The organism is Ruegeria faecimaris, assembly GCF_900182615.1.
Classification (GTDB): Bacteria; Pseudomonadota; Alphaproteobacteria; order Rhodobacterales; family Rhodobacteraceae; genus Ruegeria; species Ruegeria faecimaris.
On the sequence record NZ_FXTE01000017.1, the window covers coordinates 1 to 57,671 of the forward strand.

52 protein-coding genes (1 of these 52 running past the window's edge) are annotated in these 57,671 nt (G+C 57.0%); 23 read left to right on the forward strand and 29 right to left on the reverse strand.

Annotated elements, in window-relative coordinates:
* Positions 1 to 152 precede the first annotated feature (152 nt).
* From FN806_RS18340 to FN806_RS18350, 3 genes are all read right to left on the reverse strand, one after another.
* Positions 153 to 2,090, reverse strand: a complete 1,938-nt coding sequence (locus FN806_RS18340; protein ID WP_142639812.1) for a vWA domain-containing protein — start codon at positions 2,088 to 2,090, stop codon at positions 153 to 155.
* Positions 2,087 to 2,626 (reverse strand): RNA polymerase sigma factor, encoded by a 540-nt coding sequence (locus FN806_RS18345; RefSeq protein WP_142639814.1) that lies wholly within the window; start codon positions 2,624 to 2,626, stop codon positions 2,087 to 2,089. Before FN806_RS18345 ends, FN806_RS18340 begins: the two co-directional genes overlap by 4 nt.
* 61 nt (positions 2,627 to 2,687) lie before the next feature.
* Entirely contained in the window at positions 2,688 to 4,268 is a 1,581-nt protein-coding gene (locus tag FN806_RS18350) for an FMN-binding glutamate synthase family protein (RefSeq protein WP_142639816.1), read from the reverse strand.
* 87 nt (positions 4,269 to 4,355) lie between these two features.
* On the opposite strand from FN806_RS18350, the gene FN806_RS18355 reads away from it, so the two are divergent.
* Positions 4,356 to 4,847 (forward strand): fluoride efflux transporter FluC, encoded by a 492-nt coding sequence (locus FN806_RS18355; RefSeq protein ID WP_246097338.1) that lies wholly within the window; start codon positions 4,356 to 4,358, stop codon positions 4,845 to 4,847.
* A 2-nt stretch (positions 4,848 to 4,849) separates the two neighbouring features.
* The gene (locus FN806_RS18360; protein WP_142639818.1) at positions 4,850 to 5,212 is read left to right on the forward strand and encodes a fluoride efflux transporter FluC; all 363 of its coding nucleotides are present in this window, start codon (positions 4,850 to 4,852) and stop codon (positions 5,210 to 5,212) included.
* A gap of 16 nt (positions 5,213 to 5,228) precedes the next feature.
* Here FN806_RS18360 and FN806_RS18365 read toward each other — a convergent pair whose 3' ends face one another.
* From FN806_RS18365 to FN806_RS18380, 4 genes are read right to left on the reverse strand one after another with little or no spacing between them, the layout of a single operon-like run.
* On the reverse strand, positions 5,229 to 5,555 hold the full coding sequence (locus FN806_RS18365) for a cytochrome o ubiquinol oxidase subunit IV (RefSeq protein WP_142639820.1): 327 nt from the start codon (positions 5,553 to 5,555) through the stop codon (positions 5,229 to 5,231).
* A complete protein-coding gene (locus FN806_RS18370) occupies positions 5,548 to 6,180 on the reverse strand; it encodes a cytochrome c oxidase subunit 3 (RefSeq protein ID WP_142639822.1) in 633 nt (210 codons plus the stop codon). Before FN806_RS18370 ends, FN806_RS18365 begins: the two co-directional genes overlap by 8 nt.
* On the reverse strand, positions 6,177 to 8,267 hold the full coding sequence (locus FN806_RS18375; RefSeq protein ID WP_142639824.1) for a cbb3-type cytochrome c oxidase subunit I: 2,091 nt from the start codon (positions 8,265 to 8,267) through the stop codon (positions 6,177 to 6,179). Before FN806_RS18375 ends, FN806_RS18370 begins: the two co-directional genes overlap by 4 nt.
* Positions 8,264 to 9,226, reverse strand: coding sequence for a cytochrome ubiquinol oxidase subunit II family protein (locus tag FN806_RS18380; protein WP_142639826.1), 963 nt, complete (start codon positions 9,224 to 9,226; stop codon positions 8,264 to 8,266). The genes FN806_RS18375 and FN806_RS18380 overlap by 4 nt, the downstream gene beginning before the upstream one ends.
* A 183-nt stretch (positions 9,227 to 9,409) precedes the next feature.
* Between FN806_RS18380 and FN806_RS18385 the strand changes: the two genes are divergently transcribed.
* From FN806_RS18385 to FN806_RS18420, 8 genes are all read left to right on the forward strand, one after another.
* On the forward strand, positions 9,410 to 10,645 hold the full coding sequence (locus FN806_RS18385) for a lytic murein transglycosylase (protein ID WP_142639828.1): 1,236 nt from the start codon (positions 9,410 to 9,412) through the stop codon (positions 10,643 to 10,645).
* A gap of 401 nt (positions 10,646 to 11,046) precedes the next feature.
* Positions 11,047 to 12,675 (forward strand): peptide ABC transporter substrate-binding protein, encoded by a 1,629-nt coding sequence (locus tag FN806_RS18390; RefSeq protein ID WP_142639830.1) that lies wholly within the window; start codon positions 11,047 to 11,049, stop codon positions 12,673 to 12,675.
* A 65-nt stretch (positions 12,676 to 12,740) separates the two neighbouring features.
* Positions 12,741 to 13,664, forward strand: coding sequence for an oligopeptide ABC transporter permease OppB (oppB, locus tag FN806_RS18395; protein WP_142639832.1), 924 nt, complete (start codon positions 12,741 to 12,743; stop codon positions 13,662 to 13,664).
* Between the two features lie 10 nt (positions 13,665 to 13,674).
* Positions 13,675 to 14,604: an ABC transporter permease subunit gene (locus tag FN806_RS18400; RefSeq protein ID WP_142639834.1), complete on the forward strand. Its 930-nt coding sequence runs from the start codon at positions 13,675 to 13,677 to the stop codon at positions 14,602 to 14,604.
* A 1-nt stretch (position 14,605) separates the two neighbouring features.
* On the forward strand, positions 14,606 to 16,411 hold the full coding sequence (locus tag FN806_RS20750; protein ID WP_142639836.1) for an ABC transporter ATP-binding protein: 1,806 nt from the start codon (positions 14,606 to 14,608) through the stop codon (positions 16,409 to 16,411).
* A gap of 311 nt (positions 16,412 to 16,722) precedes the next feature.
* A complete protein-coding gene (gene galU / locus FN806_RS18410; protein ID WP_142639838.1) occupies positions 16,723 to 17,616 on the forward strand; it encodes a UTP--glucose-1-phosphate uridylyltransferase GalU in 894 nt (297 codons plus the stop codon).
* A gap of 66 nt (positions 17,617 to 17,682) precedes the next feature.
* Positions 17,683 to 19,119, forward strand: a complete 1,437-nt coding sequence (locus FN806_RS18415) for a mannose-1-phosphate guanylyltransferase/mannose-6-phosphate isomerase (protein WP_142639840.1) — start codon at positions 17,683 to 17,685, stop codon at positions 19,117 to 19,119.
* A gap of 207 nt (positions 19,120 to 19,326) precedes the next feature.
* Positions 19,327 to 20,403, forward strand: a complete 1,077-nt coding sequence (locus FN806_RS18420) for a DUF2793 domain-containing protein (RefSeq protein ID WP_142639842.1) — start codon at positions 19,327 to 19,329, stop codon at positions 20,401 to 20,403.
* Between the two features lie 32 nt (positions 20,404 to 20,435).
* On the opposite strand, the gene fcl is transcribed toward FN806_RS18420, so the two are convergent.
* Together fcl and gmd are read right to left on the reverse strand one after the other, a co-directional pair.
* Positions 20,436 to 21,413 (reverse strand): GDP-L-fucose synthase, encoded by a 978-nt coding sequence (gene fcl, locus FN806_RS18425; protein WP_142639844.1) that lies wholly within the window; start codon positions 21,411 to 21,413, stop codon positions 20,436 to 20,438.
* Positions 21,414 to 21,423: 10 nt separating this feature from the next.
* The gene (gene gmd, locus FN806_RS18430; RefSeq protein WP_142639846.1) at positions 21,424 to 22,548 is read right to left on the reverse strand and encodes a GDP-mannose 4,6-dehydratase; all 1,125 of its coding nucleotides are present in this window, start codon (positions 22,546 to 22,548) and stop codon (positions 21,424 to 21,426) included.
* Between the two features lie 160 nt (positions 22,549 to 22,708).
* On the opposite strand from gmd, the gene FN806_RS18435 reads away from it, so the two are divergent.
* Positions 22,709 to 24,013, forward strand: coding sequence for a UDP-glucose dehydrogenase family protein (locus FN806_RS18435; RefSeq protein WP_142639848.1), 1,305 nt, complete (start codon positions 22,709 to 22,711; stop codon positions 24,011 to 24,013).
* A 59-nt stretch (positions 24,014 to 24,072) separates the two neighbouring features.
* On the opposite strand, the gene FN806_RS18440 is transcribed toward FN806_RS18435, so the two are convergent.
* From FN806_RS18440 to FN806_RS18455, 4 genes are all read right to left on the reverse strand, one after another.
* Positions 24,073 to 25,356 carry a TRAP transporter large permease gene (locus FN806_RS18440; RefSeq protein WP_221929501.1) on the reverse strand — a complete coding sequence of 428 codons (1,284 nt, stop codon included), beginning with the start codon at positions 25,354 to 25,356 and terminating at the stop codon, positions 24,073 to 24,075.
* A gap of 61 nt (positions 25,357 to 25,417) precedes the next feature.
* Positions 25,418 to 25,954, reverse strand: a complete 537-nt coding sequence (locus tag FN806_RS18445) for a TRAP transporter small permease (protein ID WP_142639851.1) — start codon at positions 25,952 to 25,954, stop codon at positions 25,418 to 25,420.
* A 92-nt stretch (positions 25,955 to 26,046) separates the two neighbouring features.
* Positions 26,047 to 27,099, reverse strand: a complete 1,053-nt coding sequence (locus FN806_RS18450; RefSeq protein WP_142639853.1) for a TRAP transporter substrate-binding protein — start codon at positions 27,097 to 27,099, stop codon at positions 26,047 to 26,049.
* A gap of 23 nt (positions 27,100 to 27,122) precedes the next feature.
* Complete coding sequence (locus tag FN806_RS18455; RefSeq protein ID WP_142639855.1) at positions 27,123 to 28,172, reverse strand: pyridoxal-phosphate dependent enzyme; 1,050 nt, start codon at positions 28,170 to 28,172, stop codon at positions 27,123 to 27,125.
* A gap of 125 nt (positions 28,173 to 28,297) precedes the next feature.
* Here FN806_RS18455 and FN806_RS18460 point away from each other — a divergent pair, with 125 nt between their 5' ends.
* From FN806_RS18460 to FN806_RS18475, 4 genes are all read left to right on the forward strand, one after another.
* The gene (locus FN806_RS18460; RefSeq protein WP_142639857.1) at positions 28,298 to 28,762 is read left to right on the forward strand and encodes an Lrp/AsnC family transcriptional regulator; all 465 of its coding nucleotides are present in this window, start codon (positions 28,298 to 28,300) and stop codon (positions 28,760 to 28,762) included.
* A 105-nt stretch (positions 28,763 to 28,867) separates the two neighbouring features.
* Positions 28,868 to 30,022 (forward strand): amidohydrolase, encoded by a 1,155-nt coding sequence (locus tag FN806_RS18465; RefSeq protein ID WP_142639859.1) that lies wholly within the window; start codon positions 28,868 to 28,870, stop codon positions 30,020 to 30,022.
* Positions 30,019 to 31,182 (forward strand): M24 family metallopeptidase, encoded by a 1,164-nt coding sequence (locus FN806_RS18470; RefSeq protein ID WP_142639861.1) that lies wholly within the window; start codon positions 30,019 to 30,021, stop codon positions 31,180 to 31,182. Before FN806_RS18465 ends, FN806_RS18470 begins: the two co-directional genes overlap by 4 nt.
* A gap of 8 nt (positions 31,183 to 31,190) precedes the next feature.
* On the forward strand, positions 31,191 to 31,931 hold the full coding sequence (locus FN806_RS18475) for a maleate cis-trans isomerase family protein (RefSeq protein WP_142639862.1): 741 nt from the start codon (positions 31,191 to 31,193) through the stop codon (positions 31,929 to 31,931).
* A 16-nt stretch (positions 31,932 to 31,947) separates the two neighbouring features.
* Here the strand turns inward: FN806_RS18475 and FN806_RS18480 are convergent, their stop codons facing one another.
* The 14 genes from FN806_RS18480 to FN806_RS18545 form a co-directional block, all read right to left on the reverse strand.
* Positions 31,948 to 32,709, reverse strand: a complete 762-nt coding sequence (locus FN806_RS18480) for a Phenylacetic acid catabolic protein (protein ID WP_142639864.1) — start codon at positions 32,707 to 32,709, stop codon at positions 31,948 to 31,950.
* A 13-nt stretch (positions 32,710 to 32,722) separates the two neighbouring features.
* On the reverse strand, positions 32,723 to 33,796 hold the full coding sequence (locus tag FN806_RS18485) for a 2Fe-2S iron-sulfur cluster-binding protein (RefSeq protein ID WP_142639866.1): 1,074 nt from the start codon (positions 33,794 to 33,796) through the stop codon (positions 32,723 to 32,725).
* Positions 33,797 to 33,809: 13 nt separating this feature from the next.
* A complete protein-coding gene (paaD, locus tag FN806_RS18490) occupies positions 33,810 to 34,271 on the reverse strand; it encodes a 1,2-phenylacetyl-CoA epoxidase subunit PaaD (protein ID WP_142639942.1) in 462 nt (153 codons plus the stop codon).
* A gap of 5 nt (positions 34,272 to 34,276) precedes the next feature.
* Positions 34,277 to 35,035, reverse strand: coding sequence for a 1,2-phenylacetyl-CoA epoxidase subunit PaaC (paaC, locus tag FN806_RS18495; RefSeq protein WP_142639868.1), 759 nt, complete (start codon positions 35,033 to 35,035; stop codon positions 34,277 to 34,279).
* A complete protein-coding gene (paaB, locus tag FN806_RS18500) occupies positions 35,035 to 35,319 on the reverse strand; it encodes a 1,2-phenylacetyl-CoA epoxidase subunit PaaB (protein WP_142639870.1) in 285 nt (94 codons plus the stop codon). The genes paaC and paaB overlap by 1 nt, the downstream gene beginning before the upstream one ends.
* A gap of 23 nt (positions 35,320 to 35,342) precedes the next feature.
* A complete protein-coding gene (gene paaA, locus FN806_RS18505; protein WP_142639872.1) occupies positions 35,343 to 36,320 on the reverse strand; it encodes a 1,2-phenylacetyl-CoA epoxidase subunit PaaA in 978 nt (325 codons plus the stop codon).
* Between the two features lie 15 nt (positions 36,321 to 36,335).
* Complete coding sequence (gene pcaF, locus FN806_RS18510; RefSeq protein ID WP_142639874.1) at positions 36,336 to 37,538, reverse strand: 3-oxoadipyl-CoA thiolase; 1,203 nt, start codon at positions 37,536 to 37,538, stop codon at positions 36,336 to 36,338.
* 203 nt (positions 37,539 to 37,741) lie between these two features.
* Positions 37,742 to 38,557, reverse strand: a complete 816-nt coding sequence (locus FN806_RS18515; protein ID WP_142639875.1) for a PaaX family transcriptional regulator C-terminal domain-containing protein — start codon at positions 38,555 to 38,557, stop codon at positions 37,742 to 37,744.
* A gap of 49 nt (positions 38,558 to 38,606) precedes the next feature.
* The gene (paaZ, locus tag FN806_RS18520; RefSeq protein ID WP_142639877.1) at positions 38,607 to 40,637 is read right to left on the reverse strand and encodes a phenylacetic acid degradation bifunctional protein PaaZ; all 2,031 of its coding nucleotides are present in this window, start codon (positions 40,635 to 40,637) and stop codon (positions 38,607 to 38,609) included.
* A gap of 106 nt (positions 40,638 to 40,743) precedes the next feature.
* A complete protein-coding gene (locus FN806_RS18525; protein WP_142639879.1) occupies positions 40,744 to 41,931 on the reverse strand; it encodes a cytochrome P450 in 1,188 nt (395 codons plus the stop codon).
* Complete coding sequence (locus FN806_RS18530; protein WP_142639881.1) at positions 41,931 to 43,283, reverse strand: TRAP transporter large permease; 1,353 nt, start codon at positions 43,281 to 43,283, stop codon at positions 41,931 to 41,933. The genes FN806_RS18525 and FN806_RS18530 overlap by 1 nt, the downstream gene beginning before the upstream one ends.
* The gene (locus tag FN806_RS18535; protein ID WP_142639883.1) at positions 43,280 to 43,786 is read right to left on the reverse strand and encodes a TRAP transporter small permease; all 507 of its coding nucleotides are present in this window, start codon (positions 43,784 to 43,786) and stop codon (positions 43,280 to 43,282) included. Before FN806_RS18535 ends, FN806_RS18530 begins: the two co-directional genes overlap by 4 nt.
* A gap of 57 nt (positions 43,787 to 43,843) precedes the next feature.
* Complete coding sequence (locus tag FN806_RS18540; protein ID WP_142639885.1) at positions 43,844 to 44,863, reverse strand: TRAP transporter substrate-binding protein; 1,020 nt, start codon at positions 44,861 to 44,863, stop codon at positions 43,844 to 43,846.
* 69 nt (positions 44,864 to 44,932) lie between these two features.
* Positions 44,933 to 46,966, reverse strand: coding sequence for an FAD-dependent oxidoreductase (locus tag FN806_RS18545; RefSeq protein ID WP_142639887.1), 2,034 nt, complete (start codon positions 46,964 to 46,966; stop codon positions 44,933 to 44,935).
* Between the two features lie 103 nt (positions 46,967 to 47,069).
* Between FN806_RS18545 and paaG the strand changes: the two genes are divergently transcribed.
* From paaG to FN806_RS18565, 4 genes are read left to right on the forward strand one after another with little or no spacing between them, the layout of a single operon-like run.
* Entirely contained in the window at positions 47,070 to 47,855 is a 786-nt protein-coding gene (paaG, locus tag FN806_RS18550; protein WP_142639889.1) for a 2-(1,2-epoxy-1,2-dihydrophenyl)acetyl-CoA isomerase PaaG, read from the forward strand.
* 2 nt (positions 47,856 to 47,857) lie between these two features.
* Positions 47,858 to 48,283 carry a hydroxyphenylacetyl-CoA thioesterase PaaI gene (gene paaI, locus FN806_RS18555; protein ID WP_142639944.1) on the forward strand — a complete coding sequence of 142 codons (426 nt, stop codon included), beginning with the start codon at positions 47,858 to 47,860 and terminating at the stop codon, positions 48,281 to 48,283.
* Positions 48,284 to 48,307: 24 nt separating this feature from the next.
* Positions 48,308 to 49,618: a phenylacetate--CoA ligase PaaK gene (gene paaK / locus FN806_RS18560; protein WP_142639891.1), complete on the forward strand. Its 1,311-nt coding sequence runs from the start codon at positions 48,308 to 48,310 to the stop codon at positions 49,616 to 49,618.
* 3 nt (positions 49,619 to 49,621) lie between these two features.
* Positions 49,622 to 50,218 (forward strand): TetR/AcrR family transcriptional regulator, encoded by a 597-nt coding sequence (locus tag FN806_RS18565; RefSeq protein ID WP_142639893.1) that lies wholly within the window; start codon positions 49,622 to 49,624, stop codon positions 50,216 to 50,218.
* A gap of 117 nt (positions 50,219 to 50,335) precedes the next feature.
* On the opposite strand, the gene FN806_RS18570 is transcribed toward FN806_RS18565, so the two are convergent.
* Complete coding sequence (locus FN806_RS18570) at positions 50,336 to 52,315, reverse strand: bifunctional 2',3'-cyclic-nucleotide 2'-phosphodiesterase/3'-nucleotidase (protein WP_246097340.1); 1,980 nt, start codon at positions 52,313 to 52,315, stop codon at positions 50,336 to 50,338.
* Positions 52,316 to 52,554: 239 nt separating this feature from the next.
* The gene (locus tag FN806_RS18575) at positions 52,555 to 53,460 is read right to left on the reverse strand and encodes a LysR substrate-binding domain-containing protein (RefSeq protein WP_142639895.1); all 906 of its coding nucleotides are present in this window, start codon (positions 53,458 to 53,460) and stop codon (positions 52,555 to 52,557) included.
* 180 nt (positions 53,461 to 53,640) lie between these two features.
* On the opposite strand from FN806_RS18575, the gene ugpB reads away from it, so the two are divergent.
* The 4 genes in view from ugpB to ugpC are tightly spaced (at most 57 nt apart) and all read left to right on the forward strand, a layout consistent with a single transcriptional unit that may run on beyond the window.
* Entirely contained in the window at positions 53,641 to 54,951 is a 1,311-nt protein-coding gene (gene ugpB / locus FN806_RS18580; protein WP_142639897.1) for a sn-glycerol-3-phosphate ABC transporter substrate-binding protein UgpB, read from the forward strand.
* A 57-nt stretch (positions 54,952 to 55,008) separates the two neighbouring features.
* Positions 55,009 to 55,890, forward strand: coding sequence for a sn-glycerol-3-phosphate ABC transporter permease UgpA (gene ugpA, locus FN806_RS18585; RefSeq protein WP_142639899.1), 882 nt, complete (start codon positions 55,009 to 55,011; stop codon positions 55,888 to 55,890).
* 20 nt (positions 55,891 to 55,910) lie between these two features.
* Complete coding sequence (gene ugpE, locus FN806_RS18590) at positions 55,911 to 56,747, forward strand: sn-glycerol-3-phosphate ABC transporter permease UgpE (protein WP_142639948.1); 837 nt, start codon at positions 55,911 to 55,913, stop codon at positions 56,745 to 56,747.
* 3 nt (positions 56,748 to 56,750) lie between these two features.
* Positions 56,751 to 57,671, forward strand: partial view of a sn-glycerol-3-phosphate ABC transporter ATP-binding protein UgpC gene (ugpC, locus tag FN806_RS18595; protein WP_142639901.1) — the 5' portion only. Its footprint extends 135 nt past the window's final position; only the first 921 of its 1,056 coding nucleotides appear in the window; it begins with the start codon at positions 56,751 to 56,753; the stop codon falls past the right edge of the window.

Consider the following 57,671-nt stretch of genomic DNA (forward strand, 5'->3'; position numbering starts at 1 on the left):
AAGTAAGGCTGAAGCCGCGCCATCTGCTCGTCAGTCAACCAGAATAGATTGCTCATGTTATACCCCTGAAACTCACGGGTATGAATCACGCAGGCAGGATGACGGCAACCAAATTAATAGGTCCAGAACCTAGTTACTCCCAAGCCCGGGCCTTACTCAGACAGCGTCTGGGCCAGACGCATCAAGGTGACAGCTTCAGCCCGATATCCTAAAGAATCCTCACCTCGGGACAGCGTGGCCAGATCAATGGCATCCGCATAGGTCCAGCCGCCAAGATATCCTCCGCCCCGAAGCAACTGACCAAATCCTGCAATCGCATAGGAAAAGCGGATGTCATCCGTGACTGTCCCTTGTCCGGGTAAAATAGGCTGCTCCATCAGATTGCTTTGATCTTCACCAGGAAGCTTGTAACGCATTTTGAAGAAACCAATTTCCACTGAATCATCCGATATGGATTGTTCAGCATACCGCAACGGGCCGTTTCTGATCGCATCGGAACCAACTGGCGTGACCTCGTAGATCGCCGTTACGGTGTGACCTGCTCCAATATCACCAGCATCCACTTTGTCATTTGAAAAGTCCTCGCGCTGCAGGGATCGGGTTTCATAACCGATCAGACGGTATTCAGCGATCTGTGACGGGTTGAACTCGACCTGGATTTTGACGTCGTTGGCGATGGGAAAAAGCGCCCCGGTAAGTTGATCGACCAATACTTTTTGCGCCTCAACCAGCGTATCGATATATGCCGCCTGCCCGTTTCCGTTCTGGGCCAGAGCCTGCATGGTGGCATCGTCCAGATTGCCTCGGCCAAAACCCAGAACGCTTAGGAATGTACCACTGTCGCGCTTGCGGGCGATAAAATCCTTCAGGGCATCAGGGTCTGACAGACCCACATTGAAATCGCCATCGGTGGCCAGAATTACGCGGGTCACCTCACCGTCCGCAGCCATACCTTCTGCCACTTGATAGGCTTGCTGCAACCCGGCCTGCCCCGCTGTCGAGCCACCGGCTTCGAGCCTGTCGAGGGCTGAGAGAATGGTCATCTTTTCGGCTGCCGCGGTCGGTGGCAAAACCTGCCCGGCACTTCCCGCATAGGTGACGATCGAAACCTGATCTTCCGGACTGAGTTCAGACAGCATCAACCTGAAAGACTGTTTCAGCAGCGGCAATTTGTTAGCATCCTGCATTGAGCCCGATGTGTCGATCAGGAAAACCAAGTTCAATGGAGGACGGTCTTCGATCTGGGGCATGACCCCTTGGATGCCGACATGAACAAGCTGCGTCCCCTCATTCCAAGGCGTCGGTGTCACGGTGATCGTAGAACGGAACGGTTCCACCCCATCAGGCGCTGGGTAGGAATAGGGGAAATAGTTCACCATCTCTTCAACCCGCGCCGCATCCTTGGGCGGCAGATAACCATTCATCAAAGACGACCGAACAATGGCGTAAGAGGCGGTATCTACATCAATCGAAAAAGTCGAAACCGGTTCGTCCGTCGTGATCTTCAGCGAGTTGCTGTCCGCGTTCGCGAAAGTTTCGGTATTCTGTTCCGGCGCGGGAACAGTCTCATGTTGAATGTCAAATTTCCCGACCGCCGATGCCGGCGCGCTCTGTAAAAGGTCCGCAGCCCCCAGCTGCGCAACGGCCCCCTGCCTCTTGGCGGAAGGTGCGATTGTTTCTTCAATCACAACAGGCGCCTCAACAACTGGTTCTTCGAGATTGGCCTCGGGCATATCCGCCACCAATAGGTCAGACTCCTGCCGTGCGTCGGCGCGGTCCTCGGACCAGGGCAGTGGCGCAACAACCTCGTCGCGCGTCTGCGGCAAGATCACTATCAGAGCCACAGCAGCAACTGCGGTGGTAGCGGTCAGGGCACCGCGATAAGAGAGGGCATTCAACATGGCTTTCGCTCCTTCTGTCAGGCGGGCTATGAGGCCGCGCTTGACAGTGGGACGTCGCGCAGAGGTCGATCCTTGGATATTATCGAATTTTTTTTGCGCCTGGCTCAGATTTTCAATCCGTCGCGACGCATCCGGGGTCGGCGTGGCGGCGTCCATCAGCATCTTCAGCTTGTCCAGTTCATCGGTCATTGTGCCAGTTCCTCTTGCCGCAAGGCGCGCAGCCGTTTGCGGATATCTGACATCCTCCAGGACACTGTCCCTTCGGAAACACCCAGCACCTCTGCAGCTTCTGCATGGGTCATCTCATCCTCGAGGGTCAGGGCCAGAGTGTCTTGCAAGTCCTGCGGCAGGGACCGCATGGCCCGTTGCAACCAATCGACAGCCTCGGCCGTTTCCTGCACCTCGGCCCGGCGCATCTGTTCCACATCCCCCCAGCCGTGGGCCGCCCGCGTGTGACGGGTCGCGCGACGGCGTGCATCCTCGGCTGCATTGACAACAACACGGTACAACCATGTCGTAAACCGGGCTTCGGCACGAAAACCTACGATCTTTGACGGCAAGGCGGCGCATATATCCTGCGTCAGATCTTCGGCCTGATCCGCGCGTCCTGTCAGTCGAAAGGCCAACCGAAAGACCCTGTCGTAGTGGCGTGCCAATAGCGTGGCAAACGCATCAGCGTCCCCTGCAGCAGCGGCCTTTGCCAGATTCTCATCCGATGTTTTCATGCGCATCACAATGGGTAAGACGAACCAAAAACATCAATCCTTGGCAATGCACACAAAAAAATCAGAAATGATGCGCCGATGCGCGATTCCAGTCCTCTGCATATTCATCCGGAAGCGGAGCCTTCAGCAAAGCGCCTTCTTCAAGATGCAAATAGAGTTCAGCATAAGAGCGATCTCTTTCATCTGCAGTACGCCGAAGGATGTCCGAAGGGTGAAGTTCGGAGACCTTTTCCTTGCCCATGGCGCCCAGCAGCTCACGAAAGCTCTCTAAAGTCGCGTCGTGATAGCGATGTACCCGTTGTCTTTTTTGCGGAACATTCACAGCGCGGCCTCGGACCGGATCCTGTGTGGCCACGCCGGACGGGCATCGGTTTGTGTTGCAGTGAAGCGCCTGAATGCATCCCACTGCAAACATCATTGCCCTTGCCGCATTACACATATCGGCCCCAAGCGCGCATTTCTCGATGATGTCATAGCCTGTGGCGACTTTGCCCGAGCAAATAATGCGGATCTTATCGCGCAAACCCACACCGCGTAGACAGTTATTCACGAAAATCAACGCCTCGTTCAAAGGCATGCCCAACCGGTTGGTGAATTCTACTGGGGCCGCGCCCGTGCCGCCTTCGGCACCATCAATGGTGATGAAATCAGGCAGGATGCCTGTTTCCAGCATGGCTTTGCATATCGCTAAAAACTCGGACGGACGACCAATGCACAACTTAAACCCAATAGGTTTGCCACCGGACATCTCGCGCAGATTCTGAACGAAATTCATCAATCCGGTAGGTCCGTCAAATGCGGAATGAATTGGCGGAGAGATCACGTCCTGATGCAGGGGAACTCCGCGTATCTGCGCAATCTCTTCATCCACCTTCGCCGCAGGCAACACCCCCCCATGCGAGGGCTTGGCCCCTTGCGACAGCTTGATTTCAATCGCCTTGACGACCTCGTTCCTGGCTCTTTCGGTGAATTTGTCTTTGTCGAACCCGCCATCCGGTGCGCGGCATCCGAAATACCCAGTGCCAATCTGCCAGATGATATCGCCACCTTCGGCCAGATGGTGCGGCGACAGACCACCCTCACCCGTATTATGCGCAAAACCTCCATCCTTTGCCCCACCATTCAATGCTCGGATTGCATTGGCGCTGAGGGCACCAAAGCTCATCGCTGAAACGTTCAGGCGCGAGGCACTATAGGGTTGGGAACATTGCGGCCCGCCCAGCATCACCCGTTCTTCGCTTTCGGGCACATGTTTGGGCGCAAGCGAGTGATTGGCCCTGTGGTATCCAACGGTTTGGATGTCGTATTGGGTACCAAATGCCTGGGTATCAACCTGCCCTTTGGCACGGGAATAAACCAGGCTGCGAATGATCCGATTATAGGGACGGCCGTTTTCGTTGGTTTCAACAAAATATTGCCGTATCTCTGGGCTGACAAATTCCAGCATGTACCGGAAATGCCCCAGAACCGGATAGTTGTTCAGCACGTTATGCCTTGTGGTCAGGATATCATATAGCCCGACCACCGCGTATGGGATCAGGAAAAGCAGCAGCCAATGGGCCGGGGGCCAGAAAAACCCGGCCACGATTGTCAGTGGCAGGCACACGAGGCTCAACACGTAATAGAGTCTGCGTATAATCATTCGTGCTCTCCCACTGTGGCTGTTAGCTGAGTCACCGTGGTACAAATTCGCGATTGCACGCAAGCCTTTGCGCCCGAAATCACGCAAATGGTTGAACTTGTGATCCGCCAAGTGCGGTTGATCCCGGTCGCACCAATCGGTATCCCCGATAACAGGCTAACGCGGGTGGGATCAGCAGCTGTGAAAAAATCGCAAACAGCATGGGCCACGGCTCTCATGTTCTGCGCCGTTTTCACGGGTGGCGCGACTGGGTCACTGGTCAGAGAAGCGTTGTCGCTCGGGATCTCGGGTCTGCCGATCCTAACCGAGACCTTTGGCATAAATATAGCTGCATGCTTTGTGCTTGGCTGGTTATACGCCATCCGGCACCGGGTGCATGCCCACGTCCTGCATCTGGGCGCGGTTGGGTTTTGTGGCGGGTTATCTACGTTTTCCTCATTTGTCGCGGAATTGGAACGTCTGGCAGAGGTCAGTTTCGGGCTTGCCCTAACCGCAGCGGTTTTGGAAATTGTGGCGGGTCTTTTTGCGGCGATTTTGGGTGAAACCGCCGGGCGTCGCTTTTCCCCGCGGAGGTCGTGAGAGTGAGCGATCTCTACCTGCATGCAATGTTTGGTTTGGGCGGCGGTCTGGGCGCGGTTCTGCGGCACTGGATCGCCATTCGAATTCGCCATGACCTGCCCGTGGCAACGCTGATCGTGAACGTCTTTGGCAGTCTGTTGCTTGGGCTTTGGGTCGGGTATCTGGGCGGACCGGCGGGCGTCAGCCAGGAGGAACAGCGCCTGGTGTTCGGCTTTTGTGGCGGCTTCACCACTTTCTCCAGCTTTGCCTACCAGTCACTGGAACTGCGGCGCGAACGCACAATCGCTACGGCGGCGGGCAATATCGTGCTGAGCCTCTTGCTGTGTTGGGGCGCACTGTGGCTTGGGCTGATGGCGATGCGCTGATCCGGTGCGGCCGGACCTACATCGGATAGGTATGCATCCGCACCGCAAGATTCCCCATTATCCAGACCGTCCCAACAATAATGATCAATAGAACCATCGTGGAAAACAGGACTAGATCCAGGTCCTCGCGGCTGCTGCGTCGACGGTCGATATGCAGGAAATACACCAGTTGAACAATCAACTGCGCCAGCCCCAACAAACCGATCGACAAATAAACGCCCTTGGTCTCGATCCCGAACGTATATGCAATGGTAAAGACCGCCAGTGTCAGCAGCAGCGATCCGCCATAGCCAATCACATATCGGCGGCGTTCACGTCGGTGCATTTCGCTGCGCCTATCCATAGGTCAGCCCTCCGAAATAGACGATCGTGATTATGCCGATCCAGATGAGGTCGAGAAAATGCCAGAACAGGGCCAGACGAACCACCCGTGACATCAGAACGTCGGTTAGACCAAACACACGCAGCTGAATACCCAGAACGATCAACCACAGGCACCCCGCAGCAACATGCAGCCCGTGCAGCGGCACTAGCCCGTAAAACGCTGACAGAAACCCGCTGCGCTGTGGAATGCCACCCTTTTCCGCCATAGCCAGAAAGTCACGTATCTCAAGTACCAGAAAGCTGAGGCCCAGAACCAGAGTTACCGCGAACCAAAGCACGATACGGGGCCGTGGCAGGTTGTATTTCAACGCCAGCATCGCAAGGCCCACTGTAAGGCTGCTGGTCAACAGGATCAGGGTTTGGGCAAAAATGCTGGTCAGGTCGAACAGCTCATGCGGACCGGGCCCACCCGCCTGCGCGTCGATCATGGTGATATAGATCGCGAACATCAGGCCGAAATAGACCAGATCGCTCATCAGAAAGACCCAGAACCCAAAGGTGACCACTTCGCTGGCCTTGTCGGCACCCGGATGCCGTCGGCCCAAGTTTAGGCCCGGATAGCTGTGTGTCGGCGCGCGTTTCATGTAGTGGCCTCCAGATCGGGACGAGCCAGGCCGCGGTTCTCGGGCGCGTATTCATGATCGCGATTGACCGGAACCGATGCGCGCACGAAATCAAGCCAGGCTTCATGCTCTTTGCGGACCTGCTCGGCCGGTATAACCTCTTCGGTGTCGGTTCTGAACGTCCAGGCGATGAAGGCCGCCAACATCGCGGCTGTCGTCGCAATAGCAAGCCACCAGATCCACCAGACCAGCGCAAACATCCAGATACCGCTGAGCACGCACAGACCGAACCCGATCGCCGTATTGCGTGGCATGAGGATATCTTCATAGGCATCAAGGGACGGATAGGCTTTGCCGCGCTCTTTTGCGGCGGCAAAATCATCCCGGTCGGTCACATGCGGAATGATTGCAAAGTTATACGGAGGCGGCGGTGCTGGAATCGACCATTCCAGCGTGCGCCCATCCCAAGGGTCGCCAACCGGCACGCGGGTTTTTTCCCGGTCTCGAATGCTGACCCAAAGCTGGACAATGATCGACAGAAGCGCTGCGAGAATGACCAAAGACCCAAGCACGGCGACGATCATATAGGGGTGAAAGCTGGGATCTTCCCAACTGTAAGATCGACGCGGCATCCCCATCAGGCCGACAAAATAAAGCGGCAGGAAGGTCAGCATGAACCCAACGGTCCACAACGCGACAGATATCCGTCCCCAGCCTTCGCTCAGGCGGAAGCCAAAGGCTTTGGGGAACCAATAGTTGTATCCCGCAAGCAGGCCAAACAGGACGCCAGGCAGCAGCACATTGTGAAAATGCGCGACCAGGAACAGGGTGTTATGCACCTGATAGTCGATGGTCGGATTGGCCAGGATGACGCCCGACAACCCTCCGATCACGAACAGCATCAGGAAAGACAACCCATAGAGCATCGGGACCGAGAACCGGATACGCCCGCGAAACAGCGTGGCCATCCAATCATAGACTTTCACGCCAGTCGGTATGGCGATCAGCATGGTGGCAATCCCAAACACCGCATTGATCAGCGCGCTTTGGCCCATGGTGAAAAAGTGGTGCAGCCAGACCGTGAAGGACAGCACCGCAATCGACATCGTTGCAATCACCAAGGAGTTGTACCCGTACAGGCGCTTGGCCGAGAAGGTCGCAAAAACCTCGGAATAGATACCATAGGCGGGCAGGACCAACAGATAGACCTCGGGATGTCCGAACAGCCAGAACAGGTTGGCATAGTTCATCATGTTGCCGCCAAGGTCATTTGTGAAAAAGTGGAAATCCAGGTACCGGTCTGCGGCCAGCATCAGCGCCGCAACACCCAGCGGCGGCATGGCAAAGACAATCAGGATCGAGCTGCAGATGATCGTCCAGCAATACATCGGCAACCGCATGAACTGCATCCCCGGCGCGCGCATCTTGTAGATCGTAACGGCAAAGTTGATCCCGGTCAGTGTCGTTCCGATCCCCGATACGACGATGGCCCAAATCCAATAATCCGGCCCAACGCCGGGATTGAAGGCCGCACCGGTAAAGGGTGGGTAGGCCGTCCAGCCCCCGGTCGAGAACTCTCCGACCACCAGGGAAACCATCAGCATCATGCCCGAGGACACGGTCAGGCCTAGGCTGATCTGGTTCATCACCGGGAATGCCACGTCGCGGGCGCCGATCATCAGCGGGATCAGGAAATTGGCGGCACCGAACACAAACGGAACAGCCACGAAGAAGATCATGATCGTGCCATGGGTACTGAAAAGCTCGGCGAAATGCTCGGCTTCCAGAAAGCCTTCGCCCGGGCCAGCGGCTTGTTGGGCGCGCATGACGACACCTTCCAGAACCCCCCGCGCCAACATCACGATGGCAAAGACGATATACATGATGCCGATCTTCTTGTGGTCGGCGCTGGTCAGCCAGTCACGCCACAGCGGCCCCCACAGACGAAACCATGTCAGCAGCCCCACAACGGCAATGGCGCCCACAATCACGATCCCAGCGGCAGCATTTGCCACGATCTCATTTGCGTTGGGCGACTGGATCAACCCGGTGATCGGAAAAGCATCCCAGTTTAGACGGCCGAAAAAACCAGTCTCGACATCGGTCATTGTGTTTTCTCCTGACCATACTCGGCAGTGCCCGGTTGCTGATCGGCAGACAAGGGTGTGGCCCCGTCATAGCGGTGCAGGATCGACTGAAACAGATCGCCATCGGCTAGTGTGAAATACAGCGCATCAGTCGGCATCTGATCAGTGCCCAACATGGCCTGCACCTCGTCCCGGTCCGTTCGCATGGCAAGCGTTCGGTATGTTTCAGCGCTCAACGGAACCCCGTTTGCCTGGACATTCTCGGCCCATTCATTGAACTCCTGAGGCGCCATGGCAATGGCTTTGAATTTCTGCTTGGTAAAGCCACGCCCGTTATATTGCGTGTTCTCGCCCTGCATAGTTTCGGGCCTATCGGCGACAAGGTGCAGTTTGGTCGTCATCCCCGGCATGGCATAAATCTGTCCGGCCAGCGCCGGGATCATAAAGGACTGCATCACCGTATCCGTTGTCAGTGTGACAGCCACCTGTTGGTTGACCGGGAGCCCCATCTCACCGACGCTGGCGATGCCAAGATCGGGGTAGATGAACAGCCACTTCCAGTCGAGACCAACAACCTGCACTTTCAGCGCCGGTTCTTCTCCGAATGAGGTCTCGTAAGGGTCCAGCCGGTGGGTGGCTTTCCACAAATAGAATGAAAGGATGGCCACAATAACAACCGGGATACCCCACATGAGAAACTCCAACCGGGCGGAAAAATCCCATTCCGGTCGATAGTCTGCCTGCCCCTCCTTTCGCCTTCGATACCGTATGGCAATCAAAGGCACCAGGATCAGAACCGGAACAACTGCGACCAGTATCAGAACAGTTGCACGTAAAAGGTGGCTTTTCTGAAGGGCGGCGACGGGTCCCTGAGGGTCCAAGAAATTGTTGCTGGCTTCGGCAACCGGCACAAAGCCAAGACCTGCGATAGCGGCAGACAGGACAACCAAGGATGCAAAAGACGGTCTGGAATATGTCACGCCTGTTCATCCTCATTTCAAAATTGATTGGGACAACTATCGGCAGAGTCCTGAATTTTCACAAGGATTTTTACGCAGCTCTGCCAGTTTCCCGAGATTTGATCTTGCCACCCCGATCACAGCGGCAGAAACGCCATTCTGGTAGGTTGACTTAAAGCAGATCGCAGGTGAGATCATAGGATAATGCGTTGGTTAATCCTTACTCTTGGACTTTGCTACCTGTCGACAAGTGCGACAGCACAGGATCGTGCGGCGATCGAGGCTCAGTTTCAGTCATGGCTGAAACACACGGTCTGGGCGCGGGCGAAATCCGAGGGTATTTCAAAGCGCACGATGAACAGGGCCTTCAACGGCGTCACGCTGAACTGGAAACTGCCAGATCTGGTGCCTCCGGGCACGGCAAAAGCAGTTCCCAAACAGCAAAAACAGGCCGAGTTCGGATCACCGGGCCGCTATTTCAACGCTGGTTCGGTTCAGGGGGCCACCTCTGTCGGGCGCAAGATGGCCCGGCGCTATAGCGCGACGCTAAGCCAGGTGGAATCCGATACCGGCGTCCCTGCGCGCATCATTCTGGCGATCTGGGGCCGCGAAAGCGGATATGGGCAGGTGGCTATCCGGCATAATGCATTTCAGGTTCTGGGCACCAAAGGTTTCATGAGCACCCGCTCAGAATATTTCACGTCAGAGCTTATCGCCGCGCTCAAGATTGCCGAGGCTGGCCACATACCGCCGGATCAAATGAAAAGCAGTTGGGCCGGTGCGCTTGGGCAACCGCAGTTCATGCCATCGAACTACCTGACTTATGCGGCCGATGGAAATGGCGATGGGCGCGCGGATATCTGGACCTCGGCCGAGGACACAATTTCATCGATCGGAAACTACCTCGACCAACATGGCTGGGTCTCGGGTCGTGATTGGGGGTTCGAAGTAACTGTCCCGTCTTCGGTTTCCTGCACCCTTGAAGGGCCGGATCAGGGCCGTCCTATTCGCGACTGGGCCGGGTTAGGGATCACCCGTGTATCTGGCAAGCCGTTTCCAAAACAAGAAATGCAGGGGCAAGGGTTTTTGATGATGCCCGCCGGGCGCAATGGCCCGGCCTTCATTGTCACCCCCAATTTTTATGTCCTGAAAGAATACAACAAAAGCGATCTCTACGCCCTGTTCGTCGGCCATGTTGGGGATAGGATAGAATATGGCGTCCAGGATTTCCGCGGCCGGTGGGACAAAGTCGGCGGTCTTTACCGATCGGATATAGCAGCCATGCAGCGCGCATTGGAACAGATGGGCCATGACGTCGGCGGCGCTGACGGCCTGCCGGGCTTTCGAACACGCCGCTCTATCGGGCGCTGGCAAGAGGCCACCAATCAGTCCGCCACATGCTTTCCTCAGACCCATATGGTCCGGGCACTGACCCAATAGCGATTCGCGCCAATTTTTGGAAATCCGCAAAAGCGGACCTTGCGTCAACGCTCAACCGCTTACTCAAGAGCTTCACAAAAATGTCAAGAAACCATCGCGTATCATTATAATATTTCCGTTCTCCCGTGGAATTTTTTAGATTTCGGCCGCACCTGGCCATTTTGCACGCAAAGGCTTTAACCTTTTTTGAAATAGTGCCACGTTCTGCATCAGTGAAAGGCGACTTTCGCAACTACGTTTCCGACAGCAAACCGAAAGACTGCGACGCGGTGTTCATTGCGATCTGAAAAAGCAAAATTCGAACAAGTCCCGGTCTATCTGAGTCGGACAATCATGGTGGTCAGCGACCATCCTGAACGGATGTGCGTACCTTGCCACCACACAAATGGGAGTAGAAAGATATGAACAAATACATTCGGACATCTCTGGCGGGGCTACTGACCTCGACCATGATCACCGGCGCTGCATTTGCCGCCGGCACCCATCCCGAAACCGGCGAGGCGCTGGCGGATGATCAAACCTTCACCTATCGCGTTCTGGATGAGCACAGTTCGGTTGACCCGCAGGTTGTTGAAGACGTTACCGGTGCGGAAATTGTCCGCGACCTGTTCGAAGGCCTGATGAACCAAGACGAAGACGGCAATTTGGTGCCCGGTGTCGCAACCGGCTATACCACAAACGATACCAAGGACGTTTACACATTTACACTGCGTGATAACGCCAAATGGTCCAATGGTGATCCGGTCACGGCAGGCGATTTCGTCTTTGCATGGAAACGTGCCGTCGATCCCGCTCTGTCCTCGCCCTATGCGTGGTTCATGGAACTGATGTCGATCGAAAATGCGGCCGAAATCATTGCTGGTGAGAAGCCTGTGGACGAACTGGGCGTAACCGCCATCGACGACCACACACTTGAGGTCAAGCTGAGCGCAGCACTGCCTTATTTCGCGCAAATGACGACCCATTCCACCACCTTCCCTGCCCCGCAGAAGGTGATCGAAGAGTTCGGCGACGCCTGGACTAAGCCGGAAAACATCGTCTCGAACGGCGCCTATGTTCTGACCGAACACCTGCCACAGGAACGCTCGGTCCGTGAGCGCAACGAGATGTATTGGGATAACGACAATACGATTGTCGAAAAAGTCGTGGCCCTTGTCATCAACGACGAAAACGTAGCCCTGACCCGTTACCTTGCAGGCGAGCTGGACCGCACTGAAGTACCTGCAGGTCAGTTCCCGCGCCTACAGAAAGAGCACCCCGAAGAGGCCATCAGCTTCCCGCGCCTGTGCAACTATTACTATACATTCAACCTGTCTGACAGCGGACCGGAAGAATTCAAGAACCCAAATGTACGTCAAGCCCTGTCTCTTGCAGTTGACCGCGACATCATCACCAAGAACGTCAAAGCCGGTGGTGAGCCGCCCGCATATACGTTCGCACCCGAAGCAACCGCTGGGTTCACCGTCCCAGAGGTCGAAATGGCTTCGATGACGCAAGCCGAGCGTGACGAGCTGGCCAAGGAGTTGCTGGCCGAGGCCGGATTTGGCCCCGACAACCCGCTGAGCTTTGACATGGTCTACAACACATCAGAGGCCCATAAGAAAGTCGCAGTGGCACTGAGCCAGATGTGGAAACAGAAACTGGGCGTACAGGTCGAGTTGGCCAACATGGAATGGAAAGTGTTCCTGGAAGAGCGCGGCAACCAGAACTTCGATCTGGCCCGTGGCGCCTGGTGTGGCGACTATAACGAAGCCTCGACCTTCCTGGACCTGTTGCAGTCGGATTCCGGCTATAACGACGGCAAGTACAACAACTCCAAGGTTGACGAATTGCTGACCCAGGCCAAGACAGCAGATGACGCAGCACCACTGTATACCGAGGTTGAGCGGATCATTGCACAAGAGACTCCGGTTATCCCGATCTATCACTATGCTGGCGTCTACATGATGGACAGCGATGTCGGCAACTGGCCGGTCAAGAACGTAGAGCAGAACTGGTACTCCAAGAACCTCTACAAGATCGCCGAATAACCTTCCTTAGACCACGCTTTGCCCCGAGGATCACCCCGGGGCAAAGCCAATAATGGGGGCATGAAATGCTTGCCTATATCATCCGGCGATTGCTGATCGCCGTTCCAACGATCCTGTTGCTGATCGTTGCCTGTTTTTTTCTGATGCACTACGCGCCCGGCGGGCCGTTTACCTCGGAACGGCCATTGCCGCCGCAGGTGCTGGCCAATATCGAGGCGCGCTATGGTCTGGACCAGCCGCTGTGGAAACAGCTTTGGGACTATCTGTACAACATTGTCGTGCATTTCGATTTCGGCCCGTCCTTCAAGTTCAAGGACCGGGACGTCAATGATATCATTTCGCAAGGCTTCCCGATCTCGCTCACTTACGGGTCATTGTCTTTCCTGCTGGCGAGTGTCGTAGGTATTGGCCTTGGGATCGCCGCGGCCATCCGACACAACAGCTGGATCGACTATTTTGCCGTAGGTCTGGGTATCGCTGCGCAGGCGCTGCCGAACTTCATCATGGGCCCGATCCTGATCCTGACCTTCACTTTGTGGCTTGGATGGTTGCCGGGTGGTGGCTGGAACGGCGGTCAGTGGCAATACCTGATCATGCCTGTCATCGCATTGGCCACGTCCTATATGGGGTCGATCGCGCGGATTACCCGTTCGTCGATGCTCGAAGTTCTGAACTCGAACTTCATCCGCACGGCCCGGGCCAAGGGTTTGCCTACCAGGACCGTAATCTGGCGCCATGCGTTGAAGCCCACGCTGCTGCCGGTGGTGTCCTATCTGGGGCCGGTCTTTGTCTATGTTCTGACCGGTTCGGTTTTCGTCGACATCTATTTCTCGACCGGCGGTCTGGGGCAGGCTTATGTCGGCTCGGCCCTGTCGCGTGACTATGCGGTGCTGCTGGGGGTCACGATCCTGTACGGCACGCTGACAGTGATCGTGAACCTGCTGACCGACCTGGCATATGCCTGGTTCGATCCGAAAATCCGGTACTGAGGGGCACAAAATGCTAGGAAAATCACAAAAAGCCGCCCATCTGGCCGAGGACATCACCGATTTCACGGCCGTTCAGGGGCGTTCCCTCTGGCAGGATGCGCGGATGCGGTTTGTCCGCAACAAAGCCGCAATGGCGAGCGTATTCATCTTGCTGATGATCGTTCTGTTCACAATCTTCGGCCCATATTTCGCCGTTTGGAGCAATGAGGAAATCGACTGGAACGTGATGGGTGACATCCGTGGCATGGGAATGCCGTCGATTGAGACCGGGCACTTCTTTGGCGTCGACGATCTGGGGCGCGACCTTTACAGCCGGGTCATTCAGGCCACAACAACATCGTTGTTGGTGGGGCTCGTCGGGGCGGCCACCGCGTTGATTGTTGGCACCTGCTATGGCATCGCCGCCGGGTATATTGGCGGGCGCCTTGACGGCGCGATGATGCGGTTCGTCGATATCCTTCTGGCCATTCCGACAACTCTGATCATCATTCTGTTGCTTGTGGTGGCCGGTCGGTCGTTCTTTACCCTGTTCATCGCGTTGGGCGCGGTTGGTTGGTTGACCATGTCACGGATCGTCAGAGGGCAGACTCTGGCCCTGAAAAACCGCGAATTCATCGAGGCCGCGCGCGCCGCCGGTGTCAGCGAATTCACCATCATGTATCGCCATATCCTGCCCAACCTGCTGGGCGTGGTAATCGTCTATGCATCGCTTCTGGTGCCTGAGATGATCCTGACCGAAAGCTTTATCTCGTTCCTCGGACTTGGCATCTCGGAGCCCTATACCTCGCTAGGCCGTCTGATCGCTGAAGGGGCAGGCACAATGGGGTACGGAACCCTCTGGCAGCTGATGTTCCCTCTGACATTCTATGTCGCCATTATCATCACGATGTTCTTCATCGGCGATGGGCTGCGTGACGCTCTGGACCCAAAGGATCGCTGATATGAGCTTGTTCTCTGTTAAGGACCTAAGCGTCCAGTTCGACACCCCCGATGGTGTGGTCGAGGCCGTCAAAGGCATCAGCTTTGACATAAATCCGGGCGAATGCCTTGGTATTGTGGGCGAAAGCGGGTCCGGCAAAAGCCAGACTTTCATGGCCGCAATGGGGCTGTTGCCTTCAGCGGGTCGTGCAATCGGTTCGGCCACGCTGAACGGCAAGGAAATCCTGAATCTGCCGATCAACAAGCTGAACCAGATCCGCGGCGATGACGTCGGCATGATCTTTCAGGATCCGCTGACCGCCCTGACCCCGCATCTGCGGGTCGGGCAGCAAATGCGTGAGGTTCTGCAGGTTCACGAAGGGTTGCAGGGTTCGGCCGCTCGGGCGCGCTGTCTGGAGTGGTTGGACCGGGTCCGCATCCCAGAGGCAAACCGTCGTCTGGATCAATACCCGCACGAATTGTCGGGGGGCATGCGCCAACGTGTCATGATCGCCATGTCGATGTTGTGCAGCCCAAAGCTGCTGATCGCCGATGAACCGACCACGGCGCTGGATGTGACGGTCCAGGCCGACATCCTGGACTTGATGGTGCACCTGCAAAAAGACGAAGGCACTGCCATTGCGCTGATCACGCATGACATGGGCGTGGTGGCACGGATGTGTGACCGCATTCAGGTCATGCGTCTGGGTCAGTTTGTTGAGGCCGGGGACACACGCGAGATCTTCCGCGCGCCGCAGCATGAATACACCCGCACCCTGCTTGAAGCGATGCCGCGCATTGATGCTGGTGACGCGCCAAAAGCACTGGAAGAAACCGACGCACCTTTGCTTAGGGTCGATGACGTGAAAGTGCATTTCCCGATCCACGTGTCGGGCGGGTTGTTCGGGCGCAAAGTACCGCTGAAAGCTGTGGACGGTGTCAGCTTTGACATCCGTAAGGGCGAGACGCTGGGCGTTGTGGGTGAATCCGGCTGTGGCAAATCCACACTGGCGCGGGCGGTTCTGCAGCTGATCGAACCCAGCAGTGGCAATGTCAGCTGGCTGGGCCATCCGATAGTCGGGCTAAAGCGGGCCGAGCTGAACAAGTACCGCAAGGACCTGCAGATTGTGTTCCAGGATCCGCTGGCCAGCCTCGATCCGCGGATGACCATCTCGGCCTCTATCGCCGAACCTCTGAAAACCTATCGCCCGGATCTGACAGAGCGTGAGCGCAAGAAAATGGTCGGGGAAATGATGGAGCGGGTCGGCCTGCAGGCCAACATGATCAACCGCTATCCGCACGAGCTGTCCGGTGGGCAGAACCAGCGTGTCGGGATCGCGCGGGCGATGATCAACAAGCCCAAGCTGATCATTTGTGACGAGGCGGTCTCGGCTTTGGACGTGTCGATCCAGGCCCAGATCGTAGAGCTTTTGAAAGAGCTGCAGCAGGAATTCGGGCTGTCGATGATTTTCATCAGCCACGACCTGTCCGTGGTACGGACAGTGTCAAACCGGATCATGGTACTGTATCTGGGGCGCATCGTCGAATTGGGAGATGGAGAGGTGATCTGTTCGCAGCCTCTGCACCCCTATACCAAATCGCTGATCTCGGCGGTCCCGATCCCCGATCCGGATGTGGAACGGCAACGCCAGCGCCTCAAATTGCCGGGAGAGCTGCCTTCGCCGATGGACCCGAAAGCGGCGCTCAGGTTCTTGCCCAGCCGGCTATCGGCCGGTCAGAACGATTATGTTCCACAGCTCAACGAGGTCGCACCAAACCATTTCGTGGCCGAGCATGATCCGCTTGAGACAATCCTGGCGAACACATAAATTCCCTGTCCCCGAGGCCGCATGAACAGCCTCGGGGACAGGTTTGGCTTTGCACGACTTCATGACGATTCTTGGCGCATTCTTGCCAATGAATGGACGAAGGGCCGGATTGTACAACAAAACACCGGTAAATGACGGGTTTCAAAGGCATCAAACGGCGGTTCGTTTTGACTTCCCCTACCCCCGGTGGCACCTTCCTGTCAGATTTTAGACTGCGGCCGCGATGTCATTGATTGTTCTGACTGCGCAGCCTAATAGGAAACCCCGGCCTGCCCTACGCGGTCGGGCAAGAATTGAATTTGAGAGGTAACATGGTACGCAAGGTCACCAAGGCGATTTTCCCCGTTGCGGGATTGGGCACGCGTTTTCTCCCAGCGACAAAATCCGTCCCCAAAGAGATCATGACACTGGTTGACCGTCCTTTGGTTCAATACGCAATCGACGAAGCCCGCGCCGCAGGTATTACCGAATTCATCTTTGTAACTTCGCGTGGCAAATCTGCGCTGGAAGATTACTTTGATCACAACCTCGTGCTGGAACAAGAGCTCAAGGCCAAGGGCAAGGATGACCTGCTTGAGGCGCTGAATGCAACGAATATGGAAAGCGGCGCCATCGCCTATATCCGCCAGCACAAGGCGCTTGGTCTGGGCCACGCAGTCTGGTGTGCCCGCCGTCTGATCGGCGACGAGCCATTTGCAGTAATGTTGCCTGATGACGTCATTGCTGCTGATAAACCCTGTCTGCAGCAGATGGTCGAAGCCTATGAGGAAACCGGCGGCAATATGGTCGCAACGATGGAAGTGCCAAACGAAAAAACCAGTTCCTATGGCGTTCTGGATGTAGGCGAAAACGTCGGCTCCGTGGTACGCGCCAGAGGAATGGTTGAAAAGCCCAAGCCGGAAGAAGCCCCCTCGAACCTGGCCGTTATCGGTCGGTATATTCTGGGGCCGTCAGTGCTGTACAATCTCAACCAAAAGAAAACAGGCAGTGGCGGTGAGATTCAGCTGACCGATGCTATCGCAGAAGACATCTGTAACGGTGTGCCCGTGTTTGGCTATAAATTCGACGGCCAGCGATTTGATTGCGGCTCGAAAGCCGGGTTCCTCCAGGCAACTGTTGCCTTTGCGCTGGCCCGTAGCGATCTGCGTGATGACCTGAGCCAGTATCTGAACGAGATAGCCGCCGCCGGGAAGGCCGCTCAATAGCGCCCGCAACCTTCAGCATGTCGTTTCTAAAGTGACAAAGTCCAAGAACCTTCGAGGCAAGCCGCAATGACCACCATCCATCCCATCATACTCTGCGGAGGGTCCGGCACCCGACTGTGGCCCCTGTCGCGCAAAAGTTACCCCAAGCAGTTCGTCCCTCTGATCGGTGATTCAAGCCTGCTTCAGGATTGTGCTGAACGAATGCAGGGACCCAAGGACGCGCCTTATGCCAAGCCGCTGATCCTTACCAATGATGCATTCCGTTTTGTGGTTCCGGAACAACTGGGCGCGATTGGCATAGATCCGGGCCCCATTCTGATCGAACCCGAAGGGCGCAACACAGCACCAGCGGTTCTGGCCGCCGCGTTGTATCTGGCCGCCAGCAACCCGGATGCGATCATGCTTGTCGCCCCATCGGACCATGTCATCCCGGACAAAGCTGCTTTTCATCAGGCAGTTACCGAAGGCGCGCGCGCGATTTCGGATCGTGGGGATCTCGTCACTTTCGGGATCACTCCGGACCGGCCGGAAACCGGCTATGGATATCTCAAGCTCAGCCATGCCCCAGATACGGGCAACACCGCCATTGCGCTGGACCGTTTTGTCGAAAAGCCTGATCTGCAGAATGCCCAAGCCATGATCGCCGATGGCAGCTATCTTTGGAATTCGGGGATATTTCTTTTCGCGGTCAAAGACATAATCGCTGCATTCAAAGAACATGCGTCCGCACTGCTGGACCCGGTCGGCAAGGCCGTCCGTGAGGCAAAGGCCGACCTCGGGTTTCTGCGCCTCGACCCCCAAGCCTGGGGCACGGTCGAGGATATCTCGATCGACTACGCGGTCATGGAGAAAGCCCGCAATCTGAGCGTCGTACCCTATGCGTCGGGCTGGTCGGATGTCGGCAGCTGGTCGGCAGTTCAAGAGCTGAGCAATCCAGACGCCGATGGCGTTGCCACTACGGGCCAGGTTACCACCATTGACTGCCGGAACGTATTGGTGCGTTCAGAAACCCCCACGCAAGAAGTTGTTGCGATGGGTCTGGAAAACATGATTGCGGTCGCCATGCCCGATGCGGTTTTGGTGGCCAGCATGGACAAGGCTCAGGACGTCAAACAGGCGGTTGCGGCCCTGAAGGCCAAAGGCGCCAAACAAGCGGAATCGCTGCCGGTCGATCATCGCCCTTGGGGCTGGTTCGAAAGCCTGGTCATCGGGGATCGGTTCCAGGTCAAACGCATACACGTTCACCCCGGCGCCTCACTAAGCCTGCAATCCCATCACCACCGGTCTGAACACTGGATCGTTGTTCAGGGCACGGCAAAAGTTACGATCGACGAAGATGTGCGCCTGATCTCTGAAAACCAATCTGTCTACATCCCGCTCGGCGCCGTTCATCGGATGGAGAATCCGGGCAAGGTGCCGATGGTTCTGATCGAGGTCCAGACCGGGTCTTATCTGGGTGAGGACGACATCATCCGGTACGAGGATGTGTACGCCCGCAGCTAACCTTTAGCGGTGATTGGTAAACTTAAGGGCAGCTTCGGCTGCCCTTTTTCGTTGAATCCTGACCTTTGGCTACGCCCCATGGAATCCTCCAAACGTTAGCAAATGATTATTCGAACGTTCGGTCAGATCAGACCGGATTCATCCTGGGCACGGCAATGTGGCGCGCAATGCAATAGTCGGACCGACAGCTACAGGAGGACGCCACCCGTGTCACAAAACTCACCCAGATTGGATTTACCTTTCCTGCAACCTTCGCAGGCCCAGAAACACGTCACCCATAACGAGGCGCTGCGTGCTCTGGACCTGATTGTCCAGCTGAGCGTAGCGTCGACAAACGCCTCGGTGCCGCCTGCGGTGCCGGAACAGGGCGAGATTCACGCGCTTGGTGCCAACCCTACCGGGGATTGGGCCGCGCAGCCGGGCGCCCTTGCGGCCTGGTTGGATGACGCCTGGCACTTTGTGACCCCGGGAATCGGCTGGCGGGCCTGGGATGAACAGGCCAACCGGTTGAAGATCTGGGACGGCGCAGACTGGTCCGAACCTCAGGTCGCGACCCAAAACCTGGACGGGTTGGGTATCGCAACCGGGTATGATAGCACCAATCGGCTATCGGTCCGGTCGCCTGCGACGTTGCTCAGCCATGACGGGGCGGGGCACCAGTTGAAGATCAACAAGGCAGCGGCCGGGGATACCGCCTCGCTTTTGTTCCAGTCAAACTGGGTCGGTCATGCGGAGATGGGATTGTCCGGCAACACCGGTTTTTCCATCAAAGTCTCGGCTGATGGCGGATCCTGGACCGAGGCGCTGAGCTTTGACCCAGCCACCGGAACAGCCTCAGGCTCTGCCATTCAAAACGATGCCGAAGACATCACCGCAGGTCGCCTGATGCGGGCCGACTATGGCTACTGCCCCGGAAACCTGCTGGGCTCTGTGTCAGAAACCGCCGGGGTGCCAACCGGCGCGGTCGTCGAACGCGGATCAACCGCCAATGGCGAATACGTCCGGTTTGCGGATGGTACACAAATCTGCACGGGCGTTCTGACGGCCACCGATTGCGTGAACGCCGAAGGATCGCTGTATTCCAGCGCCGAGACCGCCTGGAGCTTTCCCGCAGCCTTTGCGTCCGGAACCTCACCCTCGGTCGGTGGCAGTGGCGGCGCGACAAGCCGGTTTATAGGTTTGGGCGCGGCCACTGAAACACAAGTGCCCTTTAAGGTTCTATCGGCATCCTCGGACACAAGCAGCCTGTCCCCAACGGTAATCGCAACCGGTCGCTGGTTCTGAGCTTTAGACCGTCCGGAGCTATGCCCAGGCGGTCATTTGGCGCGCAAATCGGTGTCTGCCTGCTCCAGAAACCACGCATAGGTCTCGCGGATACCATCTTCGAGTCCAACGCGTGCGCGCCACCCCATATCTGCCAGTCGGGACACATCCATCAACTTGCGCAGTGTCCCGTCAGGCTTGCTGACATCCTGAGTGATCTTACCCGTGAATCCGGTTGTTCCGGCCACTAGGGCCGCCAGCTCAGCGATTGAGATATCTTCGCCGCATCCCACATTGATATGGCTCAGCATCGGCTGGGTATTCGCGTCGTAGATATCGCGCGGTAAGTCGAGCACAAACAAGGACGCCTCGGCCATATCATCGACATGCAAAAACTCGCGCCGCGGTTTTCCTGTGCCCCAGATCACCACTTCTTCCAGCCCGTCGCGTTGTGCCTCGTGGAATCTGCGGATCAGGGCCGGCAGGACATGGCTGTTTTCGGGGTGAAAATTGTCTCCGGGTCCGTAAAGATTGGTCGGCATAACCGACCGGTAATCGACACCATGTTGGCGATTATAGCTTTCGCACAGCTTGATCCCGGCGATCTTCGCAACCGCATAGGGTTCGTTGGTGGGTTCCAGCACGCCGGTCAGCAAAGCGTCTTCACGCATGGGCTGAGGGACAGCCCGTGGGTAAATGCACGAACTACCCAACTGCAGCAAATGCTTTACCCCCGCTGCAAAAGCCTGATGGATCACGTTGCATTCAATCATCAGGTTTTGGTAAATGAAATCTGCGGGGTACGTGTTATTCGCGTGAATCCCACCGACCTTGGCCGCGGCTAGGATCACCATATCCGGACGCTCAGTCTGCATAAAATCACGCACGGCGGATTGGTCGGTTAGATCCAGTTCGGAATGCCTGCGCGTGATCAACTCCAGCTCTTCGCCTTCGTCCTTGCGGTTTTGCAAACGGCGCAGGATTGCGCCGCCAACCATACCACGATGCCCGGCAACATAGATCTTACGCATGAGGGCCTCCTCAGCCGTTTTCCAGGCTCATTGGCAGCTCAAACCCGTGCTCTTTCAAAAGCGCGTGACGTTTGGCCGTCTTCAGGTCTTCGGTCACCATCTCAGCGCACATTTCCTGCACGGTCAGTTCTGGTACCCAACCCAGTTTGTTCTTGGCGTTTGAGGGATCGCCCAGAAGGGTTTCGACCTCGGCCGGGCGAAAATATTGTGGGTCTATCCGCATTACGACGTCACCGGGTTTCAATCCCGGGGCTTTGTCCCCCTCGATCGAAACGACAGTCGCGGTTTCGTCAACGCCTGACCCGGTGAATTCCAGTGAAACGCCAAGCTCGGCTGCCGACCATTCAATGAACTGTCGTACCGAATACTGAACCCCGGTCGCAATCACGAAATCCTCAGGATTGTCCTGCTGCAGCATCAGCCATTGCATCCGCACATAGTCCTTCGCGTGGCCCCAATCCCGCAGACTGTCGATATTGCCCATGTACAGGCAACTTTCCAGTCCTTGCGCAATATTTGCCAAACCGCGTGTGATCTTGCGGGTAACAAAAGTTTCGCCCCGGCGCGGGCTTTCGTGGTTAAACAGGATCCCGTTACAGGCATACATGCCATAGGCCTCACGGTAATTAACCGTGATCCAGTAAGAATAGAGTTTGGCAACCGCATAAGGTGACCTTGGGTGGAACGGGGTGGTTTCGCGTTGCGGAGTCTCTTGCACCAGACCGTAGAGTTCCGAGGTCGAGGCCTGATAGAAGCGTGTCTTTTTCTCGAGCCCGAGAAAACGTATCGCTTCCAGCAAACGCAAAGTACCAATGGCATCCACATCCGCAGTGTATTCCGGGGATTCAAAACTGACGGCCACATGGGACTGTGCGCCAAGGTTATAGACCTCGTCCGGCTGCACTTCGCGAATGATTCGCGTCAGGTTAGACGTATCGCTCAGATCACCATAGTGCAGGTGCAGTTTGGGATTGGGAACGTGTGGGTCTTGATAGATGTGGTCGATGCGTTGCGTGTTGAATGAGGACGCGCGGCGCTTAATGCCGTGAACTTCATAACCTTTTTCCAACAAAAACTCGGCCAGATACGATCCGTCTTGTCCGGTAATCCCGGTGATTAATGCCGTTTTTGTCATAGTTCCGCCCTACGAAAACAAATGTGTATGATTGCCGACCCAAAAACAGCAAGAATCCCCGGAATGCAACCCAAGCACGCTGACAGGCATTGAAACCGGCGGAACTTTCTTCGAATGTGTGCGCGCCAAAGGCGGTATTTGTTAAGAAGGGTATTTTAGTATGCGTATTGCGATGATCGGAACCGGCTATGTAGGTTTGGTGTCCGGGGTATGTTTTTCCGATTTCGGCCATGATGTCATTTGCGTCGACAAGGCCGAACAGAAAATTGAGATGCTGCAGGCTGGCGAAGTCCCGATATATGAGCCCGGGCTTGACGTCCTGATGGCCAAAAACGTAGCCGCTGGTCGGCTCAGCTTTTCCACGGACCTGGCCGCAGCAGTGGATGGTGCGGATGCTGTTTTTATTGCCGTGGGCACGCCCACACGTCGCGGGGACGGTCACGCCGATCTGACTTATGTGATGGCCGCCGCAGAAGAAATTGCGCATGCGATTACGGGCTACACTGTGGTGGTAACCAAATCGACCGTTCCAGTTGGCACCAATCGCAAGGTGCATCAGGTCATTTCTGCCGCCAACCCGAAGGCCGAATTCGACGTCGCCTCGAACCCTGAATTCCTGCGCGAAGGGGCCGCCATTGATGATTTCATGCGCCCGGATCGTGTGGTTGTCGGCGTTGAATCAGACCGCGCCGCCGATGTAATGGCGGAAATATACCGCCCGCTTTACCTGCGGGACTTCCCGATCCTGACCACTGATCTGGAAAGCGCAGAGATGATCAAATACGCCGCTAACGCGTTTCTTGCGACCAAGATCACCTTTATAAATGAGATCGCAGGCCTGTGCGAACGTGTTGGCGGCGACGTGAAAGAGGTCGCCCGAGGCATCGGTCTGGATGGGCGCATTGGCAATAAATTCCTACATGCAGGTCCGGGATATGGCGGATCGTGCTTTCCAAAAGACACCGCCGCTTTGGCCCGGATCGGTCAGGAACATGCCCACCCGATGCAGATCACCGAAACCGTCATCCGGGTGAATGACGAGGTCAAGAAACGGATGATCCAGAAAATCCGAGATGTCTGCGACGACAGTTTCAATGGAAAAACGATCGCTGTTCTGGGCGTGACCTTCAAACCCAATACCGACGATATGCGTGATGCCCCCTCGTTAACTATAGTGCCTGCACTGATCGGTGGTGGGGCAACGGTGCGGGTTGTCGACCCTCAGGGGCGTTCCGAAGGTGAGGCCCTGCTGCCCGGCGTCGAATGGTGCGAAGATCCCTATGCTGCTGCTGCAGATGCGGATGTCGTTGTGCTGTTGACCGAATGGAACGAGTTCCGTGCGCTCAATCTGAGCGAACTAGCTGGCACGATGAAATCCCCCCGAATGGTCGATCTGCGCAATATCTATTCCGAACCCGCCGTCAAGAAATCCGGCTTCGATAGTTACGTCGGTATTGGGCGCTGATCTACGGATCAAGTTTGGATGGCCGATTCAAATCAACCGGCCATCCGTCATTCATTTTGTCAAAACGCCGCCAGATCCCTAAGGAATAGCGCGATACCCGGGAAGTGGATCAGCATAGCCGTCATCAGCGCCAGGATCGCGAAGAACGGCAAAGTGCCCCGGATCACCTCAAGATAAGGTCTGTTGAAAATCGCGATTGCAGTGAAGATATCGCAGCCAAACGGCGGTGTTGCTGATCCGATGGCCATCTGCAGCGTCACCATAACCCCGACAAGAACCGGATCAATCCCCGAGGCATCCACGATCGGAACGAAGATTGGCGTAAGGATGACAAGCACGACCAGCGAGTCGACGAACATACATCCCACGAAGAAGCACAGCGCGATAATGAACAGGATGTATTCCTGCGACGCGCCTTCCAGGTTCAGCGGCTCTAACAGGCCCTGTGGAATCTGTTCGAAGGAAATATACCAGGAAAACGCCTGACCGATCCCGACAAGGATGAACACAACCGCCGTAATCAATCCTGTGCTGAGAGCGGAATCCAAAACGTCGTTGAGTTTCAGTTCCCTATAAATCACGCATTCGACGATCAGCGCATAAAGCACCGAAAACGAGGCTGCTTCGGTCGGGGTCACTGCGCCGGTGTAGATACCGCCGACGATCAGGACCGGGAAACCAAGCGGCAGTATGGCCTTGCGAAACGCTGCGCGCCGCTCGGCACCGGATTTCTTTGGCACCCGCGCGATCAGATCGCCCTGCAGGACGCTGTAAAAATAGCAATAGACCGAAAACATCAGCGCCAGAACAACGCCCGGACCAATTCCTGCAATGAACAGCTCGCCCACGCTGGTATTGGCCAGCGTGCCATATAGGATCATCCCGATGCTTGGAGGGATAAGGAAGGCGATGTCGCTAGCATTGATGATCAACGCCATGACAAAACTGTCCTTGTAACCGGCCTTCAGCAGCTTTGGCCGCATGATCTGACCAATCGAAACCACGGTCGCCTGAGTCGAACCCGAAACCGAGCCGAACAATGTGCAACTGATGCAGGCCGTGATCGGCAATCCGGCTCGGCGGTGACCGACAAAGGCTTCGATCAGCCCAAGCAGATTATTGGCCGTATGACCTCTCGCCATGATATCGGCGGCGAATATGAACATCGGCACAGCGATCAGCGCGTTTGGCGAAATGCCAGTGACCATCTGCTGGATGATGACGCCAGTATCGCTTTGCGAGAAATGAACAAGGCCAATCAGCGTGGCAACCGCTAGCGGAACAACCATCGGGTAGCTGAGGAACAGCAGAACCACCATCGCCACGACCAGAGCAAAGGTGATGACATAGATATCCAACTCACCAGCTATGACATCGCCAAGGAAATCAAGGAATCCGGGCATCTCAGACTCCTACATCCACTGCGTCATTGTCCTCGACCTCGTACGAGTGCCAGATGCCGACATGAGTGACATTCATGATGAATGCGATCAGATATTGCAGGCTGGCCATAAACAGGCCGACCGGGATCACAGAGTAGATGATATAGACCGGAAACTGCAGCGCCGGGCTCAGACGGTTCAGCTCTTTGATCTCAAGCACGTAGAACACGGACTTATAGGCCAAAAAGGCCAGCAGCATGCTGGTCGTGATCGAAATCAGCGTCAGGATCACTTTCTTGGACCGACGGGACAGCGTGTCATAAACCGCCGTCATCCGAATGTTCCGACCTTTCCGAACCGCATAGGCAAATCCAAAAAAGGTCACGCTGACAATCAGAAACTGGTTCAGCTCTTCCGAGAAGAACAGGCTTTTGCCAAAGGCGTAGCGGCCAATGGCGTTAGCGGTCGAATTCACCATCATCAACAATATGGCCAGAATGATAACGAATTTCTCGATGAACTCGGTGCCCCTACTTAGGGCGACCAATGCGCTTCTCATGATTTTCCCTCCCTCGGCCCGCCAGTCAGCGTTCCGTAAATGAAAGACGCGACGCCTGGATGAGACGCCGCGCCTTTCAGTGATGTCAGCTTTTATTGCGACGCATTGCTCACCTCGTTAAGCAGGCCGTCGAGGATCTTCTGGGCTTGCGCGCGGGCCGCAGGTTTCTCGGCGTCGTCATAGGCGTTTTCGACCACATCGAAGAATGTTTCATGCAATGTGGCGCTTTGGGCTTCAAAGACAGCGCGCTCGTCCTCGGTCAGGACAATGACCTGCAGATCGGGGCGCTCTGCCTTGATCTTTTCCATGTTTTCCAAGTTGATCTTGATCTGATAGTCATGCGCAGCCTGCTCACCCTTGGCGATAGCGTTCTTGACCATTTCCTGCTGATCTGCAGGCAGGCCGTTGAACCAATCGCTGTTGGTGGAAACAGTGCCGACGTAAGGAAGCTGGCCGGGGAAGATCAGGTAATCCTGAACCTCATGCCACTTGGCGTTGTAGATGAAATAGATCGGGTTCACCATGCCATCGACGGTCTTCAACTGCAGCGCGCCATAGACCTCGCCCCAGGACAAAGGAGTCGGGTTAGCGCCAAACGCCTTGAAGGTTTCCACCGGAATGGTCGAGGTGAAGGTACGGATTTTCTGGCCTTCAAAATCCGCCGGGCTGCGGATCGCCTTGTTGGCGCCCCAGGCCATGTCGCCTTCCGAGATCATAGTGAGCAGCTTGAGGTTCACCTTCTCGAATTTCTCGCTGAGGTCTTCGTAGATGGTCGGGCTGGTGGTCAGAACCTCGCGGATCACGTCGATATCACCGCCCAGAACATAGGGAAGATCAAGAACCTGCGCCTCGGGCACATAAGACCCCAGGTGACCGGTGCCCACCGATACGAACTGGACCGTACCCTTAGATGTCAGCTCGACAATATCGTTCTCGGTACCCAACTGACCATAGTAGTAGATGCGCACTTTGATGTCGCCATTGGACTGCTCCTTGACACTTTCGGCGAAGGCCTGTGCAAAGATATCCTGTACGTCGCCTTTGTCCTCTTCCGAGGCGAATTTCCAGGTGTCCGCAAAGGCAGCAGTCGACAGACCTGCCGCGAAAACCGCCGAGGTTATCAGCTTGCTAAAAATGGATGTCATTCTGTTAGTCCTTTCTTGCCCGCTCATGCGAGCCCTTCTGAGATGATGACAAGAGGACGTAAATCCTGCGTCCTCGCCTGCTGGTTGGTTCTCTTGCACAGGGCGCCGTAACCGGCCGCGCCTGACGGCGTGGTCGCGATTCCAAGTGCTGTGACAGCTTCTGCGGCTGCCTGGCCTTCTTCTTCGGAAAGGGTTTCGTAGCTCACGCCGCAGCGCTCGAGCACATCCCAGGCCACGATCGACGGTGCCTTGCAGTCAAGCCGACCCATATTCGAATCCGGCCCATCGCTGCGGGTGGCCCGTCCGGCCAAGTGACTGGCCCGCAAACAGGACGCAGCGCCGGGTTCGACAACGATCAGTTCAGGCTGTTCCGCCCAGTTCAGACGGATCATATGCGACATTGCGGCGGCCAACCCACCGACACCGGCCTGCAGATAGACATGCGTAGGCCACTGCCCCGAAGCCTCGAACCGGGCGCGCAACTCTTCGGCGATGACGCAATAGCCCTCCATCACCAGTTTCGGAATCTCGGTGTAACCAGGCCAGGTTCCGTCGGCCAAAAGCGTGGCACCGGTGGTTTTGGCGTCAGCAATAGCGGCGGCGACGCTTTCGTCATAAACATCGCCCGAACGGACAACCTCGGCACTGAAGGTTCTAAGACGGTCGCCGAACCCTTGCGGTACGGTCTGCGCCAGATGAATTCGCGCCTTAGCACCCATCGCCCGCGCCCCAGCCGCAACGCCCATTCCGTGGTTGCCTGCACTTGCGCAGACGAATGTGTGGCCAGATGCGAATTCTCGAAAAGCGGCATCCTTCATCCGCGTGAGGGAGAGCGTTTCACCGGTATTCTCGAGCCATGCATCCTCGAGAAGGCGTGCAACCGCATAGGGCGCCCCCAAAGCTTTGAACGCGCCAAGCCCCATACGCTCTGTCTCGTTCTTGACCAGAATGCTCTGACCATCAGGCCCCGTGATTTCAGTCAGCGGCGATACAGCGTAGGTCTCTTGCCCCTGAAAAAACTCCTGCGCACGGACGAAATCCGGGGCGAAGCTTAGGTCGTCGGTCGCTGTCATGTATTTTTCATCCGCTTTTTCCATGTGCAGAGATTGTGCATGATCGACCTATTTCTATTTATCGTATTTGACCCTAATCTCGATAATATGTTTCAAACCTGCCTCTTCCATCGCGAGGATTTTTCATGAACCAACAACTTGATGATGCAGACACGGTAATCCTCAGAACCCTGCAAAGGGATTGTCGAATCGGGCTGGAACAGCTGGCGCAAGAATGCAGTCTTTCTGTTCCCTCGGTGCAGCGGCGGCTCAAGCGGTTGCGAGATTCCGGGCTGATCCTGAAAGAGGTCGCGGTGCTCAACCCGTCGCGCTTTGACTATAAGATGACCTTCATTGTTCTGGTCGAACTTGACCGGGAATCGCTTCAGCAACTCGATCTGTTCCGCAAACGCGCCAGGAACGAGCCGCAAGTTCAGCAATGCTATTATGTGACCGGTGATGCCGATTTTGTTCTTATCTGCGTCGCGCAGGACATGGAGGATTTCGAGGACCTGACCCATCGCTTGTTTTTCGATAACTCGAATGTCCGCAGATTTCGCACATCCGTCGCGATGGACCGTACAAAGATTGGTCTGGAACTTCCGATCTGAACTTGGCGCTTTTGTGCAATTTTTTCTGCTTTAGGGTCGGAAATTTGATGCGAAACACGCAGCCCTATCCTGTAAAACCGATGCAACTCACACGCGGATGAAGAAATGAGCGATTTAGAAAACCGTATGATCGCGCTTCGGCGGGATTTGCACAGGCACCCGGAACTGGGCTTTCAAGAGAAGCGAACCAAGTCGGTTGTCGCTGAACGGCTGCGCGCCCTTGGGATCGAAGTGCACGAAGGCGCAGGCGTTGTCGGTGTGCTTCGATCCGGCGGTGGCAACAAAGCCATTGGCCTGCGTGCTGACATGGATGCGCTTCCAATCACCGAAACCTCGTCCCATGACTATGTCTCTACCTCACCCGGTGTGATGCATGCTTGTGGCCACGATGGACATACAACCATGCTGCTTGGGGCGGCAGAGCGTCTGGCGAAAGAACCTACCTTTGACGGTACGGTTGTTTTTCTATTCCAGCCAAACGAAGAGCACGGCCTGGGCGCGCGCGCGATGATCGACGACGGTGTGCTAGAGCAATTTCCGGTCGAAGAAATCTATGCAATCCACAATTTGCCAGGGGCTCCAACCGGTCAGATTTCGACCCGCACCGGTATTATCTGTAACAGTGAAACCCTGTTCGAGATCACGGTTAAAGGCCAGGGCGGTCATGCCTCGATGCCACAAACCGGCGTTGATGCAATTACCGTAGGGTCCGAGATTGTGGTGGCATTGCAGACCGTGGTGGCACGAAAGCTTGCGCCCGCCTCTGGCGCGGTAGTGTCCGTGACCGAATTCCTGACGGACGGCCAGCGAAATGTCTTACCGGGCAACGCCACTCTCAAAGGAGATTTCCGCGCCAGATCGCCCGAGGACCGCAGCGCCATCGAAGGGTTCATGCGCCAGATCGCCGAGGGGATTGCGGCGGCGCATGGCATTCAGGCCTCGGTCAGCTTTGACACGCAGTTCGTCGAGACCATCAACGCCGCTGCCCCGGCCCAAGCGGTCTATCGTGCCGCCGAGGCCGCTGGGTGTGACCTGATCAAGGATCGGCAGCCGATGAGTTTTTCAGAGGATTTCGCCCAGTTTTCGACCGCCGTGCCAGGATGTTTCCTTTTGCTGGGCAATGGCGAGACCGGGCCACATGGCCAACCGCTTCATGCTTCTGACTATGATTTCAATGATGAACTGCTGCCGATCGGAGCTGAATTCTGGGTCCGATTGGTTCAGGACCGGTTGCCCCTGCGAAAGGATCAAAAGTCATGAACGCCCCACGACGTGGTTTTGACCAACAAGAATTCGCAACGCGTACCGCAGCGGCGCAGACAAAGATGGCCGAAACCGGTATGGCGGGCATATTGCTGACAACTGAACCGGATGTGCGCTATTTCAGCGGGTTCCACACGCTGTTTTGGCAAAGCCCGACTCGCCCATGGTTCCTGTTCATCCCGGCAACCGGCAAGCCCATCGCAATCATCCCTGAGATCGGCGCAGACCTTATGCGGCGAACCTGGGTCACAGATATCCGCACCTGGGGCGCACCTGCACCAAAGGATGACGGTATCGGGCTGTTGACCGATCTGCTGGCGCCGCTTGCCAGCCGCGGCGAGACTGTCGGCCTGATGAAGGGCCACGAAACCCATTTACGGATGCCCCTTGGCGATTATGAGCGGCTGTTGGCGGGCCTGAATGGGCTAAAGATCACTGACGCGACCGAGATCGTCCGAGGCTTGCGAATGGTGAAATCCGAGGCCGAGATCGAAAAACTCACCTATATCTGCGCCATCGGGTCGCGCACATTTGAGCAGGTGCCCGAAATCGCCCGCGAAGGGCAGCCGCTTGAGGATGTTTTCCGCTCCTTTCGGCGCGAAGGGCTGGCGCAGGGTGCCGATGATGTTCCGTATTTGGTCGGCGGTGCGGATACGGGCGGCTATCACGACGTCATCTCGCCCCCGTCCCGCCGACCACTGGCGCGCGGCGATGTGCTGATGCTCGACACCGGTTCCAACTGGGACGGGTATTTTTGCGACTTCGATCGGAATTGGGCCATTGGCCGCGCCGATGACGCCTCACGCCGTGCATATGATGTTCTTTGGCGCGCGACTGAGGCCGGGATCGCCGCAGCTCGCCCCGGAGCGACTTGCCGAGAATTGTTTCAAGCGATGCAGAAGGTGATCACGGAGCTCGACGATCAGGGTGGTGACGTCGGCAGGCTGGGTCATGGGCTTGGCATGCAGCTGACCGAATGGCCCTCGCACACCAGTTGGGATACAACCGAGATCACCGAAAATATGGTACTGACCCTTGAACCATCGCTTGGCTATGGCGACGGTCGGGTCATGGTGCACGAAGAGAACATCGTCATACGTGCAAGTGGGGCGGAGCTTTTGACCAAACGCGCCGCGCCTGAACTACCAATCATCTGAGGCCAATCATGAAGCTTGATTTCGAAACAGACGAAGGCATTGGCACCCGCGCCAATCTGGGTGTGATTGTTCTTGAGACTGACGAGACGTTAGAGAACGAATTCTCTCGGATCATGTGCCTAGCTGGTGTCGCGCTCTATCACAGCCGGATTCCGATGGTGCCCGAAATCCGACCCGACACACTGGCACGGATGGAACAGGACTTGCCTGCGACGGCACGGCTTTTGCCACCATCGCTCAGCTTTGATGCAATCGGATTTGGCTGTACCTCGGCCTCGACCGTGATCGGGTCCGAGAATGTGGCCAAGGTGATAAAGACGGTCTGCCCGGATGCACGTGTGACAGATCCGTTGGCGGCAATCATCGCTGCCGGTCAGCATTTAGGAGCCCGACGATTGGGCTTCGTCACCCCCTATATTCCCGAAGTTTCCGCTGGGATGCGCACAAAGCTGGAACAGGCCGGTTTCGAAATCGCAGGTTTCGGGTCGTTCGAGGAAGGAAATGATCGCGTTGTTGCGCGGATCACAGAAGGGTCGATCCTTGACGCTATTGAAAAGGTCGCGGCTCAAGCGCCCTGCGATGCTGTCATTGTCTCTTGCACGAACCTGCGATGCCTTGACGTCATTGTTCAGGCAGAAGAAAAGATCGGGATTCCAGTCATTTCCAGTAATCAGGCGCTTGCCTGGCATATGCTTCGATTGGCCGGCATTGAGGACCTCAACCCTCAGTTCGGACGGCTCTTTGGATAGAGCGTGAAGGTACCGGTCAAGCAGGCGATTTGAGGCCAAGCGTTGCCAGAGTTGCAGCCATTGTCTGGCCCCAACGGTCCTGCAATGCGCTGTTTGTGTTGCGACGCAGGCCCATTGATTTCAACAGCTCGAACCGTTTCGGGTCATCGCCGCCGAAGGACACCGCAACCCGAGGCCACCAGTAAGTGACCGAGTTCTGCATGTCGTCCGCCGCACCGTTCCCGATCAGTTTGACCGCCCCTTCCAACGCCAGCTCGCCATGATGTGCCTCGACCGGGGCGATGGATCGGAAGGCTTCGGCCAGAGGCTGATACGAGATGGTGGAATACTCGGCCAGTTGTTCGGCCACCGCGCGGCTCATCAGCAGGTTCATGACCACAGCGTCTGTCCAGCCGGACAGCGGATAGTTGAACACCGCCAGACGCATGTCATGCTCGGACCGGGTGGCCCCGATATCCGCATCCCGCGACAAGCGCATGGTCCAAGGATGGTGATTGGCATAGCGTTCGGTATCTGCGCCAAATTCGCCCATGATGCTGAGAACACAATTTGCGTGGTCTGACTTTTCCAGCACGATCTTTGCGGCGGCGATCCGTTCCTTGATCCCCGGCCCCTGATTGATGATGTCGGCAAACCCGGCAGCCCCAGCCAGTTCGCTGTCGACAAATGTCGCCATCAGCTTCATCAGCTCGGCCCGATAGCGAGGCGGCACGTTCGATGGGTTGGTCAGAACACCGCCTGCGGCCAGATAGCTGTCGAGTGTCATTGAATCGGACATATCTGCCCCCTTTCTACCGGTCGTAATCGACGACCACGCGGTCTGTTACCGGATAGGCCTGGCAGCTTAGCACATAGCCTTTTTCCACTTCGTAATCTTCCAGCGCGTGATTGGCGAGCATCTCGACCTCACCCTCAAGCACCTTGCAGCGGCAGGTCGAACAGACACCCGCCTTGCAGGCAAACGGGGCATCCATAGCGTTTGCCAGGGCCGCCTCAAGAATGGATTGGTCCTTGGGTATGGTCACGGTCTGGGTGGATCCATCCAGCGTGATCGACGCACTGCTCTGATTGCCCTGCGTACCCGTTTCTGCCGAAATTGGCTTAGCCTTGGCCCGTCCGGGCTGAGCGCTGGCGAACAGCTCGAACTTGATCTGGCTGTCATCCAGACCGTGCTCGCGCAATGCGGCGGCAATGCCCAGCATCATCGGTTCCGGGCCGCAGATAAATGCGGTGTCGACATGGTCGATATCGACCCAATGTTTAAACAACTCTGCGCATTTTTCCTGGGTTACCAAACCGGTGAACAGCTCGATCTCCTGTGAATCCGTCTCAAGAACGTGGATCACGTTGAGGCGACCCATATAGAGGTTCTTGAGGTCTTCGAGATCCTCGCGGAACATGATCGTGTTGATGCCCTTATTGGCATAGATAAGGGTAAAGCGTGATTGCGGTTCCTGTGCGAGGGTCGTTTTGAGGATCGACAGGACCGGAGTAATCCCCGAGCCCCCTGCAAAGCCCAGATATTGCTTTTCCGCACCCGCATCTATCGGAGTATGAAAGCTGCCCATCGGCGGCATGGCCTCGACGATGTCGCCGACATTCAGTTCAGAATTCGCCCAGCCGGAAAAGGCGCCGCCCTCAACCCGTTTGATGCCAACCTGCAGCACGCCTTCGTCCTTGCCCGCGCAGATCGAGTAGGACCGGCGCAGTTCTTCGCCCTCAAATTCGCGACGAAATGTCAGATATTGACCGGCGGTGAAATCGAACTGATCTACAGCGCCGTTCACAGGTTCCAGTGTCACCACCACCGCATCGCGAATGGTTTTGTGGATATCTGTGACTTTCAGGTCGTGGAAACGTGCCATCCGGTGGTCCTCCTCAGATGCACTTGAAATAGTCAAATGGTTCCAGGCAGTCGGTGCATCGCCAATGCGCCTTGCAAGGGGTCGAACCGAACTGGCTGACCTTCTCGACCGCTTTGCTGCCGCAGCGTGGACAGCGATCCGGGCCGCCTGCCGGTTGCGGCGGGGCGATGCCATAGTCTTCCAACCGGGCGCGGCCCTTTTCGCTGAGCCAGTCGGTGGTCCAGGCCGGGGCGATGCTGGTTTCGATCTGCACGTCACTGATCCCGCGATCGTGCAAGGCGGTTTCGATATCCAGGCTGATAATGGATGTTGCCGGACAGCCGGAATAGGTTGGAGTGACCGTCACCTTCAACGTCTCGTCCTGCCACTGCACATCGCGCACAATGCCAAGATCGACCACCGAAATCACCGGAATTTCAGGGTCAGGAACAGCATCCAGCCATTCCCAGATTTGTTTGGTCGATGCCCGATCCATCGGCGTTACCAGCTTGCTTCGGGATAGGCGCGTTGCAGCCACTGCATCTGTGTCAACAGATGACCCAGATGTTCCGTATGCATCCGCCCGTCACGCCCACCTTTATGGGCAAACGCGCCTTCCGGGATCGTCAAGGTCGCCTCGGACAGGATCCGCTGCACTAAAGCGTCAAACTCCGCGCGCAGATCCGCGGGGTTCGGCGCAATGCCCGCCGCGACCATCTCGACGTCAACTTCGTCGCTGGTGAACATCTCGCCGACATACGGCCACAGGTAGTCCAGAGCCGACTGCATCCGGGCGTGGCTTTCCGCTGTTCCGTCCCCCAGACCAACCACCGTGTCGCCCGAGCGTTCCAGGTGATATGCCACCTCTTTGCTGGCTTTCGCGGTAATCGCCGCGACACGGTCATCCGTAGAGTTGAGCAAGCGTCCCAGCATGATGGAATGCCATGCATCGAACAGGAACTGGCGCATCAGGGTCCGGCCAAAATCCCCATTGGGAACCTCGACCAGCAGCACATTGCGGAAATCCCAGGCATCGCGCAGGAAGGCCAGATCGTCAGCAGTTTTGCCGCCTTGGATTTCCCCCGCCAGACCCAACCACATCTGAGTCTGCCCGATCAGGTCCAAGGCCGTGTTGGCCAGTGCGATATCCTCTTCCAGCACCGGCGCATGGCCGCACCATTCGCTGACGCGATGGCCAAGGACCAGGTCGTTGTCGCCCATCCGTAGAAGGAATTGTACAAATGCCGTGTCCCGGTCCATCACATGGCCCCCACTTCATCGGGGATGTCGAAAAAGGTCGGGTGACGATAGACCTTGCTTTCGCTGGGCTCGTATAATGGGCCCTTGTCGCTGGGCGAGGAGGCCGAGATATTATTCGCCTCGACCACCCAGATCGACACACCTTCGTTGCGGCGGGTATAGACATCGCGCGCGTTCTTGATGGCCATCTCCGCGTCAGGGGCATGCAACGAGCCGACGTGACGGTGACTCATACCATGCTGACCGCGGATAAAGACTTCCCACAGGGGCCATTCGTTTTTCATCGGGTTTCCTCCTCAGGGTCGACTTATTCGGCAGCCACTGTGCCAGAGCGTTTCTTTTCGGCATGGGCCATCAGCCCGGCGCGCACCCATTTGCCGTCGTCCCAGGCTTGGTTTCGGGCGGCCAGCCGGTCGGTGTTGCAGGGGCCATTGCCACTAATGACATCGAAGAACTCGGACCAGTCAGGTTCTGAGAAATCATAATGGCCGCGATCGTCGTTCCAATTCAGCTTTGGGTCAGGGATGGTCAGGCCCAGATACTCGGCCTGTGGCACAGTCTGATCGACGAATTTCTGACGCAGCTCGTCATTGGTGTTCATCTTGATCTTCCATTTCATCGACTGCGTCGAATGCACCGAGTCCTTGTCGGACGGTCCAAACATCATCAGCGATGGGTACCAAAAGCGGTTCAAAGCGTCCTGCGCCATTCGTTTCTGGTCCGGCGTGCCTCCGGCCATCTTGCGGATGGCGTCATAGCCCTGACGCTGATGAAAGCTCTCTTCTTTGCAGATGCGGATCATGGCGCGTGAATAGGGACCGTAAGACGTGCGCTGCAACGGCACCTGGTTCATGATCGCGGCGCCATCCACCAGCCAGCCAACGGCACCAACATCTGCCCAGTTCAGGGTGGGATAGTTGAAGATGGACGAGTATTTCATGCGCCCGTCCAGCAGCATTTCGGTGATCTCATCCCGGCTGACACCCAGTGTTTCGGCGGCGCAGTAAAGGTACAGACCGTGACCGGCCTCGTCCTGAACTTTTGCCAACAGGATCGCCTTGCGTTCCAGTGTGGGTGCCCGCGTGATCCAGTTCGCCTCGGGCAGTTGCCCAACGATTTCGGAATGGGCGTGCTGGCCGATCTGGCGGATCAGCGTCTTGCGATAGCCTTCGGGCATCCAATCCTTGGGTTCGATCTTTTCGTCAGCGTCTATGCGCGACTGAAAGGCAGCAAGCTTTGCAGGATCTTCCTGTGTCGCCTCGGACTTAACCATCTGAGCATACATGTCCCGTCATCTCCCCTATACGCGTTCAAGAATAAGCGCTGCGCCCTGACCGACGCCGACACACATGGTGCACAGCGCGTATCGCCCGCCCGTGCGCCGCAACTGATAGGCCGCGGTCATAACCAACCTTGCGCCGGACATGCCCAACGGGTGGCCAATGGCAATCGCGCCCCCATTCGGGTTCACCTGTGGCGCGTCGTCTGGCAGGCCCAGTTCGCGCAGTGTCGCCAGACCCTGTGACGCGAAGGCCTCATTCAACTCTATCACGTCCATTTGCTCGATGCTCAGCCCGGCGCGGGCCAAAATTTTGCGGCTAGCCGGAACCGGGCCAATGCCCATGACACGCGGCTCAACCCCGGCGACAGACATGCCCACGACCCGGGCGATCGGGGTCAGGCCGTTCTTTGACGCTGCCGCCTCATTGGCCATCAAAATGGCCGCAGCGCCGTCATTGACGCCCGAGGCGTTGCCAGCGGTCACCGTCTTATCCGGCCCGTTGACACCTTTGAGACCGGACAGCTTGTCCACGGTCACATCCGGGCGCGGATGTTCATCCGTATCGACAATGATCGGATCGCCCTTGCGTTGCGGGATCGTGACCGGGGTGATTTCATCCCGGAACAGACCTGCCTCGTGCGCGGTGGCCCATCGGGCCTGACTGCGCGCCGCAAAAGCATCTTGGTCATCGCGGCTGATACCAAAGTCTTCGGCCACATTGTCGGCCGTTTGCGGCATCGAGTCGATGCCATAGGCCTGTTTCATCTTCGGGTTCACAAAGCGCCAGCCGATCGTCGTATCATAGACCGCATTGCTGCGGGTAAAGGCCGAGGTCGCCTTGGGCATCACAAAGGGCGCCCGCGACATGCTTTCGACGCCGCCGGCCACAGCCAGATCATAATCGCCCGCCTTGATGCCCCGCGCCGCCATTCCAACCGCATCCATTCCACTGGCGCACAATCGGTTCACTGTTGTTCCGGGCACATCAACCGGCAATCCAGCCAACAAGGCCGCCATCCGCGCCACATTGCGGTTGCTTTCACCCGCCTGATTTGCATCGCCATAGATCACATCATCAACGCTGGCCCAATCAACCTGCGGGTTGCGCTCTTTCAGGGCGGCCAATGGAATCGCGGCCAGATCATCTGTCCTGACTGACGACAAAGCCCCCCCATATCGCCCAATCGGAGTGCGCGTCGCGTCGCAAATGAATGCGTCCATCACTTAATTCTCCTGTAGGTGCTGATCCGTATCATTGACCGCATGGTCGGTTTTTAGGGCGTCCATCGATTCGAGGCAAGCTTTATGTTACGAGTTCTTTTACTTTTTTAGTTTTTATGTAACATTTAGCGCGAGAGAAACGCCTGCAATGATCGCCGAATGACCAGCATCGGGCGGATCAGATAGGTGACGCTAAAGAAAACCTAGCTGTCCAGCTCGGCTTCCAAGGATGTTAAATCCGGGCGCGGCAGTTTTTCCAACAACTGAGATACAGCCGCCCGGCATGCAGGGCCTTTCCAGTCAGCGGGCAGAAACGCTGCAGGAAAGGCGGGATGGCGCAGAACAATACGGCGCCAATTATGCACGATCAGGACACGCAGAATGGCCGTCTTCATCGGGTCGCCCGCCCCCTCGGGCGGCATCTCTTGGCCGATGATCTGTGTCGATCTCAAGAACTGATCATAGGCGGTTTTCAACGCCTCTGGCCCGCAGAGATCCCGAAGCCAGCCAGGAACAGAGATAGCGCTGCTTTCCACGCCCATCAGCTCTTCAAGACCCGCCGGAACCTGACCCGGAGCCATCGACGTTGCGGGATTGAGAGAGATGTAGTCCCCAGTCAGCATCAGGTCAGCCAATTCTTTGCGCGATGAGTCCGAATTGCTGGCGATAAGTACATGCCAGAGGCCGGGTTCCGGCGCTTCCTTGGCATAGATACGCGGTGCGGCGGTCACACTCTGATGACGGCCAAACGCGGTCAGGCGGTGAAAGCTGCTGCGCCCTTTGCGGGTGCTTTCAATCCAGCCATCCTTGCGCAGCCGATGCAGGGCAACACGCGTGGCTTCGGCCTTGATCCCGGCAAGGCTGGTCAGTGCGGTGATCACCGCACCACTTATCTGATCTGTTTCTTCCTGCGCCAGATCACCGAATATCGTCACCAGCACTGACCACACCCGTTGCGTACCCTCAGAGGTCAGATGGCTAACGCAGGTTTCAAACCAATCAGGGGCTGAATCTTTCATACGGCAAGTATAATCGGGCCAGATCGAATTACCATCCGGCCCAAGAATCTTAGTAGGCCACCATGGTCAGCAGCTCATATTCGGCCACAGGCTCATCATCCTGTTGGGTCAGGGTGACATGCCAGCGCACCTCGCCATATTCATCATTGCGGCGGGTTTTCTTTTTGACCGTCAGGCGCACCTTGATGCTGTCGCCTGCCTCTACCGGTTTCATAAAGCGCAGGTTATCGAGCCCAGTATTGGCCAGGACCGGCCCCTCGTTCGGTTCCACAAAAAGACCCGCCGCGAAAGACAGCAAAAGATATCCATGCGCGACCCGGCCCGGAAAGAACGGGTTACGCTCAGCTGCGGCCTGATCCATATGGGCATAGAAGGTGTCGCCGGTGAATTCGGCGAAATGTTCAATGTCTTCCATGGTCACGGTCCGCGGTGCGGTGTGGATCGTCTCACCAATGGCCAGATCGTGATAGCGGCGTGTAAATGGATGGGCTGGCGCACTGACCTCGGCTGCACCCGGCACCCATCTCTCGCCAATAGCTGTCAATATGTCCGGCGATCCTTGAATCGCCGTACGTTGCATATAATGCATCACACCGCGCACACCGCCCATTTCCTCGCCACCGCCAGCACGGCCGGGACCGCCATGGACCATATGCGGCAAAGGAGAGCCATGGCCTGTGGATTCTTTCATCGAGTCTCGGTTGTTGAAATAGAGCCGCCCATGATAGGCCCCTGCCCCCATAACAAATTTGCGGGCAACATCAGCATCATGTGTGATGACTGAGGCCACCAGAGACCCCTGCCCTCGGTTCGCCAGCTCAATCGCGTGGTCGGCATCGCGATAGCCCATGATTGTACTGACGGGACCAAAGGCTTCGGTATCATGCACACGTTGCGCGGCATCGGGATCGCTGCAATGGAACAGCATCGGTGGCAGAAAGGCGCCCTTATCTGCATCGGCCCCATCGACCACGAAGTCGTCCGGATTGCCAAAGACGCACTCGGCCTCGTGCCCAATAATCGCGGCCTTCTCCAAAACATCGCGCTTCTGACTGGCCGAGACCAGCGCACCCATTCGGGTGGTTTCCAGTTTCGGATCCCCAATGGTGGTCTTTGCCAAACGCGCGGACAGCGCCTCAATAACGGCCTGCACATGCGGCTCGGGCGCGATGATCCTGCGGATGGCAGTGCATTTCTGACCCGCTTTGGTGGTCATCTCGCGCTGAACCTCTTTGACGAACAGATCGAATTCGGGCGTTCCCGGCGCAGCATCAGGACCCAGGACCGAGCAGTTCAAGCTGTCCTGTTCCGCCACGAACCGGACCGAATTCTCCAGGATTACGGGGTTCGCGCGCAGCTTCAGCGCCGTATCCGCCGAGCCTGTAAAGCTGACCACATCCTGCATGGTCAGGCGATCGAGCATGTCGCCCAGCCCGCCTGACACCAGTTGCAATGCACCGTTGGGCAATATGCCCGACTCGAGCATCAGCCGAACGCACAGCTCGGTCACATAGCAGGAATTTGTGGCCGGTTTGACGATAGCCGGAACCCCCGCCAGAAGAGTCGGAGCCAGCTTTTCCAGCATGCCCCAGACCGGAAAGTTGAAAGCGTTGATATGGATCGCAACACCTTTCAACGGGGTGCAGATATGTTGCCCCAGAAAGGTGCCATTGCGCGAAAGCTGCTCGACCTCGCCGTCGAGATAGACATGCCCGTCCGGCATCTCGCGCCGCCCTTTTGAGGCAAAGACGAACATCGTGCCAATACCGCCGTCAATGTCGATCAGATGATCCGCCTGGGTTGCGCCGGTATTGAAGGACAGATCGTACATCGCCTGCTTGTGCTTGCCCAGATGAACAGACAGCGCCTTGAGCATCTTGGCCCGCTGGTGAAACGTCATCTTGCGCAGCGCAGGACCACCAACATTGCGCGCATGATCCAGCATTCCCTGAACGTCCAAGGCGTTGTTTCCGGCTGTTGCGATCACCTCTCCCGTCACCGCGCTTGCGATGTTGCGGGCACCTGCCCCCGGCGCAATCCACTCGCCCGCAGCAAAACTGGAAATCTGTTGGATCGTCATAGGTTTCTCCTTACTCGCGGCAGGGCTAGCGCGCGGGGCATTTGCGATATCTTATTATTAACCGTACGGTCGGTCAATAAATTTCAGAACAAGCAGCACGGCTAGTTCAAACCTGCGCGGGCAGGTAGGCGAACCCCCGAAACCGGATACGCCCCCCACGCTGAGCACTTTCCGTGATCTGGTAATCAGGGAACCGGTTCAAAAACCGGCTAACGGCAACCCGACCTTCCATCCGGGCCAAGGTCAAACCAACGCAAGTATGCGGCCCGCCCGCAAACGCGTGGTGCTTGTTGGGACGGCGATCCAACATCATGTCATCGGGGAAATCAAATTGTCGCGGATCGCGGTTGGCCGCGCCGATGCAAAGATGCAGATCGGTTCCTGCTGGAATGACATGTCCGTGAAATTCCACCTCTTCAGTGGTCAGGCGATTGCCGAACTGGTTCGGGCTTTCCAGACGCAGAAACTCGTCCACTGCGGTGGAAATCAGGTCTGGATTAACCAACAGCTCGGTCCGCTTATCCCTGTGGCGGTCCAACAGATCCAAAGCGTTGCCTATCAGGTTTGTCGTGGTCTCATGCCCGGCATTTAGAATGAAGATGCAGTTCTGGTACAGTTCAACTTCGGTCAGGCCACCCTCGGTGTCATCCTGTATCAACCGGGTCAAAACATCGGTCTCCGGGTTGCGCGGATCGGCCCTGCGGTCGTCGATGATATCGCGCAGAAAGGCTTTGAACTCGCGGACTGCGCGGTTGCCCCAATCTTCCTGCTCGGGCGTCAGCTGCGGTTCCAACGCCCCGAGAATGGCCAAGGACCACTCACGCAACGGCTCGCGCTCGGACCGAGGGATGCCCAGCAGGTTGCCGATGATCTCGATCGGGATCGCCCCGGCAAAATCCTCGATCAACTCAACTGTGCCCTTGGCCTGCATTTGATCCAACAGCGCGTCGACAAGTTCGATCAGACCCGGCTCCATCTGCGCCAAAGCGCGCGGGTTCATCGCGCCGACCATCACCTTGCGGACACGCGAGTGCAAGGGCGGATCATTGAACACAAGACTGGTGGTGTGATGTTCAAACAATGGGCTATCCACCCCGTATTTGGGGCCAAACACGGCCTTCTTGTCCGAAATGAATCGCGTTGTGTCCCGATAGATGATGTCCAGATCCTGATGTCGTGACAGGATCACCGACCCATCGGGTTGCAGGCAGACGGGCGTATCTTCACGCAGCGCCCTATAGGTAGGATAGGGATCATCGTGGAACCCGTCAGGCAGCTTGGTCAGCGCAAACATCAGTGGCCCATCGCCCCCATCTGTTCCGGCAGAACCAGCACAAGCCAGGGCACCAGAACGATCAGGGCCAGCCGAAAGATATCTGCGATCCAGAACGGAGTTACCCCTCTGAAGATCGTCCCAGTCGACACATCCCCGACCACACCCTTCAGAATGAACACGTTCAGCCCCACGGGCGGGGTGATCAGGCTGATTTCGGTGACGACGACCACAACAATGCCGAACCAGATCGGGTCATATCCCAGCGATGTGACCAGAGGAAAAAAGATCGGCACGGTCAGCAGTAGCATCGACAGGGATTCAAAAACACACCCCAAAATGATGTAGATGCCAAGGATCATCAGGATCACCACAAAGGGCGCAACGTCATACGCTGTGACCATGGCGATCAGCGCTTCTGGCAAACCGGCGAGGTTGATGAAGTTCGAAAATATCTGCGCCCCGATCAGGACCGAGAACAGGGCCGCAGCGGTCGCGGTGGTTTCCTTCAAAACCTCGAATGTTGAACCCAGGCTAAGCCCGCCGCGCGACAAGGCAATCAAAAAGGCGCCCATGGCCCCCATCCCTGCCGCCTCGGTCGGGCTGAAGGTCAGGTTCAGCGGTTGAAAATCGAAGGCACCATAAAGCCCGCCAATGACCAGAAAGAACAGCAGCAACACGGCCCAGACCGAGCGCAAGGCCCTCAGGCGCTCGACCCAACCGTAGCGTTCGCCTGCCGGTCCCGCCTCTGGTTTGCGCCAGACGGTCCAGCGCACCGCGAGAAGATAAAAAAGAATGCCAAGCACACCGGGGATAATGCCCGCAACAAACAGTTTGCCAATCGAGGTTTCCGTCAGCAGGCCATAAATGACCAGGATCACCGAGGGCGGGATCAGGATGCCAAGCGTGCCACCCGCTGCAATCGACGCAGTCGAAAGCTCATCCGCATAACCATACCGGCGCATTTCCGGCATCGCGACCTTGGACATGGTGGCCGCTGTCGCCAGAGACGACCCGCAAATTGCCGAGAACCCGCCGCAGGCCGCGACAGTCGCCATGGCGATGCCGCCCCGGAAATGGCCGAGAAATGCATTGGATACCGCATAAAGCTCGCGCGCGAGCCCGCCTTTGTTCACGAACAGGCCCATCAGGATGAACAGAGGCACCACCGACAATCCGTAATCCTGTGCCGTATCGGTGATCTGGCGACCCACCATCGACATCGCCGCCTTCAAGCCGCGCTCCGAAAAGATGCTGCCGCCACGTTCGTAGGCGAACCCAAGCGTACCAACCAGACCCATCGCGAAGACGATAGGCAGACGCACCAGTACAAGCACCAGAACAAGGGCAAAACCGATAAGTGCGGCGGTCATTGAGAGGTCTCCGACAAGGATTGGGGGGAGAAGATAGTAATCAGGCCCGTGACAATCATCGCCATGGCCGTGATCGCAGTGAACCCGGCGATGAACCAGCCGACATAGAATACCGGGATCGACAGGTATTCAGTCACATCGCCATAGTCCCGTGCGCGCTCGGCAAGAATCCAGACGCGTTTGATCGGCCAGATGAGCATCACGCCCGACACAATATATACAACAGCGTCACGCGCTCGGCTCAGCCGCAAGCGGGAAAATACTCCGTCCGTCAGGTCGACGGCGATCTGACCCTTTCCGGCTGAGATCATCGGCAGAACCGAAAACACCATGATCGCCATGAGAATACGTGTCAGCTCAGTCGCTGCCTCAATCGGGGCGTTGAAGACAGACCGCACTATGACGTCAAAAAAGGTCATCACCATCAGGATGAACAGCGCTATACAGGCCAGCAGCGTCGGAGCGATGCTGACGCGACGCGCAAAAGTCACGAGAGATTGCATGATTGGGTCCCGGCTGGTGAATATGGCTGGCGAAGAGACCCCGCCAGCCGGACTGCGTTACTGGGCAGCCATTTCATTTACGATCATGTCATAGGCCGCCTGTGCGTCAACACCGGTGCCGTTGACCTCGTCAATCACCTTGGCGCGGACATCAACGGCGATCGCGTTGAACTTTTCCAGATCTTCCGCCGAGGCCGCGTTGATTGCGTTGCCCTCAGTGGCTTCGGTCGCCTCGCGGCCGATCCCGTCGATCTCGTCCCAGATCTTGCCGATTTCGCGGCTCAGCGGTTCACCGAACACATTCTCCTCCAGCGCCTGTTGCAGCTCAGGGGGCAGGTCGGCAAACGTTTCTTCGTTCATGATAAAGGCGAACGACCCGCGATACAGACCGCCCGGAACCTCGTAAACGTTCTGGGCAACCTCGGTCAGCTTAAAACCCTTGCGGGATTCAAACGGCATGACAACGCCATCGGCTGCTTTCGAAGCAAGGGTCTCATAGACTTTCGGTGCAGGCACCTGGATGCCGGTCGCGCCAAGCGCTGTGCCGACGTCACCGCCAACCCCACCTGGGATACGGACCTTGAGGCCCGACACTTCATCCAGCGTGGTCACCGCGCTGCTGGAGTGCAGCTGCGCCGGACCATGCGTATGCAGGGCGATCACTTTCACGCCGCGATGCTCGTCCGCGGCCTTGAGATGTGCGTCATAGGTGCGCCAATAGGCGACCGATGCGGCCTCTGCCGAGCCTTCATATCCGGGCAGTTCTATCATCTTTGTGGTGACAAAGCGCCCCGGCTGGTAGCCGTGGAAAATGATCGAGGCATCCGCCGCGCCATCCATGATCAGATCCATCTGTGCTGGTGGCGGCGCGATGCCCAACTTCAGTTCGGCGGTGACCTGACCGTCTGTGGCCTCTTCAACCATTTCCACGAATTTTGGCCACATCTTCGCGTTGATACCGTGGGTCGGCGGCGCCCAGCTGGATATGGTCAGCGTATAATCTGCGGCCAGCGCCACGGTGCCCGAAACGGCCAAGGCGGCTGAGGCCAATAGCGTGCTCAAACTGTTGAGTTTCATGGTTTTGTCTCCTCCCTCTGAAACATACATTGAATCTGCGTTAATAGTCCGTTTTGTAACCATCAATAGTCATGGTGATGTGGTCTGCCCCGCAATCCTCCAAGACCCGGGGCTTTCAGAGGCGACGGTCTCCATTATTCCCCGCGACAGCTGCGCCCCAATTTCATCCCGATAGTTCATCGGCCCCCCGCGCCAGCGCGGGAATCCGTAGCCATGGATCTGGACCATATCCACGGCCATCGCGTTTTCGGCGATACCCTCTTCGATGATCAATGCGCCCTCATTCGCAAGTACTGCGATCAAACGGGACGAAATCTCGGTGCTCGTAAACGCGCGCCGGGTGATGCCATGTTCAGCCGAGTTGGCTTCGATCAAAGCCTCGACCTGTGTATCACGGATCGGCGTACGGTCGCCGTCATCATAACTATACCAGCCTTTTCCGGACCGCTGCCCGAAACGCTCCATCTCGCAAAGCTGGTCGGCCACAGAGACATAGCGCTCATCCGGTGGGCGTGTTGCGGCATTGCGCTTGCGATTGGCCCATGAGATCTGAAGACCGGTCAGATCCTGCAATTCGTACGGACCCATGGGCATACCAAAGTCGCGCATGGCCTGATCCACTTGATAAGGCAGCGCACCATCTGCCAGAAGATAATCAGCCTCGCGCCGATAGGCGGCCAGCATGCGATTGCCGATAAAGCCATCGCAAATACCTGATAGGACCGCCACTTTGCCCAGCTTTTTGCCAAACGCAAATCCGGTGGCGATGACCTCTGGGTCCGAATGCCCGGTATGTACGATTTCAAGCAGTTTCATGACATGGGCTGGGCTGAAGAAATGTAGACCTATACAGCGGGCCGGACTGTCGATACCGGCGAAAATCTGGTTTGGATCCAGATAAGATGTGTTGGTGGCAAGAATTGCGTTTGTGTCCATATGCCGGGTGAGTTCCGCGAAAACCTGCTGTTTGACAGATATGTCCTCAAACACCGCCTCAATGGCCAGTTGCGCATCCCGTGCGTCGGCATAGCTGTCAACGGCGCGAAATGCGCTCAGGCGGCTCTGCATCTGCGCCTCAGTCAGCTTTCCCCGTTTGGCAGCGCCTTCGAGCAGACCCTTAACACGCCCCAAGGCCGCCGCAGCGGCTTCGGCGTTCTGCTCAATCAACGTGACAGAAAACCCCCCATTCAGGGCGGCGGTTGCAATCCCGGCACCCATCAGACCGCCGCCGACCACCGCGATACGGCTGATGTCGCGCGGGGTTACGCCTCTGATCAAAGAAGGTTTGGACACGCTCCGTTCGGCAAAGAAAGCATGGCGAAGGGCTCGGCTTTCGGCACCTTGTCGCAGGGCCAAATGGCGGACGCGCTCTTTTGGCAAGGCATCGGCAAAGGGTTCGGTTGCCCACCCCAATGCCGTCAGATTTTCCAGCGGAGACTGCTGACCCTTTGACCGTTTCAAAAGTTCCGCGCGCGAAACCTCTATCAGGTCCGGTGCAAAGCTGGTGAGGCTACGCTGACTGACTGGCACTGGTCGCTGCGGCAGGTTGGCCGCAAAGGCCTCAACGGCAGCCTCAGGCTGTTCAGCGACAAGATCAAGGCCACCCAGCCCTAGTAACGTTTCTGCAGTCAGGATCTTGCCCCGGCAGGCCATGTCAATCGCGGCCTCCATCCCCACAAGACGGGGAATACGCTGGGTGCCCCCTGCCCCGGGGATCAGGCCGACATTGACCTCTGGCAGACCAAATCTGGTGCCCGACGCGGCAATGCGCCAAGCGCAAGCCATGGCAATCTCGAACCCGCCGCCCAGAACAGTACCGTGCATGCAGGCGATAAAGGGAACTTCACTGTCTTCGATCATCTGTACTACGTCAGGCAGATGTGGCTCAACCGGTGGGGCGTCGAACTCTGACATATCGCCACCGGCAACAAAGGTTTTACCCGCACATCGCAGGACAGCCACGCGCGCGCCTTTGATGGCACCTACCGCGTCGGCCAACCCCTGACGCACCGCAGCGGATGTCGCGTTCACTGGCGGATTGTTGATCGTTACCCAAGCAACGTCACCCTTCCGCTCAACGCTCACCACCGGCGATTTTGCCATAACCCATCCCTTTGATTTGCTCAGATTCGGCTTGCATTTATATATTGACCAACCGTTCGGTTAATGCAATCATAAAGTTGAAACGATACCGGCCGAGGCAGTGATGAGCGATACGATTCTTGTAGAAAATCACGGGAACTGGGTCGAGATTACGTTGAACCGTCCAGACAAACTGAATTCGTTCAACGAAGACATGCATCATGCGCTTCAGGCTGCCTTGAATTCCGCGCGCGATACAGGCGCGCGGGCAGTGCTGCTGACGGGCGCCGGGCGTGGCTTTTGTGCCGGCCAGGACCTTGGCGACCGCGATCCGTCGAAAATGGACGGGCCGCCGGATCTGGGCAAGACCGTCCGCAGTTTCTATGCCCCTTTGGTGCGGCTGATCCGGTCGCTGAACTTCCCTATCATCTGCGCGGTGAATGGTGTCGCTGCCGGCGCCGGGGCCAATCTGGCACTGGCCTGCGACATGGTTCTGGCAGCGGAAAGCGCGAAATTCATCCAGAGCTTTTCTAAGGTCGGCCTGATACCGGACACTGGCGGCAGCTGGCACCTGCCCCGCCTTTTGGGCGAGGCGCGCGCCAAAGGGCTGGCCTTTACCGCACAGCCCCTGCCCGCCAAACAGGCCGAAGACTGGGGCCTGATCTGGAAAGCCATACCCGACGATCAGCTATTAGCAGAGGCTCGTACGCTGGCTGATCAACTGGCCAATGGCCCGACCCTTGGGTTGGGCAAGACCAAACACTGTATCCAAGCAGCGGCGACGACCTCTTTGTCTGTTCATCTGGAACTCGAGGCTGATGCGATGAAAATCTGCGGCGAAAGCGCGGATTATGCCGAGGGCGTGTCCAGCTTTCTTGAAAAGCGCGCGCCCAATTTTCAGGGTAAATGACGATGACACCAAAGGAACGTGCCAGCAAATCAGCCGCTGCGATGTGGGCGAGTGACGAAGCCAGCAAATGGTTTGGCATGGAGCTTGTCGAGGTGGACGAAGGCTGCGCAGTTCTGGCGCTGACCGTCGTTGCGCATCACTGTAATGGGCACGGCATGTGCCATGGCGGCGTGACCCATGCCCTGGCCGACAGCGCCTTCGCCTTTGCCTGCAACAGCCGTAATCACGCGACCGTTGGCCAGCACACGATGATGAGCTATCTCGCCCCCGGCAAGCTGGGGGATCGCCTGACGGCCACCGCGACCGAGGTCTCGGTTACGGGTCGCAGCGGCATCTATGACGTGCGCGTCACCAATCAAGACAGCAACGTGGTCGCCGAATTCCGCGGCATGTCCCGCGCGATTGGTGGCACGAATTTTCAAGAATAGCTTCGCGACCGAAGGAGTAACGCGATGGAGGACCTGTCCCCTAACAAAGCTGACCTGGACCCGATCGAGATCGCCTCGGTTGACGAAATCCGCGCCACCCAGTTGGAGCGTCTGAAATGGTCCCTGCGTCACGCTTACGAAAATGTGCCAATATACACCCAGCGCTTCGACGATGCCGGCGTGCATCCGGATGACCTGCAACAGTTATCTGACCTTTCGAAATTTCCCTTCACCTACAAGAACGACCTGCGTGACAACTACCCGTTCGGCATGTTCGCCGTGCCGCGCAGCCAACTGGTTCGGCTGCATGCCTCATCCGGGACAACCGGCAAGCCAACCGTTGTGGGCTATACCAAAGGCGATATCGACAACTGGGCCGATCTGGGTGCTCGGTCGCTGCGGGCCGCAGGTCTGCGCAAGGGCGATATCGTGCATAACGCTTATGGCTATGGCCTGTTCACCGGGGGTCTGGGCGCGCATTACGGCATCGAACGTCTAGAGGCGACCGTGGTTCCGATGGGCGGCGGACAAACCGAAAAACAAGTTGGTTTAATCACAGATTTTCAACCCGATGGGATCATGGTGACCCCATCCTACATGCTCAACATCCTCGAACAATTCCATAAGGTGGGCCTTGATCCGCGCGAAAGCTCTCTGAAGGTTGGTATCTTCGGCGCGGAGCCTTGGACCGACGCGATGCGCTCGGAAATCGAGGCTGCATTCGACATGCACGCGGTCGACATCTATGGCCTGTCGGAAATCATGGGGCCCGGCGTTGCCAGCGAATGCGTCGAAACCAAGGATGGCCCTGTGATCTGGGAAGATCACTTTCTGCCAGAAATCATCGACCCCGCCACCGGCGAAGTACTGCCTGACGGTGAAACTGGTGAGCTGGTCTTTACCACCCTGACCAAAGAAGGGCTGCCGATGATCCGCTATCGCACGCGCGATCTGACCTGCCTGCTGCCCGGAACGGCCCGTTCCATGCGTCGCATGGCCAAGATCACCGGCCGCAGCGACGACATGATGATCCTGCGCGGCGTCAATGTCTTTCCCAGCCAAATCGAGGAACAGGTCATGGCGACTGGAGGCCTTGCGCCTTATTACCAGGTCGAGCTGTATAAATCCGGCCGGATGGATGCCATGCGGGTCTTTGTCGAAGCCTCTCCGGGATCTACCGATGAAATGTCCAAGACGGCGGCCGCCCGGATGCTGACCAAACGCATCAAGGACATCGTTGGAGTTTCAACTGAAATTGTTGTAGGTGAGCCGGGCGACGTCGAACGCTCTCAGGGCAAGGCGAAGCGCGTCATCGACAACCGCGATAAGGATTAAGCCTTGGCCCGGACAATCGCAAAAGACCACGACCAAAAGCGGGAACAAATCCTGAAAACGGCAGCCAAAGTATTTGCCGACCAGGGGTTTGATCGCGCTTCGATGACCCTTTTGGCCAATGAGTGCGGAATCTCCAAGGCTAACATTTACCACTATTACGACAGTAAGGATGCCATCCTGTATGACATCCTCGAAACCTATCTGCGCGAGCTGCGCGACCGCATTTGCGAGGTCGATCTGACGGGTCTTACACCCGAGCAAAAGCTGCGAAAGACCGTTCGTGAGATCCTGTTCGCTTATCAGGGTGCGGATGATGAACACCGAGTGCAGATCAGCGGCATGAACGCCCTGCGCGACGATCAGCAAAAGCTCTTACGAGGGTATCAGCTGGATCTAGTGAATTTCGTCCGGGACATCCTGAAAGACCTGTCTCCGGACTCGTTTGGCGATGACAAGGACAAGCTGCGCGGTGCCACGATGTCAGTTTTTGGCATGCTGAACTGGTATTATATGTGGAACACAGGCGCAGGCACCAAAGCACGTGAGGATTACGCTGATCTGGTCAGCACCCTAACGCTCCACGGAATACGCAAACTCTAGACCCAGGACGGGCCGCTTCGCAAGACAGTTGCCTGACAGAATAATTTAGGCTCACCCCCCAATTCCGATCCATACCATTGGGTCAGAAATTAGGGGGATGAACCTGCTTTCAATCTGTTACAGCTGGATGCGGAAGGCCGCAAAGCCATCTGCGCCCTCACCGGCATCCTCGATCGAAACCCCTTTGACGTCACTCATATAGTCACGCGCCTTCGGGCCTGTTTCGAACAGGACCGTGGTGCCGTCCAGCGGGGCAAACGACCAGTTGGCATCTGCTTTGGGGTCAATCGTGCCCTGTTCGACGATATAGCGGACAATCACGTCGCGGTTGGTGTCCGGCGCCTCGAACACAACCGTGTCGCCCATCGCGCCGGGGAAAGATCCGCCACCGGACGCTCGGTAATTGTTGGTGGCGATAATGAACTCCATGTCATCCGTGACCGGAGAACCATTGAAGGCAAGGTCCACGATCCGGGCCGCGCCAGGGTTGACCTCTTCACCCTTGGGTCCAAACCGCGATGGCTGGGACAGGTCGATCTGATAGGTGACGCCGTCCATCACGTCGAAATTATAGGACGGAAACTCTGGGTTCAGCAGGACCGCGTCGCTTGCGCCCGGTTCGACCTGATTAAACATTCCGGCAGACCTCTCCAGCCAACCTCGGACCTGCGCTCCGTTCACCCGTACGGCGCGCACGGTGTTGGGATAAAGGTAAAGGTCGGCCACGTTCTTGATTGCCACGTCACCCACCGGGACATCGGTGTAATATTCCGGGCCACCACGACCGCCGGCCTTGAATGGTGCCGCGGCTGACAGAATGGGCAGGCCTTCATGTTCCGTGCCCTTCATCATTTCTTCGACGTACCATTTCTGCGCTATCGACACGATCTGTACAGATGGATCATCCGCTACCAGCGCAAAATAGCTGTGCAGCGGGGCCGACGTCTTGCCGACCGCACGGCGCACATAGGCTAGTGTTTCGTCGTGATCTTTCGCGACCGAGGCCAGCACGGCCTGATCATCCTCGACCAGCGCCGTGATCGAGCGATCTTCGTTCCGAACCGAAATCGGGCGCGCCTCAGACGTTGTGGTCACCACACGCCACTCGTTCCCATCGCGCTCCAGCAGCAGGTCCAGAAGGCCAAGATGCGATCCCCAGAACCCGCCCATGACGGCGGGTTTGCCCATCAACGTCCCTTTTGCAACGTCGATCCCGGGGCGGTCGGCAAATGTCTCGGACGGGAAAACAAGGTGGTTGTGACCGGTCACCAGCGCGTCAATCCCGTCAACACCGGCCAGCACAACCGAGGCGTTTTCCATACCGTCGGAATGGTCGGCATCGCCAATCCCCGAATGCGAAAGCGCGATGATCAGGTCGCAGCCCTGCTCTTTCATCTCAGGCACATAAGCCTGCGCTGTCTCGACAATGTCGCGGGCCTGCACGTTGCCTTCGAGATGCTTGCGGTCCCAATTCATGACCTGCGGTGGCGTAAACCCAATGACGCCGACCTTGATCGGGTGTTTGCTGCCATCGCCCATTTCAATCTCGCGGTCGAGAATCGCATAGGGTCTAACCAGCGTTTTATCCTCACGCGGGTTTGCCCCCTGTTCCTTTGCGACGTTGGCCAGTACAATCGGGAAATCCGCGCCAGCAAGCGCCTTTTCCAAAAAGTCCAAACCGTAGTTGAATTCGTGATTGCCCAATGTGGCGGCGTCATAACCGACTGTGTTGAAGGCGGTGATAATCGGGTGGCTGTCGCCCTCTTTCATCCCGCGCTCATAGGCGATGTAATCGCCCATTGGGTTGCCCTGCAGAAAGTCTCCGTTATCGACCAGCAGAGAATTCGTCGCCTCGGACCGGATGCCGTTGATGATCGAAGCGGTGCGGGACAGGCCTACCGTGTCGCGAGGCTTGTCGGCGTAATAATCATAAGGGAAGACATGCACATGAATGTCTGTCGTCTCCATTATCCGTAAATGCGCCTGATTATTGGCAGCCGCCGCAGAAAAAGGATGAAGTGTAATGGCCGCGGCGCTGGCGGTGGTGGTCGCAAGGAACTGACGGCGGGACATCAAGCTGGGGTTGGAAAATGGCATGTGACACCTTTCATTTTCGTTTGTCGACGCGACTTGTGCAGGCCCTGCGAAACAGTGGTGTGACACTGGCTGGCAGGTCCTGCCATGCGTCGAACTGGGCATGAACCAAGTCAGTTTGCCCACAAGTTTCAGGGCGCGTAAAGCAATCCCGGGGTCTCAATTCGATTTTTGTAAAATCTTGCCAATGCCCAAAGCCGCGTTCAGGCAATCAATCGGGCAACGCTTGCGACTGTATCCAGCTAAGGATCGGCGATGAAAGGTCCAAGGCTGTCGCTGAACTGTTCTATGAATTCCAGCGTGACCAGCGATGGTTGCTTCAAAACCGGTCGCACCAGCGACAGCGTATGAGGCAGAAATGGCCTGAAAGACCGATAGCTCAACCCCCTGTTCTGATATTGTACTGCGTCCAGTTCGCTAACGACAGACACCCCAACGCCCTTCACCACCAATTCGCAAGCGGCCGTGAATTGCCGAACCTCGATATGCGAGTTCAGTTCGACATTCGAGTTTTGAAATGCACGCGACAGGCGCGCGAAAAAGTCGCTGTCGCGCCGGGTGTGGATGATCTTCTGATCGGCAATATCTGCCGGTGTCACGGTCGAAAGGTCTTCCAGCGCATGGCCTGCGGGAAAGACGCAAACTGTGCGGATATCAATATGGGTGCTTTCGACAGCCGGGTGGCCATTAAACCCATCTGTGATTCCGAAATCATATTGCTCGCCGATCATCCACTCCAGGATGCGCTCGGGCCGATCCGGCTCTATCGTCATGGTGACGCCAGGCCGGTCGCTCAGAAATCCAGCAACAACGTCTGGTAAGTGACTGGTGGCGAAGCCAGGAAGGCAGGCGACGCGAATATGCCCGGCTTTGCGTTGCGTGATGTCCTGACTCACATCCGAGATCTGCCGCATCAGTTCCAGCACGCGCTCTACGCTGGGTTGCAGATAGCGAACTTCCTGCGTTGGGACCAATCGACCTTCGCGGCGGTCGAACAGTTGAAACCCAAGCGATTTTTCCAAGTCTGAAAGCAACCTGCTGACCGCAGGCTGGCTGACCCCCAGATCGGATGCGGCAGCCGTGACCGAGCCATTAACGGTCACCGCCATAAGTGCCTCAAGCTGCCTAATTCTCAGGGTTTGGCTCATGGAGCGTCCTGTTTTGCTGCGAACCTCGGTCAGTTCATAACATCGTATTATATTTTTTGCCAGAAAATCAGGCTTGAATTATATTTCTGTAACGTTAACGTCGTGAAATCGTCATGTGTGCCGATTACGCGTAGCGCTCGGTATTCAACGAAGCATCGCCTTTGATGCATGGGAGGAATCATGAAAACGAAATTGCTTGGCGCTCTTGCCGTATCAACAGCCTTGTCCCCGATCGCGGCAATGGCGCAAACCGAAGTTCAGTTCTGGCATGCCTTTACCGGCCGCCTGGGTGAGCTTGTGAAAGCTCAGGTTGAAGAATTCAACGCCAGCCAGGATGAATATGTCGTGGTTGAAAGCCACAAGGGCAACTATTCGGAAACCCTGAATGCAGGCATCGCCGCGTTCCGCGCCGGTGAACAACCGCAGATCCTGATGGTATTCGAGGTTGGCACCGCAACTATGATGTCGGCCCAGGGCGCGATCAAACCGGTCTATGAGGTGATGGCTGAAAGCGGTGCGTCATTTGATCCGGACGCCTATATCGGCTCGGTCAAAGGGTATTATACGACCACGGATGGCGACATGCTGTCCCTGCCCTTCAACTCGTCAACACCGGTTCTTTGGGTCAACCGCAATGCGTTCGAAGCGGCGGGCGTTGATCCTGACACCGATCTGTCGACCTGGGAAAAGGTCGGGGAAACGCTGGAGCAGCTCAAGGCCGGTGGTGAAGATTGCCCGTTGGTCACTGCATGGCAAAGCTGGATTCATCTTGAGAACCTGTCAGCCTATCACGACGTCCCCTTCGCCTCGCAGGATAACGGCTTTGCCGGTCTGGATACCGAGCTGATGCTGAATGGTCCGGCCCAGGTTGCACACCTGACCGCGATGGGTGACTGGGCCAAGGACGGCAAGTTCATCTACACGGGCCGCCGCAACGAAGGTGGCGCGAACTTCCGGTCCGGCGAATGCGCCCTGTTCACCGAAAGCTCGGCGGGATACGCCGGGATCAAAGCCGAAGCCGAGTTTGATTTCGACGTGCGTCCGCTGCCCTATTGGGAAGCTGTCACGGCCGAGCCGCAGAACACCATCATCGGTGGTGCCTCACTGTGGGTCATGGAAGGTCATGAGGCCGATGAATACAAAGGCGTCGGCGAGTTCCTCAGCTTCCTGTCCTCGTCTGACGTTCAGGCGGCCTGGCACCAGAACACCGGCTATTTGCCCATCACTACCGAGGCAGGTGAGGCGACCCGAGCGTCTGGTTTCTATGCCGAAAACCCAGGGACTGACATCGCCGTCATCCAGATGACCGCGAAAGAGCCGACGGCAAACTCGAAAGGTCTGCGTCTGGGATCATTCGACCAGATCCGTGGCATCATCGACGAAGAGCTTGAGGCCATCTGGGCCGGTGAAAAGACGGCTCAAGAGGCGATGGATAGTGCGAAGGAACGCGGTGACGCGCTGCTGCGCCGGTTCGAATCCGCCAATCAATAAGTCGTAATCTGATGTGGGCCCAATTGGGCCCGCATTCTACTCTGGTGGGCCAATAGAATGGAAAAACGCGTCATTTTTCGCGGCTGGCTGCTGCCGCTTGCGCTGATCGCCCCGCAGGTCATCATTTCCGCCGTCTTCTTTTTCTATCCTGCTGGTCAGGCCGTATGGCAATCGTTGTTCATTCCCGACCCGTTCGGGCTGTCGTCTCAGTTCGTCGGACTGGGCAATTTCGAATTCCTGCTGAGCGATAAATACTACCGAGCCTCATTCGTGACGACGGCGGTGTTTTCTACGCTTGTGACCCTGTGCTCGATGATCCCGGCCTTGTTTCTGGCGGTCATCGCAGACCGGCTGATCAAAGGATCAGGCGTGTATCGGACGCTGCTGATCTGGCCCTACGCCGTTGCCCCTGCCGTGGCCGGTGTGCTGTGGCTGTTCATGTTCAACACTCGCGTTGGTGTGGTCGCATGGTATCTGGGCCAGCTTGGCTATGACTGGAACCACGTCCTGAACGATGCCGAGGCCATGGGGCTGGTCGTTGTCGCCTCGGCCTGGGGTCGCATCAGCTATAACTTTCTGTTCTTCTTTGCCGCGCTGCAATCCGTGCCTCGCTCGGTCATCGAAGCGGCGGCGATTGATGGGGCCCATTTTTGGCGCCGGTTCTTTACCATCGTACTGCCGCTTTTGTCGCCGACCGCGTTCTTCCTGCTGGTCGTGAACATTGTCTATGCCTTCTTTGAAACTTTCGGCGTGATCCACACGATCACCGGAGGGGGTCCGCAACAAGCCACAACCATCCTGGTCTACAAAGTCTTTTCCGATGGGTTTGTGGGCCAAGATCTGGGGTCGTCTTCGGCCCAGTCGGTCATCCTGCTGGTGGTTGTCGGCCTGCTGACAGTGATCCAGTTCAAATATGTTGAGAAGAGGGTGCATTACTGATGGCGGCCCAACAACATGGAATGGTCGAGAAACGTGGTGCGGGCCTGTGGCTGACCCATGCGTTTATGATCCTTGGCGTTCTGGTCATCTTCTTCCCGATCTGGCTGGCCTTTGTGGCCTCGACCGTCACGCAGGCCGATATCATTTCGCCCCCGATGCCGGTTGTGCCAGGTGATCAGTTCTGGGTGAATTACAAGGCGGCCCTGTTCTCAGGCGTGAACGTCCCGGTCGCAGCGATGCTGTTCAACAGCCTGGTGATGGCGATTGGCATTGCCGTGGGCAAGATCGTCATCTCGCTCCTGTCAGCCTTTGCCATCGTCTATTTCCGCTTTCCCGGGCGGAACACGTTTTTCTGGCTGATCTTCCTGACCCTGATGCTGCCGGTTGAGGTGCGGATTGTCCCGACCTTCGAGGTGGTGGCCGGGTTTGGTATGCTCAACAGCTATTCGGGGCTGATCTTTCCGCTGATCGCCTCGGCCACTGCCACGTTCCTGTTCCGCCAGTTCTTTCTGACCATCCCGGACGAACTGGCCGAGGCCGCGCGCGTGGATGGCGCCCGCCCCATGCGGTTCTTTATTGATATCGTGATCCCGATGAGCCGAACCAACATCGCGGCCCTGTTCGTGATCCTGTTCATCTATGGGTGGAACCAATATCTCTGGCCGCTGCTGATCACGACCGACCCCGAGATGAACACCATCGTGATGGGCATCAAACAGATGTTCCCCTCGGGCGATGATTTTGCCCATTGGCCGACGATCATGGCGACCTCGATCCTGGCAATGATCCCACCGGTCCTTGTGGTGGTGTCGATGCAAAAGCTTTTTGTCCGCGGCCTTGTCGATAGCGAGAAATAAGAAATGGCAACAGTATCCCTTGAGAACGTCAAAAAGAGCTTTGGCCCGACGGACGTCATTCATGGCATCGACGTCGATATCGCGGATGGCGAGTTTATCGTGATCGTGGGCCCCTCCGGCTGCGGCAAATCCACTTTGCTGCGGATGGTGGCCGGGCTTGAGACTGTGACATCCGGCGAAATCCGGATTGGCGAAGAGCGCGCCAATGACAAGGAGCCGATGGACCGGGACATTGCAATGGTGTTCCAGAACTATGCTCTGTACCCCCATATGTCGGTACGCCAGAACATGGGCTATGGTCTGAAAATCGCCGGATTGCCCAAGGCTCAGATTGACCAGAAGGTGACCGCGGCCGCTAAGCTGTTGCAGCTTGAGCCGCTGCTTGACCGCAAGCCCCGTCAGCTTTCAGGCGGTCAACGCCAAAGGGTTGCCATGGGCCGCGCTATTGTCCGCGAACCTGCCGTGTTCCTGTTTGATGAGCCGCTCTCAAACCTGGATGCAAAGCTGCGTGTCCAGATGCGCCTGGAAATCCGCGAACTGCAAGAAAAGCTGGGTATCACTTCGTTATACGTGACCCATGATCAGGTAGAGGCCATGACCATGGCCGACAGGATGATCGTGATGAACGGTGGTGTTGCAGAACAGATCGGCACCCCGCTTGAGGTCTATGAGACGCCGCGGACGCTGTTCGCTGCGCAATTCATCGGCAGCCCGGCGATGAATACCTTTGACGCAGAGCGCCAGGGCGGAAAGATCAGGATCAACGATACCGAGATTGGCCCATCAGGCGGGCCCGATGGCCCGTTCAGATTGGGCATACGGCCAGAGCATCTGTTCCTTGATGAAAACGGGCCCTTTGATGTCGTAGTTCAGATAGCCGAACCGCTGGGGGCGAATACTTTGCTGCACGGTCAGGTGTCAGGC

Coding starts and splice junctions, on each gene's coding strand:
- FN806_RS18340 (WP_142639812.1), bottom strand. CDS start 2,090: ATGACCGATGAACTGGACAAGCTGAAGATGCTGATGGACGCCGCCACG.
- FN806_RS18345 (WP_142639814.1), bottom strand. CDS start 2,626: ATGAAAACATCGGATGAGAATCTGGCAAAGGCCGCTGCTGCAGGGGAC.
- FN806_RS18350 (WP_142639816.1), bottom strand. CDS start 4,268: ATGATTATACGCAGACTCTATTACGTGTTGAGCCTCGTGTGCCTGCCA.
- FN806_RS18355 (WP_246097338.1), top strand. CDS start 4,356: ATGGTTGAACTTGTGATCCGCCAAGTGCGGTTGATCCCGGTCGCACCA.
- FN806_RS18365 (WP_142639820.1), bottom strand. CDS start 5,555: ATGGATAGGCGCAGCGAAATGCACCGACGTGAACGCCGCCGATATGTG.
- FN806_RS18370 (WP_142639822.1), bottom strand. CDS start 6,180: ATGAAACGCGCGCCGACACACAGCTATCCGGGCCTAAACTTGGGCCGA.
- FN806_RS18375 (WP_142639824.1), bottom strand. CDS start 8,267: ATGACCGATGTCGAGACTGGTTTTTTCGGCCGTCTAAACTGGGATGCT.
- FN806_RS18385 (WP_142639828.1), top strand. CDS start 9,410: ATGCGTTGGTTAATCCTTACTCTTGGACTTTGCTACCTGTCGACAAGT.
- FN806_RS18390 (WP_142639830.1), top strand. CDS start 11,047: ATGAACAAATACATTCGGACATCTCTGGCGGGGCTACTGACCTCGACC.
- oppB (WP_142639832.1), top strand. CDS start 12,741: ATGCTTGCCTATATCATCCGGCGATTGCTGATCGCCGTTCCAACGATC.
- FN806_RS18400 (WP_142639834.1), top strand. CDS start 13,675: ATGCTAGGAAAATCACAAAAAGCCGCCCATCTGGCCGAGGACATCACC.
- FN806_RS20750 (WP_142639836.1), top strand. CDS start 14,606: ATGAGCTTGTTCTCTGTTAAGGACCTAAGCGTCCAGTTCGACACCCCC.
- galU (WP_142639838.1), top strand. CDS start 16,723: ATGGTACGCAAGGTCACCAAGGCGATTTTCCCCGTTGCGGGATTGGGC.
- FN806_RS18415 (WP_142639840.1), top strand. CDS start 17,683: ATGACCACCATCCATCCCATCATACTCTGCGGAGGGTCCGGCACCCGA.
- fcl (WP_142639844.1), bottom strand. CDS start 21,413: ATGCGTAAGATCTATGTTGCCGGGCATCGTGGTATGGTTGGCGGCGCA.
- gmd (WP_142639846.1), bottom strand. CDS start 22,548: ATGACAAAAACGGCATTAATCACCGGGATTACCGGACAAGACGGATCG.
- FN806_RS18435 (WP_142639848.1), top strand. CDS start 22,709: ATGCGTATTGCGATGATCGGAACCGGCTATGTAGGTTTGGTGTCCGGG.
- FN806_RS18445 (WP_142639851.1), bottom strand. CDS start 25,954: ATGAGAAGCGCATTGGTCGCCCTAAGTAGGGGCACCGAGTTCATCGAG.
- FN806_RS18450 (WP_142639853.1), bottom strand. CDS start 27,099: ATGACATCCATTTTTAGCAAGCTGATAACCTCGGCGGTTTTCGCGGCA.
- FN806_RS18455 (WP_142639855.1), bottom strand. CDS start 28,172: ATGACAGCGACCGACGACCTAAGCTTCGCCCCGGATTTCGTCCGTGCG.
- FN806_RS18460 (WP_142639857.1), top strand. CDS start 28,298: ATGAACCAACAACTTGATGATGCAGACACGGTAATCCTCAGAACCCTG.
- FN806_RS18465 (WP_142639859.1), top strand. CDS start 28,868: ATGAGCGATTTAGAAAACCGTATGATCGCGCTTCGGCGGGATTTGCAC.
- FN806_RS18470 (WP_142639861.1), top strand. CDS start 30,019: ATGAACGCCCCACGACGTGGTTTTGACCAACAAGAATTCGCAACGCGT.
- FN806_RS18475 (WP_142639862.1), top strand. CDS start 31,191: ATGAAGCTTGATTTCGAAACAGACGAAGGCATTGGCACCCGCGCCAAT.
- FN806_RS18480 (WP_142639864.1), bottom strand. CDS start 32,709: ATGTCCGATTCAATGACACTCGACAGCTATCTGGCCGCAGGCGGTGTT.
- FN806_RS18485 (WP_142639866.1), bottom strand. CDS start 33,796: ATGGCACGTTTCCACGACCTGAAAGTCACAGATATCCACAAAACCATT.
- paaD (WP_142639942.1), bottom strand. CDS start 34,271: ATGGATCGGGCATCGACCAAACAAATCTGGGAATGGCTGGATGCTGTT.
- paaC (WP_142639868.1), bottom strand. CDS start 35,035: ATGGACCGGGACACGGCATTTGTACAATTCCTTCTACGGATGGGCGAC.
- paaB (WP_142639870.1), bottom strand. CDS start 35,319: ATGAAAAACGAATGGCCCCTGTGGGAAGTCTTTATCCGCGGTCAGCAT.
- paaA (WP_142639872.1), bottom strand. CDS start 36,320: ATGTATGCTCAGATGGTTAAGTCCGAGGCGACACAGGAAGATCCTGCA.
- pcaF (WP_142639874.1), bottom strand. CDS start 37,538: ATGGACGCATTCATTTGCGACGCGACGCGCACTCCGATTGGGCGATAT.
- FN806_RS18515 (WP_142639875.1), bottom strand. CDS start 38,557: ATGAAAGATTCAGCCCCTGATTGGTTTGAAACCTGCGTTAGCCATCTG.
- paaZ (WP_142639877.1), bottom strand. CDS start 40,637: ATGACGATCCAACAGATTTCCAGTTTTGCTGCGGGCGAGTGGATTGCG.
- FN806_RS18525 (WP_142639879.1), bottom strand. CDS start 41,931: ATGTTTGCGCTGACCAAGCTGCCTGACGGGTTCCACGATGATCCCTAT.
- FN806_RS18530 (WP_142639881.1), bottom strand. CDS start 43,283: ATGACCGCCGCACTTATCGGTTTTGCCCTTGTTCTGGTGCTTGTACTG.
- FN806_RS18535 (WP_142639883.1), bottom strand. CDS start 43,786: ATGCAATCTCTCGTGACTTTTGCGCGTCGCGTCAGCATCGCTCCGACG.
- FN806_RS18540 (WP_142639885.1), bottom strand. CDS start 44,863: ATGAAACTCAACAGTTTGAGCACGCTATTGGCCTCAGCCGCCTTGGCC.
- FN806_RS18545 (WP_142639887.1), bottom strand. CDS start 46,966: ATGGCAAAATCGCCGGTGGTGAGCGTTGAGCGGAAGGGTGACGTTGCT.
- paaG (WP_142639889.1), top strand. CDS start 47,070: ATGAGCGATACGATTCTTGTAGAAAATCACGGGAACTGGGTCGAGATT.
- paaI (WP_142639944.1), top strand. CDS start 47,858: ATGACACCAAAGGAACGTGCCAGCAAATCAGCCGCTGCGATGTGGGCG.
- paaK (WP_142639891.1), top strand. CDS start 48,308: ATGGAGGACCTGTCCCCTAACAAAGCTGACCTGGACCCGATCGAGATC.
- FN806_RS18570 (WP_246097340.1), bottom strand. CDS start 52,315: ATGCCATTTTCCAACCCCAGCTTGATGTCCCGCCGTCAGTTCCTTGCG.
- FN806_RS18575 (WP_142639895.1), bottom strand. CDS start 53,460: ATGAGCCAAACCCTGAGAATTAGGCAGCTTGAGGCACTTATGGCGGTG.
- ugpB (WP_142639897.1), top strand. CDS start 53,641: ATGAAAACGAAATTGCTTGGCGCTCTTGCCGTATCAACAGCCTTGTCC.
- ugpA (WP_142639899.1), top strand. CDS start 55,009: ATGGAAAAACGCGTCATTTTTCGCGGCTGGCTGCTGCCGCTTGCGCTG.
- ugpE (WP_142639948.1), top strand. CDS start 55,911: ATGGTCGAGAAACGTGGTGCGGGCCTGTGGCTGACCCATGCGTTTATG.